General features: G+C 67.8%; 28 protein-coding genes and 1 pseudogene. 9 read left to right on the top strand and 20 right to left on the bottom strand.

Features of this window, described 5'->3' with window-relative positions; all coding sequences use genetic code 11:
- The 3 genes from ACFV3E_RS42490 to ACFV3E_RS42480 form a co-directional block, all read right to left on the bottom strand.
- The coding region (locus ACFV3E_RS42490; protein WP_500541288.1) for an NB-ARC domain-containing protein at positions 1-2,376 on the bottom strand (2,376 nt) is incomplete at its 3' end.
- Positions 2,377-2,638: 262 nt separating this feature from the next.
- The gene (locus ACFV3E_RS42485) at positions 2,639-3,097 is read right to left on the bottom strand and encodes a DUF6233 domain-containing protein (RefSeq protein WP_500541286.1); all 459 of its coding nucleotides are present in this window, start codon (positions 3,095-3,097) and stop codon (positions 2,639-2,641) included.
- 14 nt (positions 3,098-3,111) lie between these two features.
- Positions 3,112-4,137: a DNA polymerase Y family protein gene (locus ACFV3E_RS42480; RefSeq protein WP_500541284.1), complete on the bottom strand. Its 1,026-nt coding sequence runs from the start codon at positions 4,135-4,137 to the stop codon at positions 3,112-3,114.
- A gap of 161 nt (positions 4,138-4,298) precedes the next feature.
- Here ACFV3E_RS42480 and ACFV3E_RS42475 point away from each other — a divergent pair, with 161 nt between their 5' ends.
- Positions 4,299-5,042 carry an SOS response-associated peptidase gene (locus ACFV3E_RS42475; RefSeq protein WP_500541282.1) on the top strand — a complete coding sequence of 248 codons (744 nt, stop codon included), beginning with the start codon at positions 4,299-4,301 and terminating at the stop codon, positions 5,040-5,042.
- A 758-nt stretch (positions 5,043-5,800) separates the two neighbouring features.
- Here ACFV3E_RS42475 and ACFV3E_RS42470 read toward each other — a convergent pair.
- Positions 5,801-6,049 carry a hypothetical protein gene (locus ACFV3E_RS42470; RefSeq protein WP_500541280.1) on the bottom strand — a complete coding sequence of 83 codons (249 nt, stop codon included), beginning with the start codon at positions 6,047-6,049 and terminating at the stop codon, positions 5,801-5,803.
- A gap of 709 nt (positions 6,050-6,758) precedes the next feature.
- On the opposite strand from ACFV3E_RS42470, the gene ACFV3E_RS42465 reads away from it, so the two are divergent.
- The 3 genes from ACFV3E_RS42465 to ACFV3E_RS42455 all read left to right on the top strand — a co-directional run bounded on the left by ACFV3E_RS42465 (position 6,759) and on the right by ACFV3E_RS42455 (position 8,462).
- Positions 6,759-6,968, top strand: a complete 210-nt coding sequence (locus ACFV3E_RS42465) for a hypothetical protein (protein ID WP_500541278.1) — start codon at positions 6,759-6,761, stop codon at positions 6,966-6,968.
- A gap of 38 nt (positions 6,969-7,006) precedes the next feature.
- Positions 7,007-7,273: a hypothetical protein gene (locus tag ACFV3E_RS42460; RefSeq protein ID WP_500541276.1), complete on the top strand. Its 267-nt coding sequence runs from the start codon at positions 7,007-7,009 to the stop codon at positions 7,271-7,273.
- A gap of 709 nt (positions 7,274-7,982) precedes the next feature.
- Positions 7,983-8,462 (top strand): hypothetical protein, encoded by a 480-nt coding sequence (locus tag ACFV3E_RS42455; RefSeq protein WP_500541274.1) that lies wholly within the window; start codon positions 7,983-7,985, stop codon positions 8,460-8,462.
- Positions 8,463-8,473: 11 nt separating this feature from the next.
- Here the strand turns inward: ACFV3E_RS42455 and ACFV3E_RS42450 are convergent, their stop codons facing one another.
- From ACFV3E_RS42450 to ACFV3E_RS42425, 6 genes are all read right to left on the bottom strand, one after another.
- Entirely contained in the window at positions 8,474-8,926 is a 453-nt protein-coding gene (locus tag ACFV3E_RS42450) for a hypothetical protein (RefSeq protein WP_500541272.1), read from the bottom strand.
- Between the two features lie 93 nt (positions 8,927-9,019).
- A complete protein-coding gene (locus tag ACFV3E_RS42445) occupies positions 9,020-11,104 on the bottom strand; it encodes an AfsR/SARP family transcriptional regulator (protein WP_500541270.1) in 2,085 nt (694 codons plus the stop codon).
- Positions 11,083-11,910 (bottom strand): SAF domain-containing protein, encoded by an 828-nt coding sequence (locus ACFV3E_RS42440; RefSeq protein ID WP_500541294.1) that lies wholly within the window; start codon positions 11,908-11,910, stop codon positions 11,083-11,085. The genes ACFV3E_RS42445 and ACFV3E_RS42440 overlap by 22 nt, the downstream gene beginning before the upstream one ends.
- Before the next feature lie 124 nt (positions 11,911-12,034).
- A complete protein-coding gene (locus ACFV3E_RS42435) occupies positions 12,035-12,931 on the bottom strand; it encodes an ATP/GTP-binding protein (RefSeq protein ID WP_500541268.1) in 897 nt (298 codons plus the stop codon).
- A complete protein-coding gene (locus tag ACFV3E_RS42430; protein ID WP_500541266.1) occupies positions 12,925-13,116 on the bottom strand; it encodes a hypothetical protein in 192 nt (63 codons plus the stop codon). Before ACFV3E_RS42430 ends, ACFV3E_RS42435 begins: the two co-directional genes overlap by 7 nt.
- On the bottom strand, positions 13,113-13,532 hold the full coding sequence (locus ACFV3E_RS42425; RefSeq protein WP_500541264.1) for a hypothetical protein: 420 nt from the start codon (positions 13,530-13,532) through the stop codon (positions 13,113-13,115). The genes ACFV3E_RS42430 and ACFV3E_RS42425 overlap by 4 nt, the downstream gene beginning before the upstream one ends.
- 992 nt (positions 13,533-14,524) lie before the next feature.
- Between ACFV3E_RS42425 and ACFV3E_RS42420 the strand changes: the two genes are divergently transcribed.
- The gene (locus tag ACFV3E_RS42420) at positions 14,525-20,857 is read left to right on the top strand and encodes a DNRLRE domain-containing protein (RefSeq protein WP_500541262.1); all 6,333 of its coding nucleotides are present in this window, start codon (positions 14,525-14,527) and stop codon (positions 20,855-20,857) included.
- Positions 20,858-21,950: 1,093 nt separating this feature from the next.
- Here ACFV3E_RS42420 and ACFV3E_RS42415 read toward each other — a convergent pair.
- The 5 genes from ACFV3E_RS42415 to ACFV3E_RS42395 are packed head-to-tail and all read right to left on the bottom strand — an operon-like array spanning position 21,951 to position 24,786.
- On the bottom strand, positions 21,951-22,448 hold the full coding sequence (locus ACFV3E_RS42415) for a hypothetical protein (protein ID WP_500541260.1): 498 nt from the start codon (positions 22,446-22,448) through the stop codon (positions 21,951-21,953).
- Between the two features lie 6 nt (positions 22,449-22,454).
- Entirely contained in the window at positions 22,455-23,207 is a 753-nt protein-coding gene (locus tag ACFV3E_RS42410) for a replication-relaxation family protein (RefSeq protein WP_500541292.1), read from the bottom strand.
- Positions 23,208-23,222: 15 nt separating this feature from the next.
- Positions 23,223-23,369 carry a hypothetical protein gene (locus tag ACFV3E_RS42405; RefSeq protein WP_500541258.1) on the bottom strand — a complete coding sequence of 49 codons (147 nt, stop codon included), beginning with the start codon at positions 23,367-23,369 and terminating at the stop codon, positions 23,223-23,225.
- Between the two features lie 26 nt (positions 23,370-23,395).
- Positions 23,396-24,457, bottom strand: a complete 1,062-nt coding sequence (locus ACFV3E_RS42400; RefSeq protein WP_500541256.1) for a type IV secretory system conjugative DNA transfer family protein — start codon at positions 24,455-24,457, stop codon at positions 23,396-23,398.
- On the bottom strand, positions 24,418-24,786 hold the full coding sequence (locus ACFV3E_RS42395) for a hypothetical protein (RefSeq protein WP_500541254.1): 369 nt from the start codon (positions 24,784-24,786) through the stop codon (positions 24,418-24,420). The genes ACFV3E_RS42400 and ACFV3E_RS42395 overlap by 40 nt, the downstream gene beginning before the upstream one ends.
- A gap of 388 nt (positions 24,787-25,174) precedes the next feature.
- Between ACFV3E_RS42395 and ACFV3E_RS42390 the strand changes: the two genes are divergently transcribed.
- The 3 genes from ACFV3E_RS42390 to ACFV3E_RS42380 all read left to right on the top strand — a co-directional run bounded on the left by ACFV3E_RS42390 (position 25,175) and on the right by ACFV3E_RS42380 (position 36,733).
- Entirely contained in the window at positions 25,175-28,855 is a 3,681-nt protein-coding gene (locus ACFV3E_RS42390) for a laminin G domain-containing protein (protein WP_500541290.1), read from the top strand.
- Positions 28,856-29,078: 223 nt separating this feature from the next.
- A complete protein-coding gene (locus ACFV3E_RS42385; RefSeq protein WP_500541252.1) occupies positions 29,079-35,852 on the top strand; it encodes a ricin-type beta-trefoil lectin domain protein in 6,774 nt (2,257 codons plus the stop codon).
- On the top strand, positions 35,849-36,733 hold the full coding sequence (locus tag ACFV3E_RS42380; RefSeq protein ID WP_500541250.1) for a hypothetical protein: 885 nt from the start codon (positions 35,849-35,851) through the stop codon (positions 36,731-36,733). Before ACFV3E_RS42385 ends, ACFV3E_RS42380 begins: the two co-directional genes overlap by 4 nt.
- Positions 36,734-36,746: 13 nt before the next feature.
- Here the strand turns inward: ACFV3E_RS42380 and ACFV3E_RS42375 are convergent.
- The 4 genes and pseudogenes from ACFV3E_RS42375 to ACFV3E_RS42360 all read right to left on the bottom strand — a co-directional run.
- A pseudogene (locus ACFV3E_RS42375) lies at positions 36,747-37,007 on the bottom strand (IS630 family transposase); the annotation flags it as partial.
- Positions 37,008-37,649: 642 nt separating this feature from the next.
- Positions 37,650-38,279, bottom strand: a complete 630-nt coding sequence (locus ACFV3E_RS42370; RefSeq protein ID WP_500541248.1) for a restriction endonuclease — start codon at positions 38,277-38,279, stop codon at positions 37,650-37,652.
- 207 nt (positions 38,280-38,486) lie between these two features.
- The gene (locus tag ACFV3E_RS42365; RefSeq protein ID WP_500541246.1) at positions 38,487-39,023 is read right to left on the bottom strand and encodes a hypothetical protein; all 537 of its coding nucleotides are present in this window, start codon (positions 39,021-39,023) and stop codon (positions 38,487-38,489) included.
- Positions 39,024-39,152: 129 nt separating this feature from the next.
- Positions 39,153-39,500 (bottom strand): hypothetical protein, encoded by a 348-nt coding sequence (locus tag ACFV3E_RS42360; protein WP_500541244.1) that lies wholly within the window; start codon positions 39,498-39,500, stop codon positions 39,153-39,155.
- Positions 39,501-40,144: 644 nt separating this feature from the next.
- On the opposite strand from ACFV3E_RS42360, the gene ACFV3E_RS42355 reads away from it, so the two are divergent.
- The gene (locus tag ACFV3E_RS42355; protein ID WP_500541242.1) at positions 40,145-40,519 is read left to right on the top strand and encodes a hypothetical protein; all 375 of its coding nucleotides are present in this window, start codon (positions 40,145-40,147) and stop codon (positions 40,517-40,519) included.
- Here the strand turns inward: ACFV3E_RS42355 and ACFV3E_RS42350 are convergent.
- Positions 40,485-41,222: IS5 family transposase (locus ACFV3E_RS42350; protein WP_500541240.1), on the bottom strand; the 738-nt coding region annotated here is incomplete at its 5' end. The two genes, ACFV3E_RS42355 and ACFV3E_RS42350, sit on opposite strands and share 35 nt — an antisense overlap.

Here is a 41,222-nt window from a genome sequence, read left to right as displayed (position 1 = left end):
GGTGCAGGCGCCGGTGACGCGATCCCAGATCCGCACCGTCTCGTCGCTGCCGGTGGTGGCGAGCCATGTGCCGTCGGGGGAGATCGCCACCGAGCGCACCCAGGTGGTGTGGCCGGTGAGGGTGCTGGTGCAGGTACCAGTGGCGCGGTCCCAGATCCGCACCGCCCTGTCGCCGCTGGCGGTGGCGAGCCATGTGCCGTCGGGGGAGATCGCCACCGAGCACACCCGGTCGGTGTGGCCGGTGAGGGTGCTGGTGCGGGCGCCGGTGGCGCGGTCCCAGATCCGCACCGTCTGGTCGTCGCTGGTGGTGGCGAGCCATGTGCCGTCGGGGGAGATCGCCACCGAGCGCACCCGGTCGGTGTGGCCGGTGAGGGTGCTGGTGCAGGTACCAGTGGCCCGATCCCAGATCCGCACCGCCCTGTCGCCGCTGGCGGTGGCGAGCCATGTGCCGTCGGGGGAAATCGCCACCGAGCACACCCGGTCGGTGTGGCCGGTGAGGGTGCTGGTGCAGGTACCAGTGGCGCGATCCCAGATCCGCACCGCCCTGTCGCCGCTGGCGGTGGCGAGCCATGTGCCGTCGGGGGAGATCGCCACCGAATGCACCGGACTGGTGTGGCCGGTGAGGGTGCGTTGGAGGGCGTGGGCAGGCTGGTCGGGAAGGGGCCATTGAGCTGAGAGCAGTGGCCGCTGGGCGGATTCGTTCTGGCGAGCAACGATTTGATCGTGCCAGAGAGGGTGTTGCTGCAGGCGCCCGTGCAGCACGCCAGCGAGAAGGCGACCAGTACCGACGGGGGTGAGTAGGTGAGCGGCCTGAGCCACAGTACGGGCCAGCGTACGGGCGTGCGCAGTGCCGATTTGCGCGAGGTCGCTCCAGGGGGCGGTGGGGCCGCGTTGGCCGAGCCGGGCTTCCACCCATCGGATGTCGCTGGCCACCGCTTCGGCTTGGGTGCTGTGGCCACCTGCCCGGAGGTGCTCAATGAGGTGGTCTAGGAGGTAATCGTCTCTCAACTCCCACCAGGCATGGCCGGGGTCTGGGGCCGTGGGCGTAAGCGGTGTGGTAGGAGCCAGGGTCGCGGCCACGGCGTCGGTGAACCGGCCATGAAGCGTTGTGAGGGCGGCGGTGCCGAGGTCGGCGCGCAGGTAGTCCCGGATGACGTCGTGGAGGCCGATCCGGCCACCGTGGTTGGGGGTGAGGGTGATCAGGGATAGGTCTCGAAGCTTCCGCCATAGAGCCTGGATCTGTGTCTCGGTGAGCCCTGCTGTGGCTTGCCAGAGCAGGGCGACCAGGGAGACGGGGATGGCTTCGTCTTCGGCGAAGATGGCGAGTTCGGTGAAGCGGTCGGCTCCGCCAGGCGGTAGAAGCGAGGTCGCGGCTTCGATGCTGGCTCTGACGGCCTGGTTGCGTTCGTGTTGATCGTCGAGGCTCCAGGCGGTGCCGGGGTCGTCGACAATTGCGGGGCCATGCGCGCGCAATTGTTGCAGCACGGTGCGGGGCGCGTCGGCCGGGGTAGCGCCGGCAGCGATCTGTTCGGCGATGACCCGATTCGCCAGACGAAGCAACAGCGCCCAGCGGCCTGTCGCCTGCAGCAGGTCGTCGATCAGATCAGCGGGGATGGGCGGAAGGCGCCAGGTCAGCAGTGCCCGCGCCTGTTCGGCCGACATCTGGTCAACAAGGATCTGTACGGTGCCGGAGGGGAGGAGGTTCGGGTTGCGGGTGGTGATCAGACGTGTGCAGCGGCGGCCGCCGTACCGGAAGGGGGCCAGTTGTTCCTCTTCCCAGACATCGTCTAGGACGAGCAACATGCGAGGCCGCTGGTCTAGGAGCCGGCCCAGGTGCTGCCCGGCGAGGACGGGGTCGCTGAACTCTTCGGCATCTCCAGTGATGAACCGGGTCACCTCGGCGACCTTGGCCGCGATGGCAGCCCGGCCTCGAATGTCACGGCCGATGGAGACGGTGTAGATCCGGCGGCGGAAGAAGAACCGCACCCGCCAGTGGGCGCACACCGCCGTGGCGAGAGTGGTCTTCCCAAAGCCTCCGGCCCCTGAGAAGCCGGTGGTGATAGCTACGTGCCTGAAGCGCCAGCGTGTGACGGCGGCGACTGCCTGCGATGTCTCGGACCGCGCCACGACCCACTCCGGCACACTCTCAGGCCGCGGCGGAGGCGGGTCGTTTTGGCCGGCCGGAGGACGAACCTGCGCCCAGGTCACTAGGACGATGGGGATGACGGAGAGCCCCGCCAGGATCCCGACCGAGGGCCACGCATGCCGGAGCAGCTGGTCCAGGACACCCGGCCAGCGGGCCTGGTTGGTTGCCGCGTTGGCCGCAAGCGCCAACAGGGTCGATAGCAGGAAGCCGAGGACGGAGAGCCCCACCATGGCAACAGCGAACGCACGTCCTCGCATCTACTCCCCCAGTACACACGTCTGCCATGTATGGCACCCGGAGCGTACCGGCTGGTCGGCCACGAGACCTGTCTCGCGCCGCCAGGCGCAATGAGGTCGCCACCGAATGGCACCACGGGTCGGCGCTCATCGGGAGCCGAGATAACCCCCGAATTCGCGAATTCACTGAACTCGGAGAATTCGCGGTATACATTTTCGGCGCTGCAACGCATAGCTCGCCCCGAGGCGGCGGCACTCACGCGTCTGCGGCGGCAGATGCCCCGGTTTGTAACGGGCGGACCGGGGGACTCGGGCGGCACAGCTGGCACAGCTCCACGGTCGGCCGGGCCACATGGCCTGAGGCCTCCTCCGAGGTGAGGTCCTCGCCGCTGTCGATCCAGCAATCCATCCGGTGCAGGATCTGCCGCGGTGCCTGACCAGCGGCGGTGGGCAGGTGCTGCAACTTCCAGCCCGGGGCGGGGCCCGAGACCCAGGGTCGGTCCCCGGTCTCCACCTCGTACTCCTGCTCGCCAGCGCGGCGTAGCTGCACTGCTGCATGGGCCTCGATGATCCGCAGCCAGGCACGGTCGGCGGGCAGATCTGGGTACAACGGGACAGGTGCGTCGCGCTGCTCGCGGATCCGGGCGATCAGGCGGAGCAGGTGCGCCTCGATGACGCGGAGCTCATCTGGATCGGTGGGCAGGTCCTCGTGCACGTCGCTCCGTCGAGTCAGGCACTGCGACGGCGGTGGGCGAGTGGCGCCCAAGTGAGAGCGCCAGGGCCGAACCGGGCGATCACCTGGTCGACGACGGGGTCCAGGCGGTGGCCGGCCTCGCGCTCCGGGTCGAGGCTCAGCTGCACCGAGGCCCCCTCGGCGCCGCTCAGTTGCTCGGCGCGGACCGAGATGCCGCGCACCCGGGCCCGCTGCAGCCCCAGGCGTTCAAACAACTGCGCCGCAGCCAGGCGCAGGTCGTCGCTGTAGGCGGTGGCCTCGCGCAGCGTCCGGGAGCGGCTCACGCTGCTGCCGCCGGCGAACGCGACGCCGAGCGTGAGCACGCGGGCGACCTGGCCGCGCTCGCGCAGCTGGTGCGCGACATCCAGCACGGCGTGCAGAATCTCGCGTTGGACCAGGCCCGGGTCGATCGTGTCAGCGTCCAGGCCCCGCTGCATGCTGATGGTCTGCGGCAGGGCGGTGGCGACCACCGGCCGCAGGTCGATGCCCCGCGCCCGCTCGTGCACCAGGCGCGCAGGCGTCCGGCCCTCGAGGACCCGCTGAAGGGTTTCCAGCGGCACGCGGGCCACCTGCCCGACGGTGCGCAGGCCGAATCGCTCCAGGGTGGCGGCCTGCGCCGGGCCGACCCCGTACAGGCTGCGGACCGGCAACGGGTCAAGGAACGCTCGGACCGCCCGGTGGTCGTCCGGGACGACGCGGATGCCGCCTCGGCCCGGATGCGCAGAAGCCATCGCGGCCAGCGCCCACGAGCTTGCCACACCCACCTGCAGCGGCAGCCCAAGGGCGCCGAGAGCGCGGGTCCTGATCCGCACCGAGAGCTCATAAGGAGTGCGGTCCCAGTACCGCGTGGCGCCAGCGACGTCGGCGAGTGCCGCAGCCGACGGCAGCGGCTGCACCACCGGCGTGACATCCCCCAGCAGCACGAGCAGCTCCCGATAGGTGGGCTCGGGAAGCCAGCGATCCACCACCCGCACATGCAGAACATGCGCGCCCTGCTCGGCGCGACGAGCGTCTTCGTCCATGGTCACCGCCTCCCTCACACCCATATTCGCACAGATTTTCGAATGAGGGCCAGTGGCTCACCGTGGATCCACCCTCACGGGTGAACGCAGGAACCTGCAGGTGACAGCGCCGGACCAGGCCCGGCATAGCTACCACTGGGCGGCGTGGCAGGCTGGTGGGCATGTGCGGCCGCTATGTCTCCACCCGACGCCCCGACGACCTGGTCAAGCAGTTCCGGGTCACCGAATGGAACCCTGAAGCGCTCGTGGCGCCGAACTGGAACGTGGCCCCGACCAACCTGGTATCGGCTGTCATGGAGGGTGTCGACCGGGAGACCGGCGCGCTGGAGCGGCAGCTGCGGCCGCTGCGGTGGGGCCTGGTCCCGTCCTGGGCCAAGGATCCCGCGATCGGCTCGAAAATGATCAACGCCCGCATGGAGACCGTCCACGAGAAGCCCGCCTACCGCCGCGCCTTCACCCGGCGCCGCTGCTTGCTGCCGGCCGACGGCTTCTACGAGTGGGTCCCGGTCCCGGCCACCGAGGACAGGAAAGCGCACAAGCAGCCCTACTTCATCAGCCCAGAGGGCAGTGACCAGGGCATGGCCTTCGCGGGCCTGTACGAGTGGTGGCGCAACAAGGAGGTCGCCGGTGACGACGCCCCGGACGCCTGGCTGGCCACATGCACGATCATCACCACCGAGGCCACCGACGCAGCCGGCCGAGTCCATCCCCGGATGCCGCTGTCCATCGCAGCCGCCGACTATGACGCCTGGCTCGACCCCGAGCACCAGGACGTCGACGAACTCCGCGCCCTCCTGACCACGCCCGCCGACGGCCACTTGTCGGTCCGACCCGTGTCCTTGAAGGTCAACAGCGTTCGGAACAACGGGCCCGGTCTTCTGGATGCTTTCGAGCCCGCGGGCTGAGCACAAGGCGACAGGCGCTGGAGTTGTCTCCCGGCTATCCGGGAAGAGTCCTACCCGGCTGTCCTGGGCTTGGGCCGAACCCATCCTGGGCTCGGTTCGGGCAGGTACAGGTGCGGCAAGGGCGCGCCGTCGTCCGCGTCGAGGGGGAGTACGGGCAGGTGGTGGCCCGCCTCCGTGGCATGGGTGCAGTGCCAGCGCAGCACGGACGTGACGAGTTCGGGATGCAGGCGGTGGGTTCCCCGGAACTCAGCGCACCGAGCAACCACCTCCCTCGAGGAAGTGAGAGGGGACCGCCCGACCGAGGTCGTCGCGGAGTGGGCCGTGCAAATTGGACGGTTCGGGCAGACTGATGTCCAGGGGCTGGCGGGAACCAGAGATGTGCAGGGACAGGCGCTGCCCCTCGTTCCAGGTCACCCTGTGGATTGTGTCGGCACGGATGAGCTCAATTGATGTCTGCACCCACACGTCACGCCTGCTCATGCATGAGAGTCATCCCATCTTGAAGCCCCGGTGGGGCGATGGGTACAGCGCACCAGCTGGTCACAGGCTGCTCGCCTGGGCAGCTAGCACTCGCGGCCGGCCGTAGCGGTCGGACCCCCGTCGGGGACTCGGCCCCGCTGAGCAGGGCAGAGGCTCATGGCAAGTCTGGCAGTCCGCCAGCCCGAGCAGACGCGGAAGCGGCAGCATCACCCGTTCGTGGGAATCTGGCCCTTGCTCACGGCCTTCACACCGCCTGGACGATCAGCCTGACGGCGAGTTCAGCGGGGCGTCTGGATGAGGCGCAGAATCAGCCTCTTGCCGTCCTCATCGACCTCTACCAAGCACAGGCCACGGCCGTCTCCGAAAGAGACGATTCTGGCGGCCACTGACTCTTGGGGGAGGGCGGGAAGTCGGGAAGGGTCGGCAGCGGCCACCAGGAGGGCTGCGTCGAGGGAGCGCCGGGCCCACGGCTGCATCCGCTGCAGGTCGTCGGCGACCTCGGCGCTGATGTCGATCTCGAAGGGCACGACGTCAGGCTATGGCCGCAGGGACGGTGCGAGTGCCCGAACGGCCGCATCCGGCAGTACCGGCGGGCGTTCGGCACGGCCGGCCCGCTCGTCCCCGATACGCCGGGCCATAGCGAGTAGGGCGGGGTAAGCGAGGGCTCGCGCGCGCGCGTCCCAGTCAGCCAAGGCCTTGCCGATGAGGTGGAGAGGCGTGCTGTCGATTTCCTCGTTGAACGCAGCCCGGTGCTCAGCAGGGAGGGCGGCGCGCACACTGCGGATCGTGGGCTCGACCTGAGGCGCAGGGCCTGTCTCCGCGGGCTGGGCGCTCATGCTGTCCTCCGACGGGAATCACCATCCGTGATTGGGAGGGTATCCGGGGAGAGCGGCAGTGTGCCAGCACACCGGCGGATTGGTGCCTCGCCTCCCTCCCGGCAGGCGCGGACACGGGGGCGATGGCGGCGTGGGGAAGCGTTCCGAGCGCGAGGACGGTGTTCCTGGTCGCTCTTTGTGCTACCCAGAGCAGGCGGTAGCAGTGTCGTCCGCCGCTACCTCCCAAGAGCAGCATGCCGGCGGCGCCTGGTGCAACCGGCCGAGGGGCCCCAGACTTTTTCGTCCTCGCGGGCGAGCTCGGCGGCAGCTCGGTCGCGCTGCTCGGGCAAGGCGGGGTATGCGCAGGCTGGCGCAGGCCTGACGAGACTGCGGGGCCACAGCGCAGCGTGACCCCGAGCCGATGACCACCACCTTCATCGCTTACCTTCAATTCCACCCCGGCGGCCCGACCGTCACCGGAAGCTGGGACAACCACGACACGGCGCTGCGCGCCTACCGAGGCTACGTCGGTCTCTACGGCGACCCCTCGACCGAGGTGACCATCGAGCTGCTGGAGGAGACCGACGGCCACCGAAAGGTCCTCAAACCATCACCGACGACAAGCAGCTGACGGACAAGGTGCTGTCAGCTCATCTTGCCACTCTCGGGATGACAGGCCGCGGCGGTGCCCCGGTCAGCCCTTCCACCCTGCGCCGCTACCTGCCCGCGTTCCGGATCTACGCCGTCTGGCACGAGCACCTGGAGCGCGACGGCGTCGCCCCGGACGAGTACCTCCTGGCGCAACTGCTCACCGCGCGCGGGATCGTCGCCCAGTACGGCGCCATCTACACGCCCGGCAAACTCGAGCCGTTCGTGGCAGACTTCCCGCGCCGCCGTGCTGCACTCGCGGCCGACCAGATGCTGAGCGACGCCTGATCGTCGAACACGCATTTGGCGGGTGTGGTGTCGGTCGCTTACAAGGGACATACCAGACGCATCGGATGAAGCGCCGTATGACCGACGGGGCAAGCCCCGCTCCCCGCGCCAACGCCGCCTTGGCCCGCGACTGCGAACACTGCCGCGGATGGGGAACCATTGTCACCGACCTCGGCCACCACGAACTCTGCCCGCACTGCCAGCCCGCGGGTGAGCAGCAGACCGCGCCGGCACTACCGCACACCACCCGACCCCCAGGCGGAGCCGCCTCGCCGGGCCGGCGGGCCCGCCGCATGCAGCGGGGACGCGTCGGCTGACATCCCCTCGAGCGCCGAAGGGGCTCCTGCCGCCATAACGGCGGCAGGAGCCCCTTCGCTTGTACCGACTACCAGCCCAGATCGCCGAAGCCCCAGGCGGTGTCACCAGCGGCTCACATGCTGGCGCTCATGGTTCTCTTCCGCAGGTCAGGAGCACGCGTTATGCCGATCATGGTTGTCCTGTCATCGGCTCATCACGATCACATGCCCGCTTTGAGGATCGCGCCGGGGGGACTTGCGCCCTTCCTGAGGAGCGCAAGCGGATCTAATCTGACTGCCCGGTCAACGCTCTTGAGGACGGAGGCATCGTGCTGACGGCTGGACCGAGCAGACTCGGCGAACCGCAAGCTGTTGAAGCCACTCAATTCGTCGCAGCTCCGTTCCTTGGAGGTGTGGCTCTTGCGACGATTGGCGTGGTCGGTGCTGACGGCCCGAACTTCCGGTGGCCTGGGCCGGCCATGCTCGCCCTGACAGCGTCTGCCGTACTCTTCCTGGCCAGTATCGAGATAGCAGTGCGTGCTCGCGCGTTCCTCTACAACATGGACGACGTCAAGACGTGGTTCGGAAGCGAGGAAGAGCCCAGAACTCAGGACCGTGCATGGCGGCAGCGCGACGATTTCATGATCTGGTACCGGCTGACCCGCTGGTCAACACTTGCCTATCGACTGGGCCTAGTGCTGTTGGGCGTCGGGGCCGTCGGAATCTTGGCGCCCCCGGAACACGCCTCGGCGGCACATACGGCATGTCGATGGGCTGCCACCGCACTCTGGTGCCTCGCCCTCATCGCTTACGGACTGTGGTCATGGTGGCTCATGCGCCGCGCGCCGTTGACTGACGCCCGCCGCTATCTCGGAGCAACCACGTCGGACTGATCGGGTAGGGCTCAGCTCGGTGCGTCGTTCCTACCCCTGTACGCCCTGAGGAGATCTGCCCGTGCTTGAGCTTCTCCCCTCGGCGGCCGGTCGGCCCACGCGGCCAGCACCCGGGACACCGCGGCGCACACCGCCTGCACGTGCACTGACAGGTCCTCGTCCAGGGCGTTGTACCCGCCGTCGGAGCGGTTCGGGCCGGTCACGACGGCCGTCCCATACAGCCCGTACGGCAGCTCGGTGCCGCGCCAGGTGCTGGCCAGCGCCCACACGGCGACGTTGAGCTGCCGGGCCGGGCTGAGGGAGCCCTGGCCATGGACGTGGATGAGGGCGCGCCGGTGGTAGACCGCGCCGTCGACGGCGCCACTGAGCAGAGCGCGCAACACCTGGCGTGCCCTGGTGGAGTCCTCCGGCAGTTCGAACGACTCCACCACTCCAGTGACTTCAAGCCGCAGTGCGGCGACCATGACTTACCTCCCCCGTATCGGAGTTACGCTGATCTGCAGTGGGTGTCGGCCGCGTTCCCCCCCTCGCGGCCGGCACCCGCTTCGCGTGTCGTGTCAGGCGCCGCCGGGTGCGGCCGCCAGGTCCCCGGATTCCTCCAGCACTGCGGCGATGGCGTGCTTGGTGCGCGCGTCCATGGAGATGTCGTAGGCCCGGGTGACCTCGGTGACCCGCGCCACCGCTTTGCGGGCCCCCGAGTGATTGCCGGCGGCTTGCTCGATCGCGATCCAGTCGCGGTAGAGGACCTCGGCGGTCTCATCGATGTCCAAGCCCCGCAGCACCGCGCCCCGGGCCGCGTCCCAGTCCGGCGCGTCACCTGCGCAGTGCCAGGCAGCGAGCGTGTGCACGACGTCGACGATGCGAGACAGCATCTCCTGCTGCACTGACACCGCCCACGGATACTCCTGCCCGTCGAAGGGCCGGCCGCGAACCAGCGCGAGCGCGGCTTCCAGGTCCGCCATGCCCGCCACCGGGCCCGCGGCAAGGCCCCGGGTCGCGAGGTCCTGGAAGGTCGCCCAGTCCGAGCGGACCGACGCGTCGAACGCGTAGCCCGACCCTGCTCTGGGCCGGGGCAGGTACGGCTGGTCGTCCGGGGCGGCTCCGAGGCGGGCCCGGATCTCCGACAGCCGCGACTGCAGGGTGCGAGTCGTCCACGGCGAGGCCGGGTCCATAAACGTGCACAGCGCGTCGGCGTTCCTCCCGGGCTTGAGGTAGATCAGCGCCGCGAGCGTCTCCAACCGCGGGCCATGCCCGGAGCCGGTGATCCCGGACACCTGCAGAGAGCCGAGCACATTGATCTGCGGAGCCTGCGGGCCGGACGGCTCAGGCATCGAGGCCACCTCACCGGCAGCGCTGATGGCCTCCCCGCTGTCCGCAGCGATGGCGTCGTCCTGGTTCTCGGGCTCCGCAGCCGAGTCCGTGCCGGACGGTGAGGGCGCCTTAACCAGGTGGATCCGGCCCGGGTCGGCGGTCGCCAGCAGAGCCGGGAACGGACTGTCCGCCTCGGCGGCCGCGCCGGCGTCATCGGCGGTCGGGTGCAGCAACATGGGATGCGGAGCAGGCCGCGCGGTCGCGGCAGCGTGAGCATGGTCCTCGGCGAGCTGCCAAGCGCCCTTCGCACGTGCCGCGGGCTGATCCACGACGTCGAGAGCGTGGACCAGTTCCCGGTACTGCTCATCCGACAGCCGCTGCAACTCCACCGGGCCAGACGCCAACTGAGGGACGATTGCCGTCGTAGTCCCGGCGACGGGAACGGTGCTGGCGTCGGGGAAGGCCTGCCGTGTCGCCGGGGTCTCGGGCAGGACCACGGTGACCGGCAGGTGCCGGGCGGCGGCGATCGCGTCGGCGAGCTGCCAGACCTGCTCGGGATCGACATCGGCCGCACAGATAAGGATCCACGGCAGCGGCTCCACCGCCTGGTCCTCGCCGTGCTGATACACCTCCACCAGCAGCGCGCCGAGATCGGAGACCACCGATGACAGATGCGGCATCGCCTGCAACCGGCCCTTCGGCAACAGCCCCGCCAGACGGCTTCCCAGACCCACGGTCAGGACCTCGGTGTGGTCGCTCCACGCACTGGTGCCCGCCTCCAACGCCAACGCCCGGCCCACGGCCAGAACATCCTCCGGCGCACCGTCCAGCAGCAGACCACCGGTCTGGAAGAGGTTGACCAGCACCAGGTCGCCGGACTCGGCCGCGCCCAGCGTGACCAGCCCCGGATACGGTGCGGGAACCTCCCGAGCCTGCTCCGCCGGCAGCAGCGGCAGACCGCCGTCCAGCACCCACACCCCGGCCGACTGACTCGCGGTGAACGGCGGGACCGGGGCCTCGGGATCGTCGACGACCAAATGCACCGCGCCGGACGCGGTGACCCGGGCACCCTCCACCACCGGCACCCGGTCTCCGGACTCGGCCGCACGGTGGGCCAGCGTGCGCAGCACGATGTCGAGCAGCGCGATGTCGGCCGGTTCACCCGCGGCCTGCAGGACCTGCTCGGTCCGGGTCGGGTCGTCGTCGATCGCAATGGTCTCGCCCGCCCGACGGTGGCGCTGCTGCAGAATCCGCCGCACCCCCAGCGCCGCCGTCAGCAACGCGGCCAGCAACGCACCGATCCCGGCAATCAGCACGACCTGCCGCTCCATGCCGGAATCTGTCGCGGTGTCAGCGCGCCCTGCCGGGGCGAAGGCTGCGGAGGGCGACGGCGAGGGAGCGGCCGACGGCGAGGCGGCAGATGTCTCAGCCGCGGAGGGCGGCCCGGACCGTGGCGACTCGGTCGGTTCGGTGTCTGCGCTGGCGTGTGTCGGACGTGCGTGTCCAGCAGTCCTGTCCGGTACCGCGGTCTCGGCCGGGCGCGAGGGCTCCGCCGCCGGGGGCGTGGACGTCGGCAGCGACGTCTCCCCGTTCGGCGGTGCGACCGCGGACGGTGTTGCGGCCGCTGTAGAGGGTGCCGCTTGCGGTGCCGTGGAGGGACTCGCCGTATCGCCGTGGGGCCGTCGCTGTTGGTCGCGTTTCGGCCTGGTGTGGCGTTGGGGTCGGGGGTGGACACGATCAGCACCCTCTCCCCGGGCACCAGAGGCGTCGCGGGAAGCTGGGACGGCTTCACGCTGACGCCGACCAGCTGCTCTCCGGCTCCGATCAGGGACTGGTCGGTGACCTGGGACAGCGCGAGCAGCGATCCCGCCTTCAAGTCGGTCGCTGCGCGCTGCCCAACCAGCCCGCCGGCTCGGGAGGCATTCACGGACCGCACAGCAGGGTCCAGAGCGATCGACGCCGTGGCGAGGTCGGCTTCGGTGATGCGGGTGCCGACCGGTACGTCCCGGGCGACGACGACCACGGGGGTGCGGTGACCAGAGCTGGAGTACAGGACGGCCCCGGACAGGCCCCCGGCGGCGATCAGCGCGACCGACAAGGCGATCAAGCCGGGGCGGCGCCGGCGTTGCCGGACCATCCGCGGTGCGGCGACCGGCCCGGTCGGCGGCGATGCCGGGGGAGTCGCGCCGGCCGCGCCGGAAGGGGATCGTGTGGTGGTGGGGTTCACGATGGGTGCCTCCTGCTGTTGGGAGGTCAGCGGGTCATTGGCCGAGGACCTGGACTTCGCCGACGCGCAGCTGGACCTGGGATGAGCGGGTGGTGGTGAGGTCGCCGCGTTGTCCGCCGCCGGCCCAGTGCACGTCCCACGTGGCGGTCGCGGTCACCCAGAACACGTCGCCCTTACCGACGTCGGAGGTGGTGGCGTAGCGGTAGCCGCAGCTGGGTGAGTCCTTCGCGCCTTCCGACTCTGTGTAGGGGGTGCCGGCCCCGCAGGTGACGCTGTGGCCGTCGCCCATGTCCCACACGATCTTCCACACGTGCGCCGTCGCGGTCACCGTGATTCCGCCTGCGGTCACCGACTCCGCCGCCGGGCCCCAGGTGCGGGGGCTGGTGCGGTTCCACAGCCACACCGGCATCCCGACTACACCCGTCTTGCCGGGCTCGGGCACGATCCCGATGTCCGGGCCGTCGATCGGCAGCCGCTTGACGGCCTCGGCGGCGAGCTGAGCCGGGTCAACACCGCCGCCCATGCCCGGCGGCGGCGCGGCCCGCCACTGCACCGGCGGCCCCTCATCGGGGCAGTACGCGTCGTACACGGCGCCGTCACCGGGCTTGTGGCCCTGCCAGGCCGGGTCCCCGGCCGGCGGCTGCGGCTCCATGACCTTGAAGTAGCAGTTCGGGCTCCACCACCCCAGATCCTTGAGGTAACAGGGCAGCTCCACGTTGAGCAGGGTGTCCTCGCACCTGCGGGAACCGTTGCTGCCCCCTGATCCCTTGTCGCCGTTCGTCGGGCCGCCGGGCGTGCCGGGCACGGTCACCCCGACCGAGCAGTCGCCGATGGCGGGGCAGACCACCCCGTTGTCGGCGGCAGCCGGACTGACCGATCCAAGTACGAGACCACCCGCCGCGGCGGCGGCCGCCAGCATCCGCCTCAGCACGTCGGGTCCCGCGCGGCGGTGCTGTCGGTAACCACCCACCGGGTCCCGATCGTGCGGAGCTTGGAGTTCACCACATACCGCTGGGCCTGGTTCGGGGCCGCCACGCTCCGGCCAGTGGCCTTCTTCACCGGCGTCCAGTTCGTGTCGTCCCAGCAGACCGCCAGCGTCGCGCGATGCGGGCTCACCGACAGATCCACTGTGGTCCTGGTGACGCTGAAGGTGGGCTTGCCATTGGTGACGATGCCATTGGCCGATTGATCAGCAGCGTCTTCTTGCCGTCGGCGAGGACCTGACCCGAGGCGTAGTGCTCGATGTCCGTGCCCTCGAACGTGGCCTCCGCGAACCCGGCGGTCTCCGCATCGACCAGCCCCTGGAACGCAGCCGCAACCTTGTCCTTGGCGGCCGCGGTCGGATCCGGCGAAACGGCGGCAACCTTCGACGCCGCGGCCTTGGCGGTACTCGGTGCTGCGGCCGGCTCGGCGGAGTCCTTGCCACCGCCGCAGGCGGCCAGGACGACCCCCGCGAACACGACGGCCGCCACTACTGCTCCCTGACGGGCCTGGCGGTTCTGACGGCGGCACTGGTCGGTGGTGCTCGGCACGGACGGCCTCCCCCTGGCATCGGCTGCGTAACCTTGGGCGACGCCCGACGCTGACGCGCGCTCACCGGGACGGTGCCTCCCGGGACAGCAGCCCATCATGCGGCGGGTGCCGCGGTGCGACATACGACGCACCGTACGGCTCCAACTCACCGCCTCCAATAGGGATCATGAGCGTGCTGACCCATCTCATCCGCCTTTGCTCCCGTATGCGGGGCGGTGAATTTTCACGGCACGTCACCATTGATTTCAGTGAGTGAAATCGCAGTCCCGTCATGGCGTCCCGCCGGTCCGGCAGGGGCACTTGCTGGCCCGGCCGTCCTCACCGGTGACCCAGCCGTACTCACAGCTCGCGTAGTACGTCACCGGCCCGGCGCGCGCCCCGACCTGCGGCGGAACCCCTCGCCCCCGCTTGGTATGCGTGATTCCCGGCGGCCCGAGTGGCCATGACCGGCCCGCCAAATCCAACAGCACCGACGCCGGCACCACGGCAACCGCCTACTGGCCCGCCAGCGGCGCCGGAGTCTGAGGCCGCCGTCAGCCTGTTCGACGGGCCCGGTTGGCGCGGTCATCTGCGAGGGTCTCTCGTTCAGCTGTGGGCAAGGCCTGTCGACTGCGGTGGGTGGTGGTTGCCTGGGGCTCCGAATGATCGGATTTCAGGTTCAAACCATACGCAAAATGGCCATATCAGGTTTCCCTTCGCTTTACCTTTTGATTGGATGTAAGTCTCCTTTTGTGATGCGTTGTTGAGTTTTCTATTTGACGCGTGCGCTACAAAGGTAAAAAGTGCACCAGTCCTGCACTTTGCGATCTATTGACCTTTGAGAGTCAAGTGTGCGGCGCTAGTTCCTTGGGAACTTGGCCGTAACGCTGCTGGTCAGACCGCTGTTGGAGGGGCTTAAGAAGGTTTTCTGGGCCCCGGTGGGAACCCCGTGTCTGCGGCGAGATAGTTCTTTCCTTCCTGATCCCCATGGGGATCTCTTGAAGGAGATGTGATGGTTTTCTGGTTCAAGGATGGGCCGCCTGGCCCGTTCAGCCCTGCCTCGCCTGGGGCGAGCAGACGCCTGCGGCGCATAGCTGGGGTTGTGTCCCTGGTGCTGGCGGTTGAGACGGCCCTGGTGGTGGAGTCCACCGGGCAGGCGGTGGCGCTGGAGCAGCAGGCGCCCACGGCTACCGCTACGGCCAGGGCCGAGGGCCCGGCTCAGGCGCAGGATGAGGCGTCAGCAGTGCTGATGGCCCGACTGCAGGACCGGAAGATCGAGGTGCTGTCGGCGCGGACGTCGGATTCCACGACGTGGGCTCTGCCGAGCGGTGAGCTGCAGACTGCGGCCTATGCCGGGCCGGTTAGGGTCAAGCAGGACGGTACGTGGCAGGACATCGACACGTCGCTGTCCGACACCGGCACGTCGCTGACCCCGCAGGCGGCGGCCGCGGACATCGCGGTCTCCGATGGCGGTGACACGGCGCTGGCGTCGGTGGCCAAGGGCGACAAGTCCTTCGGCCTGGGCTGGCAGGACGAGCTCCCCACCCCGCAGGTGAAGGACGACACCGCCTCCTACGACCTGGGCGAAGGTCAGACGCTGACGGTGACCGCGCTGCCGCAGGGCTTCTCGCAGAATGTGGTCCTGGATCAGCAGCCGGACGGCCCGGTGTCCTACCGGATCCCGCTGGACCTGGACGGGCTGAAGCTGTCGCAAGCCGATTCGGGGCACCTCCTGCTGAAGGACTCCGACGGGAAGCTGGTGGCCGAGGCGCCGGCGCCGATGATGTGGGACTCCACCAAGAACGAGGTCTCCGGTGAGCCGGAGCACCAGGCCCGCGTCGCCACGAAGATTGAAACCGGTGACGACGGCCGCCAGACGCTGGTGCTGACCCCGGCGGCGGACTTCCTGGCCACCGCGACGTACCCGGTGACGGTCGACCCCACGTCCACGCTGGCCGAGACCACCGACACCTGGATCCAGACCCCGGACTACGAAGACTCCCAGGTCTCCTCCACGGAGCTGAAGTCGGGCACCTACGACGCCGGCGGCCACATTGCCCGCTCGTACCTGATGTTCGATGTGGCGAAGTTCAAGGGCAAACACATCACCGACACCAACCTTGCCCTGTACTCGTACTACGCCTCAACCTGCTCCACCACCGGAGCCGGAACCCAGATCCGCCGGATCACCACCAGCTGGTCATCCTCGACCGTGACCTGGCACACCCAGCCGTCGACCACGGCCACGGGCGCGGTGACCAACAAGGCAGCCCTGGGCTGGAACTCCTCCTGCCCCGCCGGCACGATGAACTTCGACATCGACACCATCGTGCAGGCCTGGGCCGACGGCTCGGCCAACTACGGCCTCCAGGTCCGCAGCGCGGATGAGACCGATACGCTTACCTGGCGCCGTTTCCGTTCGGCGAACTACAACTCCGGCGTCGACGGAGCCACCGAGCCGCACCTGACGGTCACCTACAACTCCTACGCCACCACCGCCTCGACGGCGATCCAGCCGAGCGTGCTGAACGCCTACAACGGCAAGCGCTACGTCACCTCGCTGACCCCGACCCTGTCGGCCAAGGTCACCGACGCCGACGGGTCCACCGTCAAGGGCCAGTTCGAAGTCACCCCGAACCCGGCGTACGCAGACACCACCTACACCTACACCGGCACCAGCGCCTCGGTGGCCTCCGGCTCCACGGCCAAGCTCACCATCCCTTCGGCCAACGCCTTCCCGGCAACCACCCATCTGCAATTCAGGGTGCGCGGGTACGACGGCACCGACTACGGCGCCTGGTCCGGCTACACGCCCTTCTCCATGAACACCGGCATGCCCGCCGCACCGACCGTCGTGTGCGACACCTACGGGCAGGACACCTGGACGCCCAAGGCTTCCGGTCCGGTGACCTGCACCCTGGACACCACTGCCACGGACGGCATGGGCTTCAAGTGGGGCCTGGACGACCCGTCCCTGCCCAAGCGAGTGGACGACACCACCGACGGCTACGGCGGCGACCCGCTGACCGTGTCCATCAGCCCCGCCGACGGCTGGCACGACCTGTACGCCCAAGCCGTCGACTCCGGCGGCAACCTCTCCACCACCGTCACCAAGTACAGCTTCGGCGTCGGCTCCGACGGCGCCGGCCTGCTCACGCCGGGTAACGGCGACACCAGCGCCCGCAGGCTGAGCCTGACATCCAAGGGCAAGACCAGCTACACCGGTGTGACCTACCAGTACCGGCGCGGTGAGACCGACACCTGGCACACCGTCCCCGTCAGCGATGTCACCAAGACCACAGGCGGCTCTGTCGATGCCTGGCCGCTGCAGGTCACAGGTGGCGCCCCGGCAGGGCTGACCTGGAATGTGACCTCGTCCCTGACGCAAGACGGCCCGATCGACATCCGCGCGGCTTTCACCGATGGCACCACCACCGGCTACAGCCAGTCCGTCACGGTCACGATAGACCGCAACGCAGGCACCGCCCCGAGCGAGGACATCGGCCCGGGTTCGGTGAACACCCTCACCGGTGACTTCACGCTCTCGGCCAGCGACGCCTCCGGCTTCGGCCTGTCCGCCTCGCGTACCGCCTCCTCGCGGCGCCCGACAGCGGGTGCCAGCACCGAGGGCCAGGTGGCGATTTACGGCCCTCAGTGGACCTCCGGTACCACCGCGGAGCTGACCGATTCCGACTGGACCAACGTCCACAAGACCTCGACCACCTCGGTGGCCCTCGCCGACGTCGACAGCCTGGACACCGGCTTCACCGCCACCACCTCCGGTGGCTGGAAGCCTGAGCCGGGCTCCGAGGACCTGACGCTGACCAGCAAGGACAGCACCGGCAAGGCCACCAACGACCTGACCAAGGCCCAGGACTTCACCCTGAAGGACACCGAGGGAACCACGACCACGTTCACACGGGTCGACCCTTCGACGTCCACCTGGGTGGTCTCCAGCACCTACCTGCCGACCGACAACTCCACCACCAAGGTGGTCTCCGAGAAGGTCGTCTCCGGCAGCGTCACCCTCGCCCGCCCGAAATACCTGATCGCCCCGACCACGGCCGTCTCCGCCGCCACATGCGAGACCACGCCCTCAACCAAGGGCTGCCGGATGCTGGAATTCGTCTACGCGACCTCCACCACCGCCACCGCCTCGGCGCTGGGCGACTACACCGGCCGCGTCAAGCAGATCAAGCAGTGGGCCACTGACCCCGGCGCGGCCGCCGCGACGGCCACCGTGGTCGCAAACTACGCCTTCGACGACTCCGGCCGGCTGCGCGAGGAGTGGGACCCTCGGATCACACCTGCGCTGAAGACCGCCTACACCTACGACAGCGCTGACCGCGTCACCACGCTCACCCCGCCCGGCGAACTCCCCTGGACACTGGCCTACAAGGGCGGCACCGGCGAGGACAGCGGCAAGCTGTGGTCCGCGTCCCGGCCGAACCTGAAGGCGGGCAGCAAGTCAGAGGCCGACGGCACCACCGCGACCACCAGCGTCGTCTACGACGTGCCGCTGACCGGGTCCAAGGCCCCCAACCAGATGGGCACCTCCGACGTGGCCGCCTGGGGCCAGACGGATGTACCGGCCGACGCCACGGCCGTCTTCCCCGCCGACTCCATCCCGGCCTCAAACGTTGCTTCGGACCTGACTGCAGGCGACTACACACGGGCGACCGTGACCTACACCGATGCCTCCGGCCGTGAAGTCAATGCCGCCACGCCCGGTGGGCACATCACCGCCACCGAGTACGACTCGTTCGGCAACACCGTCCGCGAGCTGACCGCGGGCAACCGTGAGCTGGCCCTGGCCACCAGCGCCCCCCTTCTGGACGAACTGAACAGTCTGGGCATCGACGGCCAGAGCCAGGCCGAGCGCGCCGAGCAGCTGTCCACACGCTCGGTGTACTCCGCCGACGGGCTTCGGCAGCTCGAGGAGACGGGCCCGCTGCACCAGGTCACCCTGACCACGGCGCTGAAGGCCGGCAGCGGCGGCACCGACCTGCCCGCCGGCACCGGCGGGCCCGCTCGCTCGCACACGGTGAACACCTACGACGAGGGCCGCCCCACCGACGGCACCGCGACCGTCGAAAACCAAGTCACCACCGTGAAGTCCGGAGCGTTCGTGGAGGGCTACCCCTCTGACGGGGACGTGCGCACGACCAAGACGGAGTACGACTGGGTGAAGGGCCTGCCCACCAAGCAGATCACCGACCCGGCAGGGCTGGCGCTCACCACAGCCACGTCGTACGACGCGCAGGGCCGGGTGTTCAAGACCAGCCTGCCCAAGTCCACCGGGACCGACGCCGGCGCCACCGTGACCACCTACTGGTCGGCCACCGGCACGGGCGCCTGCAACGGACGCCCCGAATGGGCCGACCAGGTCTGCTCCACCGGACCTGCCGGTGCGATCACCGGCGGCGGCTCCAACCCCAGCCAGCTGCCCACCACGACCATCGAGTACGACCGGTGGGGCAACATCGCCAAGATCACCGAGACCGCCAACGGCTCGACCCGCACCACGACCTCGACCTACTACACGGACGGCCGCGTCAAGACCGTCAGCATCACCGGTGGCGCAGGCACCGCAGTTCCGGACACCACCACCACGTACGACCCCGACAGCGGCGACGTGGCGACCGTGACCGCGGGCGGCCAGACCATCGGCCACAGCTACGACCAACTGGGACGGGAGATCTCCTACAGCGACGGCGCCGGCAACACCACGACCACCGCGTATGACGCGCTGGGCCGGCCGGTGAAGACAACCGACTCCGCCCCGTCGACCACCACCTACACCTACGACACAGCCAAAGACCCCCGTGGCCTGGAAACCTCCCGCACCGACTCCGTCGCCGGAACCTTCTCGGCGACCTACGACGCGGACGGTGACCTTGCCACCCAGGCCCTGCCCGGCGGCTACACCCTCACCTTCGGCCAGGACGAGAGCGGCCAGGAGACCTCCCGGGTCTACACCCGCGACAGCGGCAACCTCCTCGTTGCCTCCGACACCGCCGACCACTCCGTCCAAGGCCAGGTCGTCGCCGCGACCGGATCCAACGGCCAGACCCGCGACCGCGCCTACACCTACGACGCTGCGGGCCGCCTGACCCGCGCCGACGACACCGCCCCGGACGGGTCCTGCACCCGACGGGACTACACCTTCGACAACAACACCAACCGCACCGCCCTGGCCGTCGTCACCAGCGACGTCGACACGGCCTGCACCTCCACCGGCGCGACGACCACGTCCTACACCTACGACAGCGCCGACCGGCTAACCACGGCTGGCACCATCTACGACGCATTCGGCCGCACCACCACCCAGGCCGGCGGCGCCACCATCGGCTACTACGCCAATGACCTGGTCCGAAACCAGACCTCCGGCACCAGCCGGCAGACCTGGACGCTCGATGCGGCAGGCCGCCTTGCTGCCTGGACCACCGAAACCAACACCAGCGGCCCCTGGACCCAGACCGCATCCAAGACCAACCACTACGGCGGCGACGGCGACAGCCCCGACTGGACCCAGGAGAGCGCCAGCAGCCTGAGCCGCAACGTCCAGGGCATCAGCGGAGACCTCGACGCCACCACTAGCGCAACCGGCAACGTCGTCCTCCAGCTGACCGACATCCACGGCGACACCACCGTCCAGCTCCCCCTGGATACCGCACAGCCGCCGGTTGCCCTCGCCTACGACGAATACGGCAACCCCGAAGAGGGCACAAGCGCCACTCGATACGGCTGGCTCGGTAGCAAGCAGCGCTCCAGCGAAACCGTCACCGGCGCGACCCTCATGGGCGCCAGGCTCTACGACTCGACCACCGGACGCTTCCTGTCCGTGGACCCTGTCCCCGGCGGCAGCGCCAACGCCTACGAATACTGCAGCGGCGACCCCATAAACCACTACGACCTCGACGGCAATAGTTGGTGGGGTAAGTTCAAAAGGTCCCGGTACGGAAGATTCGTCAAGAAGCACAGGAAGGCTTTTGCCTGGGGCGCCGGAATTGCTCTTGGTGTAATTGGTGGCGCGTGTGTCGCCGCCACTGCGGGGATCTGTGCCGGTGCAGGAGGGCTTCTCATCGGCAGCGCATTCGGTGCTGCAGGAGGAGCGGCGCAGTACCGGATAGGCAGCACGCACCGAACCAGGCGCGGATACGCGACCAAGATGGCTTACGGAGTCGCTGGCGTCTTTTCGCGCGGCGCATACGGCAGGTGGCGCGGAGCCGGTGCGAAGGGGACAGCGAAGCGCTGGATCGATGGCTTCAGGAGGGAAAAGAACTTTGGGAAGCATCGCAGGAAGGTCTGGGGACACTGGGGATTCGGTACACGTTGGGGCTGATCAGCCAAGCGGTAAAATAGCCGACTAGCTGGCTAGGTATCCTTAGGGGGTGGGCGGTTAAGTGCTTCCTCCGCCCACCCCCCTCCAAGAAACGGTAATGTATGTCTGCAAAAATTCAGATCGCTGGAGCGGTTCTCGCCTTCTGTGCCGTGATGGCGTTCGGATGGCGGGGGCTACTGGTAGTGGTTGGACTTACAATCATAGAGGAGTCCCTTAGGCGGTACGTGGAACGTCGCAAAACAAAGCGATCTCAAGGTCAAACATAGTCTTACTGATCGTTTAAGAATGCCGCCTGGAGTCGCCGGAGGCAGGTGATGCTGCAGGCGAGTTCGAGGAGACCCTGGATCGGAGGCGCGGTCCAGCCCAGGAAGACGGTCTTCGTCGGAGGTACGCCTGTGGGGCTTCGATTGTGTGTGGAGTGGCTGTTGGGGCTGCGGCAGGGGCCGCCGCCTACTCAGCAATGCACGCTGGTAGGCGAAGCTGGAGTTGGCGCCGTTTTGGGTACTCGGCGGCGAAGCCCGCGGCGGCGGCGAAGTGAGTGAATTCGCGGGCCCGGTCATGGTGTCCCGCCGGTCCGGCAGGGGCACTTGCTGGCCCGGCCGTCCTCTCCAGTGACCCAGCCGTAGTCACAGCTCCCGCAGTACGTCACCGGTCCGGCAGGCGCTGCAGGGGCCGCGGGTGGTGACCAGTGTTCCAAGTGCCGTTCCAGGTCCAGCCACGCCGGTTCCCGGGCCATGTCGACGGCCGCCTGCGCCAGGAGCTCCTCTGCCGTTCCGGCGGCCGCCAGCGCCGCGGCTGCCCTGGCCACCCGCTTGTGCCCCAGCACCGGAACCGGATGCCCCCTGCGGCGCCGGGCCTCCGCCCACGCCTCGGCCACGCGATACCCAGCTGCCCGGGGGTTCACCAGAACGGGACCTGCTGCCGGCCTACCGGCCCGCTGGCTTGTGCCCTCCACTTAGCGGGCCGGTGAGGTCGGCATGGCTACCGCCGAGAGTTCACGCCTTCCTGGCAGGCTCGCGGTCTCTCTCGGGCACCGCCGCTGCGGTGCCATCCGATGAGAGAGAGAAGTCCCTCCCGTCTTGTACATGAAGTCTTAGTTCTTTAATCGACGGGCCGCCGACCGTCGGCTCACCGACCGTCGGAAACCCGTCACTCGGTTCTCCCTTCCAACGGCTGACCCGTCCCCTCCATGACCTCCCGGCGACTGCGCCGTGGCGCTGCGAGGGTCGAGCCACACTGGCTCCACCCGCACCGCCCGCGCATCCGGCACTTCGGCGAGCAGCCCATCGACGTCATCGCGGGTGAAGGGCAGATCAGCCACGGAGAACTCGGTGCGCCACGTTCCACTGGCCGCCTGGATCTTCAGCTTGACGATGTAGCCGCAGGCCACCAGGTTCCGCATCGCCTTGGTCAACGCCTCACGTCCAGGCCTGCGCTTACCCGCCAGCGAAGCGACAGTGAAGTCCGCACCGTCCGGGCAGCGCAGTGCCACCGCAGGCAGCCCGACGTCCAAGACGCTCAACCGCATATCGTCGACGGCCCTGTTGTCCAGCGCCACGAACCGCGGCGGCCGGCTACGCAGCTTCCTCATCGGCGCCTACAAATCCATCCAGGAACGCCGCTCACGGTCGCCCGCGAGCGGCGTCCAGACCGGGCCGGACGCCCCGAACTGTTCGAGGTCCTCCAGAACCGCCGCACCCAGCTGCACATGCCCAGCGAGCTGGGTCACCAGCGGGTGCCCCGCGACCATTGCCCGCAGGTCACCGATCCGCCGCTGCAACGCATCCGGCCCGGCGCCGGTGAGGACGAACAGCACCCGGGGGAAGCGCGGGTAGAACCGCTGCCAGGCCAGCATCGCGTCCTGGTCGGCGACGGTGCCCCGCCGCCCGGGAGGCTGCGGCACGTACTCGTGGAACCGCGCGTACGAGATCAGCTTCCTCGCGAGGCGCTCGCTGCTCATGGTGGCGCGGTCGACCTCGACGAACGCCCGGTACTGCAGGCGCTGCGGCCTCGTCGCCGCGTAGTGCAGGACCGCGTCAGCGATCAGGCGATCCTCACCACCGGTGTCCGGCAGCCGGTGAGCGACCTCTGGCACCCAGTCCAGCGGCCCGTACTCATCCCCGCGGGTCCGGGCATCGGTGAGGAACGCCAAGTGCGTGCGCAGCACCGTGAGGGTGTGCGAAGCCCGCAGCGAGGCTTCCACTGAGCTGCCCGGGGCGAAGGCGGGCTGCCCGCGCAGCTCGGCCCACCCGGCGACGGCCCGGGCGCCTTGAGCGGTCAGGAACCAGACCCGCATCCGGCTGCCGACCATCGCGTAGGAGACCAGTTCGGCCTCGCGGAGCATGTTCAGGGCGCGGCTGGTGAACTACCGGGTGGCGTTGGGGGCGACCAGTTGCTGCAGGTGGGGGGTGGTGGCCAGCCGGTGCTGAGCGAGAAGGGCCAGGGCACGATGTGCCGCCGAGTCGTCGGTGGCGGGCTGCGAACCCCTCTCACCGTCTGAGTCGGTGAGCATGTCCTGGGCGGTGGCGTCGGTGATGTTTATTGGTACTGCTTCTCCTCATCGGTGACATCAGCAGCGGACTGTGAGGACTGCTGGGGCTTGGCTGTGGCCGACGGCTGGCCGGCGCTCTTGCCGGTCGGCTGGCCGGTGAGGAAGGCCAGGACGTCGATCTCGTGGGTGGAGGCCACGGCGGTGAGTTCCGACAACGGCTTGGCGTCGGTGTTGTCGTGGGCGGCACGGAGCAGTGAGCCGCGCTTGCCGGGCCGGTACATGTCCCGGAACACGTCGTTGAGCTCCGGGCCCCGGATCCACAGCGGCCCGACGCGCTTGCCGCCGACGGTGAAGGACGCGAAGTGCTGGTAGCGGCCGAGCTCGGCGGCATCACCGGGACTGACCTGCTCACCCCACTCATCGGTGATGTACCGGACGGCCTCGACCGATCCGGCGGTGGTCGACAGCGACGACGCGTTCTGCAGCAGCGCGGTCCGCACGTCCGGGCTGATGCGGTGCAGCAGCTGCGTCATGCCGTGCATCCGCACACCGAACTTGCGGAGCTGCTCGGTGATCTCAGCCAGCGAACTCGAGGCGGCCCCGTCAAGGGAGATCAGCTCGTCCAGATACAGCCGGAACGCCTTGCGGTCCCGCTCCGGGACATCGCGGCGGGACAACCCAGCACGGAGCATGTCGCGGACGATCATGGAGGTCAGCAAGCGGTCGGTGGGGCCGGTGCCGGCCGGGCAGATCCACACGACCTTCGAGCGGTCCATGGCGTGCCGCATGTCGTAGCTACCGACCGGGGAACCGAGGAAAGCCTTGATGACCGGGGACGCGGCGAGACGGTCGATCGGGTTGAGGACGGTCGGCAGGGCATCGACGGGGATCGCCGGGAACGAGGTGGCCCACCACCGCTGCGCCTCCTTGTCGAGCCGGTTGACGACAAAGGTTCGGAACATCTTGCCCGTGAGCAGGGCACGGAGCTGGAAGACCGTGGCCTGGCAGTCCGCCTTCCCGGCCGCCACCGCCTGCACGTTGACAGCGACCAGCGCCTCCACGGCCTTGGTCAGGATCGTGATAGCGCGGGGCGCGTTGGCGTCCCCCACCCGAGCGAGGTCGCGAACGCGTCGACGACCGCGGCCGTCACCTCGTGCGGCGCTGCACCCGAGGTCATGCTGAGCGGGTTCCAGCACGCGAGGCGGTCGGTGGGCTTGCGGACGGTCAGCTCGAACAGCCACGCCCGGTTCATGATGCCCTTGTGGAGCGTTTGGGCCTGGTTCGGCGCGGCGACGGCTTTGCCGATGGTCTTCCTCACTGGAGTCCAGTCAGTGTCGTCCCAGTACGCCGTCAGCGCGGCGCTGTGCGGGTTCACCGAAAGTCCACACTGCACCGGATGGCGCGCGGTCTGGAGCCGTGGGTGGTGATCGGTGCTCAAGTGCCATTCTGTGCTGCGAAGGTGGCAAGTTGACCACTGCGTGCCATCGCATGGGGGGCGGTGGGCGACGACCTCTCCGGATTGGGCGGACTCTTGCGTCGGACCGGTGAGTGAAGCCCGTAGGGTCGAGGTACATGATCTTCTTCTTTGATTTACCTGTAATTCAGCTTGTATGCGCTGTCCATTTCCTGCCACTTTTCCCTAATCGGACTTGCTCTCCGACTGGCCTCTGTGCAGGTCAATCTGACGGTTGACCAGCTGTATATGCCAAGAGCAGGATCCGAGCTCTGTAAAGGTTTTGTGAGTTCGGGGTGGGGCTATGGGGTGGGGTATGTCGCGTCGCGGTGCTGGCGCGCGTTGGTCGCGGGGGAGACGTCTGGTGGCAGCCATGACTGCCGCGACGGCATTGAGCGCTGTACTGCCGGTCGTCGGCGTCGGCACCGCGATGGCGCATGCGGCTCCTGCCGCGACAGTCGCGAAGACGCCCTCGGAGGAAGCTGCGGCCACCGGTGAGCCGGTGGAGGCTACGGCGTTGCGTACGGAGTACTCGACGACGACGGCAAATCCCGATGGCACCTTCACGCTTGAGCAGTCGGCGTCACCGTTGCGCGCGAAGGCCCCGGATGGGTCGTGGCGCGATCTTGATCCGACGTTGGAGCGCCGGTCCGACGGCAGCGTTGGTCCGAAGAGTGCGGTGGTGGACCTGTCCTTCTCTGGTGGCGGCGACGGTCGTGACCTGATCCGGGTCGGCAAGGATGGCCGCTCGGTGACACTGGGGTTGGCGACAACGTTGTCCTCGCCGGTGCTGGACGGGGCCGCGGCGACCTATGGCGAGGTGTATCCCGGGGTCGATCTTCAGCTGACAGCGACAGCTGAGGGTTATCGGCAGGTGTTTGTGGTGAAGACCGCGCAGGCGGCCGCCAACCCCGAGCTCGAGCACATCGCGCTGACCGTCACAGGTACGCGGCTGGACGTGGTTCCGGGCGTCGGTGGAGGTCTGCGGGCGATCGACGACAACGGCAACGCGGTCCTGCGTGGCCCGGCCGGGCAGATGTGGGACTCCGCTGGCGACGCGGCCCAGGCACGGCCCGCGGCCCGGGCGGCGGCGGGGGCGGTCGGCGACCCGGTGACCGAGCCGGGGGACGGCGATGCCAGCACCGTTCTGCCGGTCGCGGTGGAGAACGGCACGGTCAGCGTCAAGCCGGATCTGGACGTGCTCCGCGGTGAGGACACGGTCTACCCGGTCTACATCGACCCGCCGATCGACTTGAGCGTCAACACCGAGCGCACGGTGCTGTCGTCTGATGGGGACAGCTTCTGGCAGTTCAAGGACGACCTGGGCGTCGGACGCTGCAGCGTGGAGGGCCCCTACTACTGCGGCACCAACTACACCAACCGCATGTACTTCGAGTACGGCGCAGGTGGTTTGAACGGTAAGGAAGTTCTGGGCGCCACGTTCCGTGCCTACGAGACGTGGTCGTTCTCCTGCACCAAGCATGTGATCAACCTGGAGCGCACCAACAATATCTCCGAGGGCACCAAGTGGCCCGGCCCGTCCAAGCTGGAACACATCGGTGGCGTGAACGTTGCCGCCGGCCGAGGTGACCGGTGCAGCCCGGCGCAGCCGGCCACATGGGTGGAGTTCGCGAACAGTTCTTTGACGTCGATGGTCCGCAAGCTCGCCGATGGCTCGATGTCCCGGCTAACGCTGATGCTGCAGGCCGATGACGAGGGCGACCCGGATGCCTGGAAGCGGTTCGATGACAATGCAGCCCTCCAGGTCACCTATGTGCCCAAGCCGGGTGTTCCCGACCTGGCGGGCGTCATTCCTGGTACCGGCAATACGCAGTACTGCAACACCGATTCCAAGTCTCCGCTGACGGTGACCGCGGAGGCCCCGACCGTGCAGGCACGGGCTCAGCTGCAGGTGAATCCTGCCTCCGGGGAGGACAAGGGCTCCCTGAAGGCGGAGTTCCGGCTGGCGCGCCTGAACGCGGCGGGGACCGGATGGGACGAGGTGTGGACCGGCCAGCAGCCGGCATCGGGCTGGCACCCGGACGGCACACTGGAAAAGACGACTCTCCCCAAGCTCGTGGACGGGGCGTCCTATCGGTACCGGGCGCGAACGCAGTCGCACTGGTCTTCGGGGGGTGACTCCGGCGACCTGTACTCGACGTTCTCCTCGTGGTGCTACTTCAAGCTGGACTCCAGCGCGCCGAAGCCGCCGGACGTGACTGCTGACGGCTTGCCGTACGTGGCCTGCGACGATGTCACCGCCACCTGTGAGGCCAAGGGTGGGCCGGGTCAGGTGGGGGTGTTCACCTTCAAGCCGGGCGAGGGCGACAGTGACATCATCAAGTACCAGTGGCGGCTGACGTCGAGCGGTGCTTCGACGAACGTCGACGGATCAACGCCGACTCCGTGCGTGAATCCGCCGGTGGGGACGCAGGACCCGGCTGTCGCGCTGAAGGTGTGTATTACGCCTCCGTTCGCGGGTCTTCAGGTGCTTACGGTGTCCGCGATCGATGTGCGCAACCGGCCAGGCCCGCCGACGGAAGTGAAGTTCAAGATTGCTCCGGCCGCGGGCGCGGTGGGCCGCTGGCACTTCGACGATGGCCTGCCCGGTGATTTCGAGGAGGATCGCGTGACGGTGGCCAAGGACTCGGCCACCGAGGGCACCACGCGGAGCAACGCGACCCTCTACACCACGGGTGCCGGCTGGGGCGGCCTCGGACGGCGCGGCGATGCGGACTACTCGCTGTGGCTGAACGACCCGTCTGATGGTGATCCCGCGAGGCAGTCCGGGTATGCGGCGACATCGACGACGACGGTGAACACCGCGGACTCCTTCACCGTCTCGGCGTGGGCGTACCTGGTCGACGACAGCAAGAACCAGACCGTGATGTCCGAAAACGGGACGAACGGCATAGCATTCGCCCTGTACTACTCGACCGGTGCGAAGAAGTGGATCTTCAGCCGCTCAGACCAGGACGTGACCAACAGGATCTACATCGTGTCGCAGTCGGACGCGGCGAATCCGCCGCTGCGCGTGTGGACCCACCTGACAGGGGTGTTCGACACCAAGGGCGACACGAACAGCGCCAATGACACGATCCAGCTGTTCGTCAACGGCCGCCCGCAGGGCCAGCCCGTAGTCCTGAAGAGCGTCGCACCGGGGTACACCCCGTGGGCTGCGACCAGTGGCCTGCAGTTCGGGCGGTTCTACGGCGGAGGCCCGTACACGTACTACTTCAAGGGACGTGTGGATGAGGCCGCGGTGTGGCAGCGGCCCTTGGGCGAGGACGAGATCCGACAGGAGGACCAGCTCCTCACGGACGAGGGCGTGCCCTCGACCGAGATGGTCGCTGACTGGGACGCCACCACAGCCACAGGTACCGCCGTCCACGAACTGAGTCAGTACCCGGTAGGGGCGCTGAGCCTGGCATCGGGAGCGACGCTCTCCGAGGACAACTACCTGTCGCTGAACGGCACGACGGCATACGCCTCAACCACCGGTCCGGTAGTGGATGAGACCGGCTCGTTCACCGTGACGGCGAAGGCGATGCTGGACAGCAACGCCTTGGCGGGCAAGCCCGCTGGATACCGGGCTTATGTGGTGAGCCAGCAGATCGGTGGCAAGGAAGCCTCATGGTCGTTGTGGGCAGAGAAGGGCAGTAACGGAACGTTCCTGTGGAGGTTCGGGCGCACCGCGGTCAATGCCTCAGGGGCCGCCACGTCCACAGCTGCCGTGACTTCGCTGGAGCCCGCAGCCCTCGATCAGATGGAGCAGATTACCGGCGTGTTCGACGCGCAGGAGCAGACCGCGGACGGGGTCGGCCACGGCAGCCTACACCTGTATGTGAAGGGTCCTCTGGAAGAGCCCAGAACGGGCCAGCCAGACTTCCCGCAGGCCGCCCAGGGCACCGGTGAGCTCGCTGCGGGGCGCGGTATCAAGGCCGGTGTGACGGACTATCTGGCCGGCGGTTTGGCCGAGGTCCGGGTGTGGGTCGGTGCGATGACGGCGAACCAGGTCAACGATGTGATCCTGCACCCGCAGCCCACCGTATAGCGCGATTTTTCCGGGGGCGCCCACCGGGTGTGGGCGCCCCCATCTTCAGCACGTTCGTCAGAACTTTGGGGCCCAGCCGATACGGGGCGGGGCGTGGTGAGACGTGCGGCCGGCAGGCCGCGGGCGGGGTGGTGTGACGATGCGACAGTTCAAGGTGGCAGTGACGTCCCGGGGTGGTTTCACCAGACGTGGCAAGAGACGATGGACCGGGAGGATCGCCGTCGTGGCCGGGTTCGCCCTGCTGCCGGGCTTGCTCGCGGCACCTGGTATCGCCGCGACTCCGGGCCCGGTGGGGCGCCCGGAGCTACCGGCTCCCCACGTGACGGACGTCGTCCCCCATAAGCACCGGGACACCAAGACAGACCGGCAGGTGGCGGCTGCTGAGAAGGCCGACCGGGCCGACGCCGCCCGGGCACGCGCGGACCAGAACCGCACCGTGACCTGGCCCAAGGCCGGCACCGCCCGCCTGGCACCTGGCGACGGAGTACACGCCTCTGCAACACCGGGCCATCTGCCGCTGCGTGTCGCGGCACCGCACGCGACCGCACAACGTGCCAAGGCACCTGCGGCTTCCGCGGTGACTGTCGACGTCCGTGACCAGACCACCGCGCAGAAGGCCGGCGTCAAGGGCGTCGTGCTGACCGCGACGGGCCCGGCCGAAGGCGGCGCCACCGAGCTGACAGTCGGCTACTCCAGCTTCGCCTCCGCCTACGGCGGCGACTGGGCCGGACGTCTGCGCCTGGTGCAGTTGCCAGCGTGTGCGCTGACAACTCCTGAGAAGGCCGCGTGCCGTACCCAGAAGGTGCTGCATTCGGCCAACGACCGCAATGCCGAGTCGGTGACAGCGCAGCTGTCCCTTCCCGCGGCCGCTACGGCTGACGCGTCTGCTGGCGCGCAGGTGGTGCTCGCCCTGACGGCTGGCACGCAGTCGAGCACGGGCGACTACAAGGCCACCCCGCTGTCGTCCTCGTCCACGTGGAACGCCGGGGGCAGCTCGGGGTCGTTCACCTGGTCCTACCCGCTGCGGGTTCCGCCCGCTGCGGCCGGACCCGCCCCGGACCTGTCGATCTCCTACGACTCCGGCAGCATCGACGGCCGCACCGGCAACACCAACAACCAGGGCACGTGGATCGGTGAAGGCTTCGACCTCACCTCCTCCTACATCGAGCGCAAGTACGCCAGCTGTGACGACGACGGCGAGACCGGCAAGTACGACCTGTGCTGGAAGTACGACAACGCCTCCCTGGTGCTGAACGGCAAGGCCACCGAGCTCGTCAAGAACGACTCCAACGGCATCTGGCACCTGAAGGACGATGACGCCTCCCAGGTGATCCACAACACCGGTGCCGACAACGGCGACGACGACGGCGAGTACTGGGTAGTCGTCACCGGTGATGGCACGAAGTACGTCTTCGGCAAGAACAAGCTCCCCGGTGCCGGAGCCGCCGACAGCACCAACTCGGCTTGGACCGTTCCGGTCTTCGGAAACAACAGCGGCGAGCCGGGGTACTCCAGCGGGACCAGCTTTTCCGGTCGTGACAAGAAGCAGGCTTGGCGGTGGAACCTGGACTACGTCGTGGACACCCACGACAGGGCCATGACCTACTGGTACGCGGCCGAAACGAACTTCTATGCCAAGAACGGCGTCGATAACCCCGGCACTGAGTACGTTCGCGGCGGTTACCTGAAGGAGATCCGCTACGGCCAGCGCGCCGGCACCATGTTCTCCGGCACCCCGGCCTACTCCGACAAGGTCGTCTTCACCGTCGACGAGCGCTGCGAATCCGGCTGCGACACCCTGGATGAAAGCCACCGCGACAACTGGCCCGACGTGCCGTTCGACGCGATCTGCAAGGACGGCGACGCCTGCACCGGCAACGCCAGCCCGGCTTTCTTCACCCGCAAGAAGCTGACCGGCATTACGACCTCCTTCTGGGACACCTCCCTCGCCACCGACGCCTACTCGCAGGCCGACAGTTGGAGCCTGAAGCAGGAATACCTTGACCCCGGTGACACCAGCGACAGCTCCGACCAGAGCCTGTGGCTGGACGAAATCAAGCACACCGGCAAGCGCGGCACCGACCTGTCCCTGCCGCCGGTGACGTTCACCCACACCTGGCTGACCAACAGGGTCGACGGCGTCGACGGAAAGCTGCCGCTGTACAAGCCGCGCCTGAAGAGCATCACCTCCGAATCGCGCGCGAAGACCGTCGTCAGCTACGCCGACCAGGACTGCGTCGCCGGGCAGACGATGCCCAAGCCCGACAGCAACACCCGCCGCTGCTACCCCGTTTATTGGGCGCCCGCAGGCGGCGACCCGGAGCTGGACTGGTTCCACAAGTACCCGGTCACCGCAGTCAGCACCACCGACACCACCGGTGGCGGCGTGAGTGTTGCCCACACCTACAGCTATTCCGGTGGCGGGGCCTGGCACTACAACGACGACCCGATGACGCCGGAGAAGGAGCGCACCTGGTCGCTGTGGCGGGGCTATGAGAAGGTCACCCACCTCACCGGTGACCCGGGCGGCGCCCAGTCCAAGGACGTCACCGTCTACCTGCGCGGCATGGACGGCGACCGCGTCCTCGACGCGGACGGAAAGCTGGACCCCACCAAGCGCAAGACCGTCACGGTAACCGGCATCAAGGCCGCGGAGATCACCGACAGCGACCAGTACGCGGGCTTCGTCCGCGAGTCCGTCGCCTATGACGGCTCCAGCGAAGTCTCCGGCACCATCAACGACCCCTGGTCCCAGCGCACGGCCACCCAGCACAAGTCCTACGCCGACACCGAGGCGTACTTCGTGCGGACCGGCGCCAGCCACGCCCGCACCAATATCACCAGCGGCGTCACCCCCTACGACCGGGTCCGCACCACCGTCACCACCTACGACAACCTCGGCATGCCCATCAAGGTCGAGGACAAGGGCGACGACTCCAAGACCGGCGACGAGAAGTGCACCCGCACCTGGTACGCCCGCAACACCAGCGGCATCACCGCCCTGGTCTCCCGCACCCGCGTGGTGGCGCGCAACTGCGGCATCGACGAGGTGGACCTGAACCTGCCGGCCGACTCCACCGCCGCCGGTGACGTCATCTCCGACACCGCCATTGCTTACGACACCACCACCTGGTCCGAGACCCAGACCCCCACCAGGGGCAATCCCCAGTGGACCGGCCGGGCCAATGGCTACACCACCGCCGACGCCCCGACCTGGCAGAAGGTGGCCACGACCACCTTTGACGACCTCGGCCGCCCGAAGGTGGTCAAGGACACCAACGACCAGACCGTCTCCACCACCAGCTACCTGCCCGTGGAAGTGGGCCCGCTGACGTCATCGACGACCGCCGACGCCAACACGTTCGCCACCACGACCACGGTGGACCCGGCATGGGGATTGCCGCTGACGGTCACGGACGCCAACACCAAGGTCACCGAGAACGAGTACGACGCGCTCGGCCGCGTCAGCAAGGTCTGGCTGCCGAACCTCCTGCGGAGCCTGGACAAGCCGCCCACCTACGTATACGCCTACCACCTGGCCACCAGCGACACCGACGACTCGTGGGTCTCCACCGGCAATATCAAGGCCGACGGCGGCGGCTACAACACCACCTACGAGATCTACGACGCACTGCTGCGCTCTAGGCAGGTGCAATCCCCGTCCCCGGTCGGCGGACTGCTCGTCGCCGAGACCCTCTACGACACCCGCGGACTGGCGGTGTACGCCGGCTCGGACATCTACGACAACGCCGCCGCCCCGTCCGGCAGCCTGGTCGAGATTGATGCCGGGCAGGCCCCCGTCTCCACCCAGACCACCTACGACGGCGGCGGCCGCGCCACCAAGGTGGTCACGAAGACCTCCACCACCACCCGCTGGACCAGCACGACCACCTACGCCGGTGACACCGTCACCACCACGCCCCCCGTTGGGGACACCGTGACCCCGGGCGACGGCCAGGCTGTCGCTACCGTCACCAACGCTCTCGGTCAGACCACCGAACGCCGCGAGTACGACGCCCCGAAGCCCGCCGGGGCGCACTACATCACCACCGGCTTCACCTACTTCCCCGGCGGTCAGCAAAAGACCGTCACCGGCCCGGACGCCACATGGTCGTACACCTACGACCTGTTCGGCCGCCAAGTCACCGCCACCGACCCCGACAAGGGCAAGTCCACCACCGACTACAACGAACTCGACCAGGTCGCTTCCACCAAGGACGCCGCGAACCGCGTCCTGCTGTACGAGTACGACAAGGTCGGCCGCCAGCGGAAAATGTGGAGCGGCACCAAAACCGATGCGAACCTGCTTGCCGCCTGGGACTACGACACCCTCGCCAAGGGCCAGCAGGACTCCGCCACCCGGTATGAGGGAGGCCTGAACGGCAAGGCCTACACCAAGAAGGTCACCACCTACGACAGCCTCTATCGGGCCACCGCCACCCAGCTCTCCCTGCCCGCCAATGACCCGCTGTTCGCCGCGGGAGTCCCGAGCACGCTGGCCTTCGGCACCTACTACAACCTCGACGGCACCATCCAGGGCACCACGGAACCCGCCGTCGCCGGCCTTGCGTCCGAGGTCATCTCCAACACCTACAACGCCCTCGGTCTGCAGCTGACATCCAAGGGCACCAGCGGCTACCTGCAGCGCGCCGCCTACACCCCCCTCGGGGACCTGCAGCAGCTCACTCTCGCCAAGTCCCCCGCTGACAACCAGCTCTACGTCACCAACTCCTATGAGCCCGGCACCCGCCGTCTCATCGAGTCCCTGGTCACCGACGACATTCACGCGTACTACTTGCAGGACCTCCACTACAAGCAAGACGACGCCGGCAACGTCACCTCCATCTTCGACACCACCGACCTCGGCGGCATCAGCAAAACCGACAACCAGTGCTTCACCTACGACGGCTACCGCCGCCTGACCGAATCCTGGACCCCCGCCACCGCAGACTGCGCCACCACCGGCCGCACCACCGCCAACCTCGGCGGCGCAGCCCCCTACTGGTCCAGCTATCAGTACAACGACGCCGGACTGCGCACCAAAGAGACCAGCCACGCCACCGCCGGTAACACCACCGGCGACTACACCTACAGCCCCACCAAGCCCCACCAACTGACGTCGACCAAAACCACCAAGCCCGACAACACGTCCAGCACCCAGACCTACCTTTACGACACCACCGGCAACACCACGCTCCGCCCCGCAAGCCAAACCCTGGACTGGAACACCGAAGGCAAGCTGTCCCGCACCACCACCGAAGCAGGACAGATCACCGGCCTGTCCGGTAAGTGCCTCGCCATCCAGGGAGGCGCCACCACCGACGGCACCCCCGTCGAGATCACCACCTGCAACACCAGCGACGCCCAGAAGTGGCGCTTGAAGAGCGACGGCACCTTCCAGGCCCTCGGTATCTGCGCCACCCCCACCGGTACCGCCTCCGGTGCCGCCGTACAGATCAAGGCCTGCAGCGCCGGCAACGCCGCCCAGCAGTGGACGCAGCGCGACGACGGCAGCCTGTACAACCCCAACTCCGGCATGTGCCTCGCCGTCCCCGGCGCCGACGCCACCGACGGCAAGGACCTGCAACTCGCCACCTGCAACGTCACCGCGGCCCAGACCTGGACCATCACCAAGCAGACCAAGTACCTCTACGACGCCGACGGCCAACTCCTTATCCGTCGCGCCGCCGCCGACGGTGAAACCGTCCTCTACCTCGGCGCAACGGAAGTCCACCTCAAGACCTCCGGCACCACCAAGACTCTGACCGGCAACCGCTACTACACCGCCGCTGGCCAGACCATCGCCGTCCGTACCGTCAGCGGCGGCACGAACAAGGTCACCTTCCTCGCTGGCGACAACCACGGCACCTCCAGCATCGCTTTCGAAGCCGGCGCCTCCACCTTCACCAAGCGCTACACCACCCCCTTCGGCACCTCCCGCGGCACCAAACCCACGACCTGGCCCGACGACAAGGCCTTCCTCGGAGCCCCCGCCGACTCCACCACGGCTCTCACCCACATCGGCGCCCGCGAATACGACCCCACTATCGGCCGCTTCCTCAGCATCGACCCCGTCCTCGAGACCGATAAGCCCCAGACCCTCAACGGCTACACCTACAGCGCGAGCAACCCGGTCACTTTCTCCGACCCCACCGGTACGGTCCTTGACGACGGCTCCGGCGGCCACGGCAGCACCCACTACCAGGGTGCCAGCTGGGGTGAATGCCCGAAGGGGAGCAGCTGCGCCAAGGGCGGCAAAGCCGGCACCGCGCCCACCAGCAGTGACGGAAACACCGGCAGCGGCAGTGGACAGCCTGGGTTGGACATCGAGACGGTCATCAAGACCACGGATATGGGTGACCCCTATTACGGTCCGCAGCCGCAGGTAAACTGGTTCTACAGGGTACTCGGCGAAATCCTTTCCGGCCCCACTTGTAATCCCGGATATCCATGCGACGTGAGTCCCTATAGTGTCGCCGTAGTCCCCATTCCTGAGGGGCCGGCTGGTGCTCGGTTGCCTGGATTTGGACGTTATCTCTCCAATATGCGTAATGTGCGCTGGCCGGCGGGAGAGGATGTTCCGGGAAATGCACGCGGAGCCCAACTCAGGTTCCCGCACCTCAGACACTTCCTTGCCGGTGTGGCCCACAGCGGGCCCAAGAAGGAAAATAGTGTTGTACTGCGTGGCCATGAAAAGCTTGTAGAAATAGATATCTGGATGATCGCGGAGGGTAAGGCTGAGCTATTGGATTCGGGCAACTCTTACAGCGTGAATGGTCGAGTTTATCGCGTCGAAGGTGAGGGTACCGTCTATCCTGTGCGCGGCAATGGGATCGAGCCGATGACCCCCAATGAATACGCCGCTCTTGTGCAGATCGCAAAAGCTAAGGGAGATCTGAATAATGCCACGCAGCTTACCAGAAATCCTAGATTTTACAATAATCCTGAAGCTGTCAAAAAGGCTGCGGAGATTTTCGGTGGTACGTTTCAACAATGATCTATGACCTTATGACCGTCGGTGGGCCTGAGCCTGCACTGATGGCCGTCGCTATAGCGGCAGTCGTCGGAGTGGCGGTGGACGACGTTGACCTCGGGCATGTCGATGCCGATCCCGACGGGCGAGCTTGGGATTCCCTGGTCGTTTGTACCTATGGACAGCGGTCGGGAGACGTAACTTGGGCACTGGAAATATATGTCCGAGACGAGGTGCGTGATCAGCCGTCGGAACGAGATTTCTCCCAGAAGCTCGCATTCGAGCTGAGGACGGCCATTCTGTTTTCTGCCGAAGGGGTGCGTCCGAGTGCATATTGGGTGGCCACCCCAGAGGGTGTGACGGCGCGTGTTCGGCTCTATGAGTCTCATGATGATCCATCACGACATTTTATCGACTTGGTGGAGGCATCTATCCCTGAGCTGCCCCACGTGTCAGTGGCACGGATTCCAGAAGCCGTATCTGACCTCGTCGTCGAAACTCCCGTTACGGACACTTTCAAGGAATGTCTGGCCAGTCTGCGCGGACCGCGTAGACCCATCGAGCTGGGAACTCCCGAATTCCGTGTCAGTGATGCAATGGGGGCTTGGGAGATGATGATCAGGATGATGTCCGACGATTGGCGGCCGGCTGGCTGGTATCCTGAAGGGCTTTACCGGCAACGCCTTGAGGCACGTGATGAGATCGGCCGATCTGCGCTAGAGCTCCCCGAGGAAGCTAGGGAACTCGTAGGCCAGTCGTTGCAGGCTCTTGACGATGCCTTCAGGCGGCTGACTGTGGAGGATGTCGAATGCGTGGTCATTCGTACGCTAAAGGGTCAATGCGCAGTGGGGGAAAACCTTGGATGGTGGTGGAGTAGGAGACCGGAACCGCTGCCTTGGCTTTGACGTGTTCTGACCGCTAGTGTTCTGCGTCGTTGATTCGGTTCAGATATTCGGCAAGGCGTTCGAAGATTTCGTCTGTGGTTTTCGTTCAGACGAAGGACTTCGGATCGCCGTTCCAGGTCTGGATCCAGGCGCGGATGTCCTTCTCCAAGACCTGGATTCTCTTGTGGACGCCTCACCGTATCTGTTGGGTCGTCAGTAGCCCGAACCGCCGCTCGATCTGGTTGAGCCAGGAACTGCTGGTGGGGGTGAAGTACACGTGGAACCGCGGTCGGGCAGCCTGCGTGGGCTGCTTCTGGCGCTCCTGCCTGCCGCGGTCTTCCCCGTGCTTGTGGTGTATGGGACCGGCAGCTTCCGCCTCCTGGCGGTCAGGAGTGCTCTGGCGCTGGCCTAGGCCGTGAGCAGGGCGTCGGAAATCAAGGTCGGTTGCCGCGCCCGCCGATCCGCGTCGCGCCCCGCCCGCGACGAGCGTGTGTGACGGGCGTCTTGTCCGACTGTCCGGCACCGGGTTGGCCGCCGCGTACGGGCATCCCGTGCGGTCAGCCCGGGGTGTCGGGTGTGACGGTGAGCCTTGAGTCGCTGCGGACTATGGCGGCGAGGAACCACCCAACCTCAGTTCTCTATGAGTGGCTGGCGCCAATACCCGCAAGCGCTGAACGGAGTTGCCAGCACGAGGTGGGACGAGGGAGGCGGACCTACGGTCGAACTCGGCGTCCAATGGAGAAGTCAATGTCTCGCTGGAGTTGCCAGGGGTCATTTGGCCAGTGCGCAGGGTGATAACGCGTTTTCAGGACGGGCCTGAGGAAGGCTTGGTAGCTTACGTTGCGTCCATTCGTTGAAATCAGCAGCCGATCGCGGAAGTGCTGTTGCCGACGGTGAGACTCGCGCCTTCACCGAACTGACGGCATAACTGCCTTGGTCAGGCGTAGCCGTCGTAGGTCTTCTTCCATCGCCTACGGTGCGTGCTGTCGCCCTGGCCGGCACCGTTGACGCTGATCAGCGACGTCAACGATGCGCCGTTGTTCCGTAAGCCCAGGTGGTCCCGGTGCACGGCGAGGATGCCGTGCTCGAGTGCGAACGCCTGGGACGGGCGGCTGAACCGCGTCGTGGTCACGAAGATGGCCACCTCGGCCCGGAAGTGCACCCGCGCGCCCAGCAGATCCCGCAGCTCCCGGCTCGCGATTGCGCTGCTCGGCGTGTACCGCTTGCACTGGATCACCATGGTCCGTCCGTCGGGCAGGCGCCCCACCACATCCGCGCCATTGTCGCCGGACCCGCCGACCCTTCGCACCTCGAGGCAGCCGTCTCGACGGCACAGCTGCGCGACCAGGTCCTCAAACTCGGTCCCGGACATCGCGTCCACTTCGGCCAGCGTGCGATGCCCCGCCTTGACCGCGTCCTCCTGCCGCCACATGCGGTCACTGCTGCGCAGCCGCCGGTCGGTCCGCCACAACCGCCACGCCAGCGTCCCGGCGGAGCCGAGAAGCACGGCCGCCAGCGCGTACGGCCAGACCACCGACCACCACGCCACCAGCACGACGAGCAGCACCGACCCGGCCACTGCAGTTGCTGTCTTCTGCGCGTCGCGTCGCTTGCGCGCCGCAGTCCGGAGCCTCTGCCGACCAGGCATCAGTACGTCCCCCTCCCGCCCCTGCCGATGAGTGTGACCGGTCACGATGGAACGTGAAGGGCGCCGTGTGCGAGCAGACGCTGGCACCGGCACCGCTGGCGGTAGCGGGCACTACGCCAGGCCCGGTCACTCCCGGGTAGGCGTCGGCAGTGTGGTGGCTGGCCGCTGCGCGGCACGTCTTCCGCGGCGCACCGGGGACCTGATGGCGCTGGGACTTCGGGGTAGTCCGACAGGTAGCGGCAGGCCCTGGATTGCCATCTCCCGGCGCTGTAGGGCCGCTGACCGCAGACTCAGCAGTTGCCGGGCGCTGGTGTCCTGCGAAGCCGGGATGAAGCCGGGATAGACGTCGATGATGGATGCTGCCGTCTGCCAGTCCCGCTCGCCGGTATCGGGCGGCGGCATGACGAGTGCTGCACCCTCGAAAGCGGACAGCTCGGCGAAGAGGGAGAGGCGCTCGGCGGGAAGCCTTGCCAGCCATCGCTTCATGGCGACGGCCTGACGCGGACGGTCCTGGAACTGCCTGCCCAGCCGCCGCAGTCTCTTGGCGAATTGACGAGCCAGCGGCCGGCTGATGATCCCGGCGATAGCGTGAGCCTGGGCGAGTTCCGCGTTCGTGAGGAATGCGTTGAGGTCGCCGGGTGCCGGTCCGGTTTCGGAGCCCATAGGGCCTCCCTTCGAAGATGCTGATAGTTGACGGGCCCGCGCCGACTTGGCCGGGCGGCGCAGGATCGGTATCGGTGGCAGGTCACGCTCCGTTCGTGCTCAAGCCGTCTGATGGCGTGCCGCGAGTGTTCAGGTCTGCTCGAAGAGCGCGTCGTCGTGCCAAAAGAAGTCGGTGTCGAGCTCTTCGGCCCCGGCTGCGAGTGGCTCCCTATGCAGGTAGGTCGTCTCGCTGGCCGATCCGACGAACTCGCAGGGCTCGGGAACCGCGGCGGCGTGACCGGTGACATCCATGCAAGCCCGGCAGACATCGGCGAGGCGCCAGATGCGACCGCCGCCGCTGCAGCTCAGCAGTATGAAGATCGTTCCATCGCAGCCGCGGTGGCGTGGATGCCAGGGGCAACCGAGCTCGCCGCACTTACAGGTCCGCAGATGGCCGGGAAGCGGCTCGGCGCGGGCGTGCTCGGCCAGATGGTTCACGACGACTTCCCGCGTTGTCGTGGGCCCGGGATCAACCGGGACACGGCCGCACTGCGGGCAAGCCAAGGTCCGTCCGTCAGGGCTGGGCCGGACCTCAAGCGTCCAGGTGCGCCTGACCGTGCGGAAGACCACGTCGTGCCCCATGAAAAGCGGCCCTCCCTGCTTTGCGGTGAGTGGTTTCGTCGGTCTCCCATGAGGTCGGGGGAGTGCCGGTGGCGGCACACGGTAGTGCAGACCTCTGCCCTGTCCGCTGGCGGAAAACTAGGAGTAGTTGCCCTGCTTCTGACCTGGTAGTTCTCAGTTTCACTGGGTGATCTTGACTTGGCGTGGGTGGTTCTGCGGGTGGAGGCGCGTGTGATCTAGCTGGGGTTTCACGCGGTTGTGCAGTTTTGTTGGTAGCGCTCAGTTTGGTTGGTCCGCCTTAGAAGGTGTTGTCTTTCCGAAGGCGGTAGCTGCGTTTCCGCTGGTCAGGCATGATTTCGGTGGCTCGGCGGCAGGGATGACGCGTCGTGTCATTTCTTCGCGTGGGGTGTCAGATGCCGTCGGTGTTGGGGCTGTTGGAGGAGCGGGAGCGTGCTGCCCGTCAAAGGGTGGAGATCCTGCAGGCCGAACTGCAGGACGCCGAGGCCACGTGGTAGCGGTTCGTGACCGCCCGCGAGACGGTCGGCCAGGTCCTGGCGGAACCGCGCGGACGCGAGAATGTGCCCGCTGCCGCGTCCGACGAACGGCCCGTGCCGGTGGCGGGTGCGGTGCCCGGTTCGGTGGTGCCGGCATGGCGGGCAGGCCTCGACCCGGCGGTGCTGGCGCCGGACTACCGGCGGCTCATGGACATCCTGGCCGGCCGGGACGGGGAGGCGATGGACTGCCGGCAGCTCGCCGCGGCGCTTGGGCTCGCGCCGGTGCCGGCGAAGGTCGAGGGCGTGCGGTCGAAAGCCAAGCGCCTGGTCGTGCGGGGCTGGCTGGTCGAAGAGAATCCGGGGATGTTCAGCGTCCCCGCCGGGCGAGCCGGCGGCTCATGACCATGCTCATCGACCAGTGGATCATCGCTTCGGCGCTGTCGGTGCGGGTCTCGTAGTCGCGGGCCGGGCGGCGAGAGCGCATCAGCCACGCGAACGTCCGCTCCACCAGCCACCTTTTGGGCAGCACGGTGAACCCGCGGGTGTGGTCGGTGCGCTTGACCACGGTCAGCGCGATCCGCCAGACAGCGCGGGCGACGTCGACCAGATGCCCGGTGTAACCGCCGTCCGCCCATACGCACGAGATGCGCCAGTGCCGCTCGCGCAGCCGGGCCAGGAGACCGCCAGCGGCCTCACGGTCGGTCACCGAAGCGGCCGTGACCATCACGACCAGTAGCAGTCCGAGGGTGTCCACCACGATATGGCGCTTGCGTCCGTTGACCTTCTTCCCTCCGTCAAAGCCCCTGCTGGCGGCCGGAACCAACGCCGCCCCTTTGACCGACTGCGCGTCGATGATGCCCGCGGTCGGCTCTGGATCGCGGCCCTCGACCTGGCGGACGCGGTCGCGCAGCCGGTCGTGCAGTTCACCAATCAGGTCCCGGTCCCGCCACCGTCGCCAGAACGCGTAGACGCGTTCCCACGCGGGGAAGTCCGCGGGCATCGACCGCCAAGTGATACCGCCCGCGACCAGGTAGCGGACCGCGTCGAGCATCTGCCGATGGCAGTAGCCCTCCGGCTGCCCGCCCCTGCCCTCCATCCACCCCGG

Source organism: Streptomyces sp. NPDC059718 (assembly GCF_042733315.1).
Lineage (GTDB): Bacteria > Actinomycetota > Actinomycetes > Streptomycetales > Streptomycetaceae > Actinacidiphila.
This window is presented reverse-complemented; position numbering and strand designations above follow the sequence as displayed.

Excerpts from the sequence above, each read along its gene's own strand:
- ACFV3E_RS42365 (WP_500541246.1), bottom strand. The coding sequence starts at position 39,023 with ATGGGCTCCGAAACCGGACCGGCACCCGGCGACCTCAACGCATTCCTC.
- ACFV3E_RS42475 (WP_500541282.1), top strand. The coding sequence starts at position 4,299 with ATGTGCGGCCGCTATGTCTCCACCCGACGCCCCGACGACCTGGTCAAG.
- ACFV3E_RS42465 (WP_500541278.1), top strand. The coding sequence starts at position 6,759 with ATGACCACCACCTTCATCGCTTACCTTCAATTCCACCCCGGCGGCCCG.
- ACFV3E_RS42420 (WP_500541262.1), top strand. The coding sequence starts at position 14,525 with ATGGTTTTCTGGTTCAAGGATGGGCCGCCTGGCCCGTTCAGCCCTGCC.
- ACFV3E_RS42405 (WP_500541258.1), bottom strand. The coding sequence starts at position 23,369 with ATGCTCACCGACTCAGACGGTGAGAGGGGTTCGCAGCCCGCCACCGAC.
- ACFV3E_RS42460 (WP_500541276.1), top strand. The coding sequence starts at position 7,007 with ATGACAGGCCGCGGCGGTGCCCCGGTCAGCCCTTCCACCCTGCGCCGC.
- ACFV3E_RS42450 (WP_500541272.1), bottom strand. The coding sequence starts at position 8,926 with ATGGTCGCCGCACTGCGGCTTGAAGTCACTGGAGTGGTGGAGTCGTTC.
- ACFV3E_RS42390 (WP_500541290.1), top strand. The coding sequence starts at position 25,175 with ATGACTGCCGCGACGGCATTGAGCGCTGTACTGCCGGTCGTCGGCGTC.
- ACFV3E_RS42415 (WP_500541260.1), bottom strand. The coding sequence starts at position 22,448 with ATGAGGAAGCTGCGTAGCCGGCCGCCGCGGTTCGTGGCGCTGGACAAC.
- ACFV3E_RS42440 (WP_500541294.1), bottom strand. The coding sequence starts at position 11,910 with ATGGTCCGGCAACGCCGGCGCCGCCCCGGCTTGATCGCCTTGTCGGTC.
- ACFV3E_RS42445 (WP_500541270.1), bottom strand. The coding sequence starts at position 11,104 with ATGGAGCGGCAGGTCGTGCTGATTGCCGGGATCGGTGCGTTGCTGGCC.
- ACFV3E_RS42480 (WP_500541284.1), bottom strand. The coding sequence starts at position 4,137 with ATGGACGAAGACGCTCGTCGCGCCGAGCAGGGCGCGCATGTTCTGCAT.
- ACFV3E_RS42380 (WP_500541250.1), top strand. The coding sequence starts at position 35,849 with ATGATCTATGACCTTATGACCGTCGGTGGGCCTGAGCCTGCACTGATG.